This is a genomic window from Methyloversatilis thermotolerans, assembly GCF_000372885.1.
In the GTDB taxonomy this organism is placed as follows: Bacteria; Pseudomonadota; Gammaproteobacteria; order Burkholderiales; family Rhodocyclaceae; genus Methyloversatilis; species Methyloversatilis thermotolerans.
The window spans coordinates 3,736,625-3,793,423 of sequence record NZ_KB889967.1 but is presented as its reverse complement, the minus strand read 5'-3'; the positions used below and the strand labels follow the sequence as shown (position 1 = coordinate 3,793,423).

Genomic DNA, 56,799 nt, shown 5'->3' with positions numbered 1-56,799 from the left:
CGCAATCGTCAGGAACAGTCCCAGCTTGAGCTGCCCGCGGCGGTTGTGCAGCAATCCGTGATGCGCCCAGGTCAGCGTGACCCCCGAAGTCAGCAGCAGCAAGGTGTTGATTGCAGGGATGCCCCATGCCCCCATGGGCGTGAACGGGTCCCCGTCATAGGCCGGCCCCGCATTCGGCCAGACGGCATTTGCGTTCGGCCACAACAGCGCCTGGTTCTCAAGACTGGCGAGATCCGGCATGGCCAGCACACGGGCGTAGAACAGCGCGCCGAAGAACGCAGCGAAGAACATCACCTCGGAAAAGATGAACCAGCCCATGCTCCAGCGGAAGGACAGCCCGACGCGCTTGCTGTAGAGCCCGGCCTCGGATTCGTGCGCGACTTTGCCGAACCAGCTGAACATCATGTAGAACAGGACAAGCAGACCGGCGCCCAGCACATAGGGCCCTCCCGCCAGCTTGTTCATCGTGAGCACGGATCCCAGCGCGAACAGGAAGAGCGCGACCGAGCCCGTGATGGGATAGGTCGATGGAGCGGGTACGTAGTAATACGGGGCTTGCTGTGGCGTTTGCGAGCTCATTATCCTTTTCCTTACGGTTGGTGACTCAAGCAATCCGGATCAGAATCCTCACACCCAGAATCAAGATCGCCACGAAGGCAGCCGCGAGCAGCACCCCGGTGACGATGACCTGCAGCGGCGTCAGTGATGCGGCGGCCTCGTCGTGATCCTGCTTTCTGCGTATGCCGACGAAGGCGGACAACACCGTCACCACATTCCTGACGAAACCGGCCACCGCGCTCACCCGCCTCCTGCCGGCCGGACGGGCGTCGCAGCGGCACTCGCTCCCGGCACCTCGAAGAAGGTGTATGAGAGCGTGATGGTGCCGATATCCTTGGGCAGTGACGGCGACACCAGGAAGGCGACCGGCATGCGTCGCGTTTCCCCGGGGGCCAGCGTCTGCTGCTTGAAACAGAAACACTCGAGCTTCTGGAAGTACTGCATCGCTGCCGACGGCGTGTAGCTCGGTATGGCCTGACCGGTCACCGCGGCATCCCGGGTGTTCGTGATTTCGTACTCGATGGTCACGATCTGGCCCGGATGCACGGTGGTCGCCGGCGTCACCGGACGGAAGCTCCACGGCAGGCGATGAAGGTTGGCGTCGAATTCCACGGTGACGCTGCGCGATGCATCGACCTGGGTATTGGCCGGCAGTGCGCCCTCCTGCTTGTTCAGGTTGTTTACGTCGAGCACCTGACAGAGCTTTTCGTAGAACGGTACCAGCGCGTAACCGAAGCCGAACATGAGGCAGGCCGACACCACCAGCCGCGCGAGTGTCGAACGGTTGCGCTGCTCGGTAACGCCGACACCCGCTTCGCTCATTGTCCGGACATCCCGTAGCGCGCGACGAAGGCGACGAACACCGCGACCGCCGTGGCACCAAGCCACAGGGCGGTACGCAGGTTGCGCCGGCGCAGTTCCTCGTCCATTCGTTCCGCCCCGGTGATCACTTCAGCACCGGCGGCGTTTCGAAGGTGTGGTGTGGTGCAGGCGACGGCACGGTCCATTCCAGTCCCTCCGCACCGTCCCACGGTTTGGCCGGCGCTTTCTCGCCACCCTTAAGGCACTTCAGCACCACAACTAGGAACACCAGTTGCGACAGCCCGAAACCGAAGGCACCGATGGACGAAATCATGTTGAACTCGGCGAACTGCAGCGAATAATCCGGGATGCGTCGCGGCATGCCGGCCAACCCCAGGAAGTGCTGAACGAAGAAGGTCATGTTGAAGAAGATGATGGACAGCCAGAAGTGCAGCTTGCCCAGCTTTTCGTCATACATGTGGCCGGTCCATTTGGGCAGCCAGTAGTAGGCGCCGGCATAGGCCGAGAACAGCGCACCGGCCACCATCACGTAATGGAAATGCGCCACGACGTAATAGCTGTCGTGCAGTTGCACATCCACCGCTGTCATCGACAGCACCAGTCCCGAAAAACCGCCCAGCGTGAACAGGAACAGGAAGCCGATGGAGAACAGCATCGGTGTTTCGAAGCTGAGCGAACCGCGCCACATGGTCGCCACCCAGTTGAACACCTTCACACCGGTCGGCACCGCGATCAGCATGGTGGCGAACATGAAGTAGAGCTGGCCGGCCACCGGCATGCCCACCGTGTACATGTGGTGCGCCCACACAATGAAAGACAGGATGGCGATGGACGAGGTCGCGTAAACCATGGACGCATAGCCGAACAGCGGCTTGCGCGAGAAGGCGGGAATCACCTGCGACACGACGCCGAAGGCCGGAATGGCAATGATGTACACCTCGGGGTGGCCGAAGAACCAGAAGATGTGCTGGTACAGCACCGGATCGCCGCCCCCTGCGGCATTGAAAAAGCTGGTTCCGAAGTGGCGGTCGGTCAGGATCATGGTCACCGCACCCGCCAGCACCGGCATCACGGCGATGACCAGGTAGGCGGTGATGAGCCAGGTCCAGCAGAACAGCGGCATCTTCATCAGCGTCATGCCCGGCGCGCGCATGTTCAGGATCGTGGTGACGATGTTGATCGACCCCATGATCGACGAGATGCCCAGGATGTGCACCGCGAAGATGGCCATGTCCATGCCGATGCCCATCTGTACCGTCAGCGGCGGATACAGGGTCCAGCCCGATGCAGCGGCACCGCCCGGCACCAGCAGCGAGGTCGTCAGCAGGATGGCGGCCGGTGGCAGCAGCCAGAACGACCAGTTGTTCATGCGCGCGAACGCCATGTCGGAGGCACCGATCATGAGCGGAATCATCCAGTTCGCGAAGCCGACGAAGGCCGGCATGATGGCACCGAACACCATGATCAGGCCGTGCAGCGTGGTCATCTGGTTGAAGCGGTCGGGGTCGACCACCTGCAGACCGGGCTGGAACAGCTCGGCGCGGATGACCAGCGCCATGATGCCGCCGACGATGAACATCGCGAAACTGAACCACAGGTACATCGAACCGATGTCCTTGTGGTTGGTTGTGGTCACCCAGCGCATGATGCCGCCGGGGTGGTGGTCGTGACCGTGGTCGTGCGCGTGATCGGCACCGCCCGGAATCGCAGCCATTGGAATCTCCTCGAAATCTGAAAAGTGACTGAACGCCCGGAGGGGCCGCCTATTCTTCGCGCGCCATCTTGATGTCGGACGGCTGCACCACCTCGCCGGTATTGTTGCTCCAGCTATTGCGAGTGTAGGTGATGACCGCCGCAATTTCGGTGTCGCTCAGGTGCTTGAACGACGCCATCGCCGTGCCCTGCCTACCGTGCAGCAGCACATCGATCTGACCGTCCTGCGGTCCCAGCACGACCTTGGAGCCATCCAGCGCCGGAAAGGCCGGCGGCAGGCCCTGTCCGTTGGCCTGATGACAGGCAGCGCAGTTGGCAGCGAAAATCTTTTCGCCGCGCGGCGCCAGTTCCTCGACCGTATACATCTTGTTCGGATCATCCGCGGCAGCCGCCAGCTCCGCCTTCTTCTTGCCGACCCAATCTACATATTCGTCCTGCGTCACCACGCGCACGACCACCGGCATGTAGCCGTGATCCTTGCCGCACAGCTCGGCACACTGCCCCCTGAACACGCCGGTCTGTTCGGCGCGGAACCAGGTGTCGCGGATGAAACCGGGTATGGCATCCTGCTTGACCGCCAGCGCGGGCACCCACCATGCGTGGATCACGTCGTTGGCGGTAGTCAGGATGCGCACCTTCTTGCCCACCGGCACCACCAGCTCGTTATCGACCTCGAGCAGGTAGTTCTCACCCTTGCCCGCCTCGTTGCGTATCTGCGGCTGCGGTGTGGACAGATTGCTGGTGAAGCTGATGCCTTCACCCTCGCCCTTCAGGTAGTCATAGCCCCACTTCCACTGATAGCCGGTGGCCTTGATCGTGATGTCGGGGCTGCTGGTATCCCGCATCGCCAGGATGGTCTTGGTGGCGGGCCATGCCATGCCGAGCAGGATGAAGACGGGAACGATGGTCCAGAGGATTTCGACCGTGGTGCTTTCGTGGAAGGTCGCTGCCTTGTAGCCCGCGGACTTGCGATGTACGAACACCGACCAGAACATGACACCGAATACCGCGACGAATATGACGCCACAGACTATGGTCATCAACAGGTGCAGGTCATACACCGTCTGTCCGAGCTCGGTGATCGGCTGCTGAAGATTGAATCGCATTTCGGCCCGGGCCAGGCCAGCAGACAGGAACAGCCCCGATCCCACCCATGCCCGACGGGCGATGGACGAGCCACCTCTATAAAGCGCCATATGCAACCCCAGATGAATGTTGTGTTCTGAAACCGCGGTTTTTTTCTTTAAAACCGACGCTGCTGCAATCTCGAGGACAGCTCCCGCACCAGCAACTCGCGGTTGCGTTCATCGAGATACCGCCCTACCACGACCTCGCGGTCGCGGCAGCGCACTACAACTTCAGAACCCGGACCCACCCGTCGCATCTCGATCTTCGTCCATGAAGGCACGAATTCTTGCCGGCTGACGCGATTGCGTTCGCACACCTCGACAAGCAGAACGTTGTCATCGAGATGAATGCGTTCGTAATCGCCGACACGACGACCGAAAGCGATGAAGGCACAACCCAGCGCACCGACTTCGACTCCCGCGAACGGAAGCACCCACCACGCACCGGCAAGAGCCCAGGATGTTGCAACAATCAGGGACAGCACGGCCGTCACCAGGAAGAACAGCAGCAGCGCGCGCGGCGACATGGAGCAGTTTCGTCGCGCGACTACACAGAACTCGCTGGAACGGCTGAGCACTGCGGACATCACTTTATGCCCTGGAAGTGATTTCTCCCCCTAGACACGGCTTCTCACGGGCCGATTGGGACCAACGCTAGCACAGCAACGGAGTGCTGATCAATATTGCTGCGCACCACACGCATGCATCCGGTCAGCTCGACGAAAGCGCATCCAGAAGCCGTTTGTGTATTCCCCCGAAACCGCCGTTGCTCATCACCAGCACATGATCGCCCGGCTTCAGGCCCCGCAGCAGCGCGTTCAGCAACTGGTCCACCGACGGCTCGACATGCGCGCGCGCGCCCAGGGAGGCGAGCACCTCGGCGGCATCCCAGCCGAGCGCCGGGCCGCCGAGGCAGTAGCTGATGTCCGCACCGGCCAGCGCCGCCGGCAGGCGCGCCTTCATGGTCCCGAGCTTCATGGTGTTGGAGCGCGGTTCGATCACAGCGACGATGCGCGCATCGCCCACGGCGGACCGCAGAGCCGCGACGGTTTCCTCGATCGCGGTCGGGTGGTGGGCGAAATCGTCATACACGACAATGCCGGCCCGCTCACCGACGCGCTCCAGCCGGCGGCGTATGCCGCGGAACTGCGCCAGCGATGCCAGCGCCTGCTCCGGGCGCACGCCGGCATGGCGGGCGGCCAGCATGGCGGCCAGCGCATTGTTCGCATTGTGCCGCCCGGGCATGTCCAGCCGGCCCGAAACAAGACCTCCATCCGGCGCGCGCACCGACAGCGCCGCCGCGGTACCCTGCACCTGCCAGCCCGGTTCGCCGTCGAACCACTCGAGCTCGCTCCACAAGCCGCGCTGCAGCACCCGATGCAGGGCTTCCGAAGACGCATTGGCGATCACCCGGCCGATGCGGGGCATGGTGCGCACCAGGTGGTGGAACTGCGTTTCGATGGCGGCAAGGTCAGGAAAGATGTCCGCGTGATCGAATTCCAGGTTGTTCAGGATGGCGGTGCGCGGACGGTAATGGACGAATTTCGATCGTTTGTCGCAGAAGGCGGTGTCGTACTCGTCGGCTTCGATCACGAAGAAGGGCGCCTCGCCCAGGCGCGCCGACACGCCGAAATCCAGCGGCACGCCACCGATCAGGAAGCCCGGTTTCAGGCCGGCCGCCTCCAGCATCCAGGCCAGCATCGATGTGGTGGTCGTCTTGCCGTGCGTACCGGCAACGGCGAGCACCCAGCGGCCGGCCAGCACATGGTCGGCCAGCCACTGCGGACCGGACACATAGGGCAGGCCACGATCCAGGATTTCCTCGAGCAGCGGATTGCCGCGCGACACCGCATTGCCGACGACGTAGATGTCGGGCGTCAGCGCGATCTGCGACGGATCGTAGCCCTCGATCAGATCTATGCCCAGGTGCGTAAGCTGGGTACTCATCGGCGGATAGACATTGGCGTCGCACCCGGTCACGCGATGGCCTGCTTCGCGCGCCAGCGCCGCGATACCGCCCATGAAGGTTCCGCAGATGCCGAGGATGTGAATGTGCATGGACAGGCTCTGTGACAGAATGGCCGAGGATTCTATCAATCGCCCCCGCGCGACCCGACATGCGCCCCAGCAACATCAGACGCCAGATCGCCAGTGCAGCGGCGCGCCTGATCGCGGAAGAAGGTCTCCGCGACTATGGACTGGCAAAGCGAAAGGCCGCACGCCAGCTCGGCGTCGGCCCCAACGAAGAGCTGCCCACCAACGCCGAGATCGAAGAGGCGGTGAGGGACTACCAGGCCATCTACTTCGCCGACGAACAGCCGGAACAGTTGCGCATCCTGCGCAGTGCCGCGATCGAACTGATGGCCGAACTGGATCGCTTCCGCCCGTATGCCACCGGCGGCGTGGTCGATGGCACGGCCGGCCGCTTTTCCGCGATAGAACTGCAGGTGTTCGCGGACAGCGCGAAGGACGTCGAACTGTTCCTGCTCAACCAGGGCGTGGATTTCGATTGCCGCCAGCCGCGGCGGCCGGATCGCAACAGCCCGGAAACCACGCTGCTTTTCGACTGGGACGACCTTCCCGTTGAACTCGCCGTCTATCCGGCAGGTCTTGAGCGCTCGAGGGGTCGCGAGCGCATGCGCGCGGAATCCCTGCGTGCCCTGCTGGATACGGAAGAGGAAACCGAATGAAGCCATGGACCGGCCGCCTGCTGGCGGCTGCAGTCATCGTCGCGGCGGGGGTCGCCGGCCTGTGGTTCGGGCAACGCCCGGAGCCGGATGCAGCCCCCACCGTGGACGGCAGGGCGAGGCTGGAGCAGATGAAGCTGGCCGACGCCCGCGGGCAACCCATGCCGTTCTCGGACTGGCGCGGCAAGCTGCTGGTGGTCAATTTCTGGGCCACCTGGTGCGCGCCCTGCCGCGAGGAAATGCCGCTTTTTTCGCGCATGGCCGGCAAGTACGCGGCGCAAGGCGTGCAGTTCGTCGGCATCAGCATCGATAATGCGGACAATGTGCGCGCTTTCCAGCAGCAGACGCCGGTCGACTACCCGCTGCTGATCGGCGGTGCGGACGCGATCCAATTGTCCGCCGATCTGGGCAATGCGCAGCAGGCCATGCCCTTCACCGTCATCGTCGGGCGCGATGGCCGCATCCTGGAGCGGAAACTGGGCACCTACAAGGAAGCCGAACTGGCGGCCCTGCTCGCGCGCCACGCCGGTTGAACGGCTCTTGCCTGCACGTTCGCCGATCTTCCGCGGCTGGACAATCTGACGCGAATTCCGGCAAACTTGCAGGCATGCAGCCCACAACGCGCCGCAAGGCGACCAAACCGGCCAGTCAGCCCGCGGCGCAGGATGCGACTGCAGACACGCATCGCATCCTTGTGCTGCACGGCCCCAATCTCAATCTTCTCGGCACGCGCGAACCGGATATCTACGGCCGGACCACGCTTGCCGACATCGACGCGCGCCTGAAAGTACAGGCTCTGGCCGCTGGCGTCATGCTGGAGTGCTTCCAGAGCAATCACGAAGGCGAACTGGTCACCCGCATCCAGCAGGCACGAGGGGAAGGCGTCCGCTTCATCGTGATCAATCCGGCCGCCTACACGCATACCAGCGTGGCCATGCGGGATGCGCTGGCCGCCGTGAGCATTCCCTTCGTGGAAGTCCATCTGTCCAACGTCCACGCGCGGGAGGCGTTCCGGCATCACTCTTACTTTTCCGATCTCGCCACCGGCGTGGTGTGCGGGCTCGGCGCCTATGGCTACGAAGCGGCGCTCGATTTCGCGCTGCGCCATCTCGAAGCCCAAAAATAAACAACGGTCGGCACACTGATGCCGGCATCAGCGGGGGTTACACAACCATGGATTTGCGCAAACTCAAGAAACTGATCGACCTGGTCCAGGAATCGGGCATTTCCGAACTGGAGGTGACCGAGGGCGAGGAAAAGGTGCGCATCGCCAAGCATCTTGCCGCTCCGGCGGGCCAGACCCACTACATCGCCGCACCGGCTCCCGCCGCAGCGATCACCACCGCGGCGGCGCCCTCGGTGCCGGCTTCGGCCGAGCCCGCGCTGCCGGAAGGTCATGTCGTCAAGTCGCCCATGGTGGGCAGCTTCTACCGTTCGTCTTCGCCGGGCGGCAAGCCCTTCGTCGATGTCGGCCAGTCGGTATCGACGGGTGACACGCTGTGCATCATCGAGGCGATGAAGCTGATGAACGAGATCGAATCCGACGCCACCGGCGTCGTGAAAGCCATCCTGGTCGAGAATGGCCAGCCGGTCGAATACGGCCAGCCGCTGTTCATCATAGGCTGAGCGCGCACCCCATGTTCGGAAAGATACTGATCGCGAACCGCGGCGAGATTGCGCTGCGCATCCTGCGTGCCTGCCGCGAGCTGGGCATACGCACGGTGGCCGTGCACTCGGAAGCGGATACCGAAGCCAAATACGTCCGTCTGGCCGATGAATCGGTGTGCATCGGGCCGGCCCCCTCGGGCCAGTCCTATCTCAATATTCCAGCCATCATTTCCGCAGCAGAGGTGACCGACGCCGAAGCCATCCACCCCGGCTACGGCTTCCTGTCGGAGAACGCCGACTTCGCCGAACGGGTCGAGCGCAGCGGCTTCGTGTTCATCGGTCCGCGTCCCGAAACCATCACGCTGATGGGCGACAAGGTATCGGCCAAGGACGCGATGAAGGCGGCTGGCGTGCCCTGCGTGCCCGGCTCCGAGGGCGCGCTGGGCGACGATCCGAAAGAAATCGTGCGCATCGCACGCGCCATCGGCTATCCGGTCATCATCAAGGCGGCCGGCGGCGGCGGCGGGCGCGGCATGCGCACGGTGCACACCGAGGCGGCGCTGATCAACGCGGTACAGATGACGCGGACCGAAGCCGGCGCGGCCTTCAACAACCCGGCCGTCTACATGGAAAAGTTCCTCGAGAACCCGCGCCATGTGGAAATCCAGGTGCTGGCCGACGCGCATGGCAATGCGGTCTACCTGGGCGAACGCGACTGTTCCATGCAGCGTCGCCACCAGAAGATCATCGAGGAAGCACCGGCGCCCGGCATCCCGGCACGGCTGATCCAGCGTGTGGGCGAGCGCTGTGCTGAAGCGTGCCGCCGCATCAAGTACCGTGGCGCCGGCACCTTCGAGTTCCTGTACGAGAACGGCGAGTTCTATTTCATCGAAATGAACACGCGCATCCAGGTCGAACATCCGGTGACCGAACTGATCACGGGCATCGACCTGGTGCAGGAACAGATCCGTGTCGCCGCCGGCGAAAAGCTGCGCTTCAAGCAACGCGACATCAAGCTCACCGGCCACGCGATCGAGTGCCGCATCAATGCCGAGGACCCGTACAAATTCACGCCCAGTCCGGGCAAGATCACCGGCTACCACCCGCCGGGCGGTCCCGGCGTGCGCGTCGACTCGCATGTATATCAGGGCTATACGGTGCCGCCTCACTACGACTCCATGATAGGCAAGGTGATCACGTACGGCGACACGCGAGATCAGGCGATACGCCGCATGCGCATCGCGCTGTCGGAAATGATCGTCAGCGGCATCAAGACCAATATCCCGCTGCATCAGGAGCTGATGCACGACGCCCGCTTCATGGATGGCGGCACCAGCATCCACTATCTCGAACAGAAGCTCGCCGCTCAGGAAGCGGCCAAGGCGAAATGAGCGACGGCGGTTCCGGCAGCGGCTGGATCACGGTCACGCTGCTGGCCGATTCGGCATACGCCGAGGCGCTGTCGGATGCCTTGCTGGAAGCGGGCGCTTTGTCGGTCGACATCGAGGATGCCGATGCCGGAACGCCGGACGAGAAGCCGCAGTTCGGCGAACCCGGCATGCCGGTGGCGGTCGAGCTGTGGCCGCACTCGCGACTGCATGCGCTGTTCGAGCGCGACGCCGACCACGCCACCGCAATGGCCAGCGCGGCCGAACAGGCGGGACTCACTTCGCCACCGCCTTACACGACCTCGCAGCTCGACGAACAGAACTGGGTGCGCATCACGCAGGCGCAGTTCGACCCCATCCGCGTGTCGCAACGGCTGTGGATCGTGCCATCCTGGCATGTCCGCCCGGACCCGGATGCGATCAACATCACGCTCGACCCGGGCATGGCCTTCGGCACCGGCTCGCACCCCACCACGCGGCTGTGTCTGGAATGGCTGGACCGCGTGATCGCTGGCGGCGAAACCGTGATCGACTACGGCTGCGGGTCGGGCATCCTGGCGCTGGCAGCGGCGATGCTGGGCGCCGCCCGGGTGACCGGCACCGACATCGATCCACACGCGATGGATGCAGCGCGCTACAACGCCGAACGCAATGGCGCAACGCTGGAACTGCTGCATTCAAGCCAGACCATCGCGCACACCGCGGACATCGTGGTCGCCAACATCCTGGCCAATCCGCTCACCGTGCTGGCGCCGCTGCTGTGCAGCCTGACACGCAGCGGCGGACGCATCGCGCTGTCCGGCATTCTCGCTGCCCAGACCGACATGGTGCGCACAGCCTACCGACCCGCCTTCGAACTGGAGGTTGCCGGCGAGCGTGAGGGCTGGGTGCTGCTGACCGGGACGCGGACCTGATGCTCACCCGCTGCCCGTCCTGCGCCACGGTGTTCCGCGTCGATACGGTGCAGTTGCGGGCGCGCGAGGGCCGGGTGCGATGCGGTCGCTGTCATGCCGTGTTCGACGCGCTCGACGCCATGGTCGAACTGCCGCTGATCGCGCCGGACGCCCTGCCGCCTGGCAGCACGGTCCCGGCCGCCACAGCGTCCTTGCCTGCGCCCGAACGCGCTCCGGCACCGCTGCACGAGCCTGCGCCGACACCGCTCCCGGATGCGACGCCGCCGGCACGGCTCGATCTGCTGGCGGCACCGCTCGCCAGGATCGAAGACGACAGCGCAGCGGCGGTGCGCGCCGATGCGCCCCCCGAGCCCGGGCCGGTCAGCGTTGCCGACACATCCATGGAGCGCCTGGTCGAACGCACGACACTGCGCTGGGAAGAGCGGCTGGCCGAAGCCGACGCGACCGCGCCCGCCGGGGCGGACGCCATGGCACCTCCGGTCGTGGAAACGGCGGGCGGGGACAGCACTGCCGACGCCAGCGCCGCCAGCCCCGCGCCACCGGATGGCGAAGCGGATGAATCGTCCGGGGGTGAGGGCGCCGCCACCGCGCCGCCGCGACCGGATCCGCTGCTGGACAGCGCGCCGCTTCTCGAACCGGTCAGCGACCCGGCAGTGCGGCGCATCCGCGAGGAACTGTACGGACCGGACGCATCCACCCGACGCAGCCGGGCCGCCACATGGGCCTGGGGAACCGGCGCGCTGCTGTGCCTGCTGCTGATACCGGCCCAGCTCGCCTACCTCTGGCGCAGCGAACTGGCGCTCGCACAGCCGGCCTTGCAGCCCGCCCTGCAGCGCGCCTGCGACCTTCTGGGCTGTTCGATCGCGCCACCGCGCCGCATCGACCTGCTGAGCATCGAATCGTCCGAACTGAATCCGCTGCCGGACCAGCCACCGCTGCTGCAGTTGCGCGCACTGCTGCGCAACGCCGCGGAATACGCGCAGGACTGGCCTCACCTCGAATTGACGCTGACCGATGCGCAGGACCGCGTCGTCGTGCGCCGCGTGCTGGCGCCCGCCGATTACCTGCCGGCCCCGCTGCGCAACGAAAAGTTCACCGCCCGTTCGGAACGCAGCGTGAGTGTGCGGGTCGACCCGACCGACACGGGCGCCGGCGGTTACCGGCTCTACGTGTTCTACCCCTGATCCACGCCATCGAGGAGACTGCAATGGCCCAGACCGTCACGCTTGCCGGCAATCCCGTCCATCTCGCCGGACATCTTCCCGCCCCCGGCAGCAAGGCGCCCGGCTTCACCCTGGTCGGCACCGATCTGGCCGACGTGTCGCTCGCCGATTTCGCCGGCAAGCGCAAGGTGCTCAACATCGTGCCCAGCCTCGATACGCCCACCTGCCAGACCTCCACCCGCAAGTTCAACCAGCAGGCGGGCGATATGGACAACACCGTCGTACTGGTCATTTCGGCCGATCTGCCATTCGCGATGAAGCGCTTCTGCGAAACCGAAGGGCTGAACAACGTGAAATCGCTGTCTACGCTGCGCGGCCGGGAGTTCATGGCGAACTATGGCGTGGAAATACTGGACAGCCCGCTCGCCGGCCTGACCGCCCGCGCGGTCGTGGTGCTCGACACCGACGACACGGTGCTGCACGCGGAACTGGTGCCGGAAATCAGGAACGAACCGGACTACGCCGCAGCCCTCGCCGCGCTCCGCTGATCGGGACACCGCACCACGACTGCCGACGCCTCCCCTCACGCTTAGCGTTCCATGGAAGAAAGTCCGTTCAAGGGCAAGACCGGCCTGCGCCGGCTGATCAACGCCACGCGCTATTCGGCGGAAGGTCTGGGCGCGGCGTTCCGCCACGAGGATGCCTTCCGGCAGGAGGTGGTGGCCAGCGTGGTGCTCATTCCGCTCGCCATCTGGCTCGGCAACAACGGCCTCGAACGCGCGCTGATGGTCTGCTCGGTAGTCGCGGTGCTGGGGGTGGAACTGATCAACTCGGCGATTGAAGCCACCGTGGACCGCATTTCCCTGGAAAACCACCGCCTCGCGAAGCGCGCCAAGGACATCGGTTCGGCCGCCGTGCTGGTGGCCCTGCTCAACGCCGCGCTGGTGTGGGGCCTGATACTGGCTGATCGCGCCTGAACGACCTTTGATTCGGTCGCGGCTGCGCCGGGACATCGGCGCCATCCGGGCGATTGTGGAAATATGATTCGCGCTCGTCCAGCCACCGGCGTCATGCAAGCGTCCGCGCGCTGCGGAAGGGCGTACTGCCGACGATGCGCGCGCTTTCCCTTGTAGCGGGGTGACGCGCAGGCGGGCATCGGCACGCACGAACACCGCTTCGCCTGGGATAGAATCGATTCTCGATACCGCATCATCCTTCCTGATGGAGCGGTGGGCATGATTCGTCCGCACCCGACCCCTGCGCGGCTACGAAACCGTACAACGGCAGGTGGCCAGATCCTGGGGGGCGCCATGAAACACACGGCGGTGCATGCGCCGACGTCTTCGTATTCAGCAACTGCGGTCGCGCGACGCGGTCGGGCACCGCATGCGTCGACGCACCATGCCATCCGCATCGACCGGGCCGCTGGCGATATCCCGTCGCTGTTCGAACACCTGCCTTTTCCCTGTCTGCACACGACGCCCGACGGCGTCGTGCGCGCAGCCAATGCCGCCGCCGTCCGCCTGTTCGGCCAGGAAGCCGTATCGCTCGCCGGACAGTCGGTCCGCGATCTGTGTGAAGCCGAGGACGCGCCACGGGTGACCGGCTGCCTGGAACAGGCACTGCGCACACGGAAAGGTACGCTGCGCGCATGGCACATACGCTGCGGTTCCGGCCGGCACGCTCTGGTCGACGTGAGCTGCGGGCCGCTGCCGACCGTCGAGGGGCCTTCGCTCCTCTGGGCCATGCATGACGAGCGGCCGCTTGCGCCGGCCGCACTGCCGTCGCTCGACGCGGACATCGATCTGCTCGCACAGGCACTCGATCTCGCTTTCTGGATCGCGGAACCCGGGTCCGGCGCGGTCCTGCATGCCAGTCCGGCCTTGCGTGCGCTGTGCGCGCTGCCGGCTGGCGAGGGCTTTCGCCTCGCCCAGTGGTCCGCGCGTGTCGCGCCGCTGGATCGGCCGCACTACGAAGCCTTCCTGCTGGCGCTGGCGCGTGGCGAGACGGCGACCGTGAACATGCGCATCTGCGGACCCGGCGGCGAACTGCGCTGGGTCGCCTGCCGGTCGTCGCCCTGCATGATCCGCGGACAGGCCCGCGCAGCCGGTCTGGTGGAGGACATTACGTCGCGCCGCCAGGCCGAAATCGGCGCGGAAGCGCTGATGGCGCGGCAGAAGGAAACGCTGTTGCGCGAAGCGCACCACCGGATGAAGAACAGCCTGCAGGGTGTGATCGGCCTGCTGCGCCGCTGCGCTGGCCAGCATCCCGCGCTGGAAAGCGGGCTGACCGCCGCCATCAGCCAGGTGCGCTCGATCGCCGTCATCCACGAGTTGCAGAGCAGCCGCGGCGGCGCTCCGGTGCCCCTGGGCGAAATGCTCGGCATGATTGCCCGCAGCATCGACGGCCTTTTCAACACGGGCGGCAGTCTGTCGCTGCTGGATCGCAGCAGCGCCCCGCTTCTGCTTTCGGACGCCGACACGGTACCGCTGGCCATCGTGATCAACGAACTGTTGATGAATGCGGTGAAGCATCGCAGCAGCGAACAGCCGCCGATCGAACTGGTGATGCACGACCATGCCGGAGGCGCGCTGATACGCATACGCAACCCGGGATTTCTTCCCGAGAGTTTCGATTTCGCATCGCGCCGCGGTTTTGGCCAGGGGCTGGATCTAGTATCCGCTCTGTTGCCGGCCGACCATGCCATGCTGAGCTATGCGCAGAGTGCGGGCACGGTGTGCGCCGAACTGGCGCTGTGTCCCCCTGTTTTCAAAGCCTGACGGATTTTCCATGAACGCATCACCTTCCGAGCCGATCCGCCTGCTCTGGGTCGACGACGACCGGCTGGTTGCAGCCACCCTTGCCGGCAGCCTGAAAGACAATGGCTACGCCATCGAACTGGCGCGCTCCGCCGAGGAGGCCTGGCCCATCATCGACCATCAGACCATCGATCTGGTCATTCTCGATGAACGCCTCCCGGGTCAGTCCGGCCTGGAATTCGCGGCCGAACTGAAGCAGCGGGGCATGCCCTTCCTGTTCCTGACCGCCTACGGCGACACGGCGCTGGTGCATGGCGCGGTGCAGAACGGCGCGCTCGCCTATCTGGTGAAGCCGATAGACACCGCGCAGATGCTGGCCGCGGTGCGCACCGCGCTGGCCCGGTCGCTCGAATTGCGCGAACTGCGCAATACGGGAAAGAACCTGCAGCGCGCGCTCGACGAGCGGCGCGAAATCAGCATCGCCGTCGGCATCCTGATGGAACGCATGCGCATAGATCGCCAGCCGGCATTCGAAATGCTGCGCAAGAGCGCGCGCTCTCAGCGTCGCCGCATCGAGGACGTGGCACGCGAACTGATGCAGCCGTACTCGAACTCCCCGCACGCCGCGCAGTAAAAAAGGCCGGCCCCCTGGGGGCCGGCCTTCTCCTGCTTCCGATGCGGCCGCGCTCAGTACACCGCGAGCGTGTGCGCCACGATCACCACCACCACACCCGCGGCCAGCGTGACATAGGGCAGGATGCCCGCGCGACGGCCGCCTTCCGGCAACTGGTCGTTCAGATGCATGTCCTCGATCATGGCCTCCGGGAACTTGCCCTTGTCCTGCACATAGTGCCGGTACAGGAACACCGGAATGATCAGCGATGCGAACACCAGTCCCGCAACCAGCGTGCCGGCGCCATAGATGTCCGCGCCCAGGCCCATCAGCGCGAGGTTGACGAAGCCGAGAACGACGCCGAGCGCGAGCACGACTTTGGGCGCCTTGAACGGGCGTTCCCAGGTCGGCCGGTCGATGCGGTGTATCCAGCCGGAATTCAGGTTCAGGAAGTTGAACATGATGTAGCCGACGTTGGAGCAGGCCAGCACGAACACGTAGTCGGACATCAGCAGCAGCAGCAGGTTGAAGCCGAGGTCGGTCCACATGGCGCGGGTCGGCGCACCGTGCTCATTCACGTGCGACAGGTAGCGCGGCAGCCAGCCATCGACCGAGGCCTGGTAAAGCGTGCGCGACGAACCGGCCATCGACGTCATGATGGACAGCAGCACCGCCAGCACCAGCATCACCACCAGCACATTGGCCACCACCTCGCCGCCACCGACCATGTGCGACATCACATTGGCCACCCCCATGCCGCTGTAGACATCGGGCGCCAGCATGCCGCTGTAGACCGCCGGCGTGACGACATTGCCTTCGGCATCCAGCTCGGGCGGCGTCACCACCTCGCCCAGGCCGAGATGGCCCTGGAAGGCGAGCGGCACCAGCGTGAACACGACGATGCACAGCAGGCCCGAGTAGAAGATGGCCTTGAAGGTGTCCTTCTTCGGATCCTTGAACTCGCGCGTGTAGCAGACCGCGGTCTCGAAGCCATAGGTCGACCACGCGGCGATGAACAGGCCGCCAGCCATCAGCGTGATGCCCGCCATGTCCCACGCGCCGTCGATCACCAGCCCCTTGTCGTAGGCGATGGGCGCCATCGGCGAGAAGTGGCTGCTCGGCATGTCGCCAGTGAGCAGCGGCACCAGCGCGATGAGCATGAGCGGAATCAGCGCCACGACGCCCAGTACCATGGTGGTCCGCGCCGAGCGCAGGATGCCGCCGTGCTGCACGGCAAACACCGCGAGCAGGATGACCACGCCCACCAGGAAGGTGGCATTGATGCGCAGCTCGAGTCCGGATTTGATGAAGCCGAGGTCCACCAGGGTAAGCTGCCAGGTGTTGATCGCCGCATCGGCCGGGAACAGCGCACCCAGTATGTAGCCGGCGGCCAGGCCGGAGCCGATGGCCAGCACGGGCGACCAGGCGAACCAGTTGCACCAGACGGAGACTGGCGCGATGAGCTTGCTGTAACGCACCCAGGCCACCGCCCCATACACCGACGCTCCGCCCGACTTGTGCGGGAACAGGCCGGCGATTTCGGCATAGGTGAAGGCCTGGATGAAGCCGAAGCAGATCGAGATCGCCCACACCATCCATGACGGCTTGCCCACCGTGGCGGCGATGGCGCCGATCGAGAACAGCACCAGCGCCGGCACGCCGCTGGCCACCCAGAACGCACCGGTCCAGTCTATCTTCCGGTGCAGTGAAGCATTTTCGGCGCGGGCCGACGGCCGCATCGGCGCCGCGCCTATCACATCCGCATTGCTGCTCATGTCATATCCCCTTTAACGCGCGAAGGGCCGCATCGCCGCGGCCCCGGATCATCAGAACGTACGCTTCACGTAGGCCAGCCACTTGTTGTCGCCGGTGTGCTTGCAGTCGCGTCCGTTGTCATTGCAATAGGTGTAGAGGGACTCTTTCGCGTTGGTGTCGATATAGGCAACCGCCGCCTGCCAGCCACCATCGAAATTCTTGGTGACGCCCACCTTCCAGTCGGTGAAGTTGTAGTCCTCGTAGTTCTTCACCTTCTGGTGACCGACATGCAGGTTCACGATCCAGGTCGGCATGAACTCGTAGTTCACATTGGCTTCAAGATAGTTCGAACCATCCGAATCGTCGCCGAAGGCCTTCTTGCTCAGGCCGAAGTAGTCGGTTACCGCGTAGGAGTACTTGAGCTGGATGAACTTCCAGGTCACGGCCGCATTCAGTTCCAGCGTGTTCAGGGTTTCCGTCTGGCCGCCGGTCAGACCGGTGGCAGTGGAGCTGTTGTACTCGCCGCCCGGAAAGATGAACTGCAGGAAGCCGACATCGAAAGTCCAGTCATCGACCGTCTTGGCGAAACCGCCGTAGACGTCGATCTCGCCCGCGGCGTTGGGCAGCGCCGCGTCGTCCACATTGGTGCCCCAGATGCCGAGATAGGCGCCGCTGCTGTGCGCGAAATCGATGCCGCCCTGAACGGCCGGCTTTTCCTGGGTATAGGAAATGCCGCGGAAGATGTACTGCGAGAACACACCGATATTCGTGGTGAGCGTGTAGGCGGGCGCGGCCTCCTCGGCCTGGGCCGCCAGCGGCAGTGCAAGCAGGGTCGCCAGCAGCGCGCAGAAGCCGGCGCCGCGATGGGGGGTGCGGGTAATTCGATTGTTCACGAAGCTCTCCTGTGGTCCACGGTTATCGGGCAATCTTGAAAGCGGACGAACTGCCCATGCCCGTCCGCCTGTCAGGCACGCCGCTTCACGCTCGCGCGGGATGCGGCGCCGGATGCTGCAAAAGGGAAATCGGGAACAGCCGGACGGACGCTTCGTTGCGACCGTCGGGCGGATGGATGTGAAAGCGACAGGGGACGCCGCGCATGCCGCCAGCGGATGAAACGCGACCGGGTGGAAACACCATCGCTGCGCCTCCAGTTCGCGCAGAACGCATCACGTGCGCTCTGCAGGTTCGGGGCGATTATTGAAACGGCGACCGCGTCGGAACAATTCTCACAAGGGATTACCTCTTAAGGGGTAAGCAGGGGCTGGGGGCTGGAGAGGCCACGCCCTGACCTCGTGTGGCGCAGCCACACCTGTTCCCTGGCCGCTCGACTCACCCGCCCTTACCCCCAAAGAGGTAACCCCTCTTGAGAATTGTGGCCGGTCGATCCGCTTCGCATCATTCGCCGCACCTGAGACACGGCAAGGATCCGGCGTCCAGTTCGCGACCGGGCGGTGCACGGACACCCCGGGGCGTATCCAGAACACATTCAAGAGGGATACAGATCATGAAGAAGCGCGTTGCCATCATCGGTGCCGGCCCGAGCGGTCTGGCACAGCTCCGGGCCTTCCAGTCCGCCGAAGCCAAGGGTGCGGACATTCCGGAACTGGTCTGCTACGAAAAGCAGTCGGACTGGGGCGGCATGTGGAACTACACCTGGCGCACCGGCCTGGACGAGCACGGCGAGCCGGTGCACGGCAGCATGTACCGCTACCTGTGGTCGAACGGCCCGAAGGAATGTCTTGAGTTCGCCGACTACACCTTCGACGAGCATTTCGGCCGTCCGATGGGTTCCTACCCTCCGCGCGAAGTGCTGTGGGACTACATCAAGGGCCGCGTCGAGAAGGCCGGCGTGCGCAAGTACATCCGCTTCAACACCGCGGCCCGCAACGTCAGCTTCGACGATGACACGAAGAAGTTCACCGTCACCGTCCACAACTACGACCAGGACGTGACCTACTCGGAAGAGTTCGATTACGTGGTCGTGGCGAGCGGTCACTTCTCGACCCCGAACGTGCCCTACTTCCCGGGCTTTGAAACCTTCGGCGGTCGCGTGCTGCACGCCCACGACTTCCGAGACGCGCTCGAATTCAAGGGCAAGGACGTGCTCATCGTCGGCGCCAGCTATTCGGCGGAGGACATCGGCTCGCAGTGCTACAAGTACGGCGCCCGCTCGATCACCAGTTGCTACCGCACCAGCCCGATGGGCTACAAGTGGCCCGCCAACTGGGAAGAAAAGCCGCAACTGCAGCGCGTCGATGGCAACACCGCCTACTTCGCGGACGGCAGCAGCAAGCATATCGACGCCGTCATCCTGTGCACCGGCTACAAGCACTTCTTCCCCTTCCTGCCGGAAGAGCTGCGCCTGAAGACCGACAACCGTCTGTGGCCGCTCAATCTGTACAAGGGCATCATGTGGGAAGACAACCCGAACCTGTTCTACCTGGGCATGCAGGACCAGTGGTACAGCTTCAACATGTTCGACGCGCAGGCCTGGTACGCGCGCGACGTGATGCTCGGCCGCCTGCCGGTGCCGTCTTACGAAGAGATGCACGCCGAGGACATGAAGTGGCGCGAAGAGGAACTGACGCTGGAAGACGCGCAGCAGATGTTTGAATTCCAGGGCAAGTACATCCAGCACCTGATCGACGCCACCGACTATCCGAGCTTCCCGATTCCCGAAGTCAACCGTACCTTCCTGGAATGGAAGCACGACAAGTACGAAGACATCATGGGCTATCGCAACAAATGCTACCGCTCGCTCATGACCGGCACCATGGCCACACCGCATCACACGCCCTGGCTGGAGGCGCTCGACGATTCTCTCGAGGCCTATCTGAACCCGCCCAAGGTCGAAGCCTGACGCGCCGGGGCGCGGCGCCTCCCTTGCGCACCACGGGTGCCGCCGCGACCGCCCGGCTCATGCGAATCCCACCCGGGCCCTCCGGCCTGTCCGGTCTCCTCCCGGACAGGCCGTGGCCCCCATGCTTGCCGACATGAACACGACAGCCGAAGCCACCTTGAATCCCGCCATCGCCCCGCGCACGCACGCCTCCATGCTGCGTCATGTCGCGCCCGGCGGCGGCCATGTGTCGTTCGCACTGAACGCGGGCGACCGCGTCACGCTGACCGATCCTGAAGGCCTGCAGACCGGCGAGCTGTACGTCGCCGGACCGGCCGGCATCGCCGCCACGCTGCTGCAGGGCGTCGCTGTCGAAGCGATCGCCACCCATGACGCGCCGCCGTGCGCCCAGGCGCTGATGACCGGCGCGCCCTCGGGCTGGCGGCTTGCGCGCGCCATGCTGTTCGGCGCGGACGGACTGCCCGGCGCACGCCATACCTTCCTCGCGCCCGGCAGCATGCGCTGCGCACTCGCTGCCCCGGGTGGCGACATGCAGCCCGACGCCCAGAACGCCCCCACCGAACTGATCGCCGACATCGAGTGCGCAGCGCCGGTGGCCGGCATCGCCCCGCCGCCGCTCGCTCCGCCAGTTCTCGACCTGCGCATCGATGCCGGCACCGCCCGCGCCTATCGCGTCAAGGCGGGCGACTACATCCAGGTGATCGACGTCGACGGCCGCCAGTGTTCGGACTTTCTCGCCTTCGACGCGACCGCACTCGCGCGCGGCGAGGAATACGATCTCGATCCGACCACCACGCGCACCCTCATGGGCAGCGCCTGCCCCGGCCCGGGGCTGCTGAACAAGTACTACGACGAACGCCAGGTGGCGCTGGTCGAGGTGATCCGCGACACGGTCGGCCGTCACGACACCTTCATGCTCGCGTGCAGCGCGAAGTACTACGACGACATGGGCTATCCGGGGCACGACAACTGCACCGACAACTTCAACCACGCGCTCGCGCCGCATGGCGTCGCGCGCCGCGCCGGCTGGCCGGCGATCAACTTCTTCTACAACACCATCGTCAATCACGACGACAGCATCAGCCTGGACGAACCCTGGTCGCGCGCCGGAGACTACGTGCTGCTGCGCGCGCTGACCGACCTCGTCTGTGCCTCGTCCTCCTGCACCGATGACATCGATCCGGCCAACGGCTGGAACCCGACCGACATCCATGTGCGGGTCTATGACGGATCGAACAACTTCTCCAGAGGGATTGCACACCGCATGACGCCCGATGCCGCCCCGAAACTGACGCGCGAAACCGGCTTCCACGCTCGTACCTCCGCACTCACGCGCCGCATGGTCGAGTACCGCGGCTTCTGGCTGCAGGACTCGTTCTCGTCCAATGGCCCGATAGACGAATACTGGGCCTGCCGCGAACGCGCGGCGATGATCGATCTGTCCGCACTGCGCAAGTTCGAAATCACCGGCCCGGACGCCGAACGCCTGCTGCAGCTCGCCACCACGCGCAACATCCGCAAGCTGGCGGTCGGCCAGATCGTCTACACCGCCTTGTGCTATGAGCACGGCGGCATGATCGACGACGGCACCGTGTTCCGGCTGTGCCAGAACAACTTCCGCCTGGTGTGCGGCGACGAATATTGCGGCGTGTGGCTGCGCGAACTGGCCGCCAAGCACAATCTGCGCGTGTGGGTGAAGTCGTCCACCGACCAGTTGCACAACCTGTCGGTGCAAGGTCCGAAATCGCGCGACATCCTGCGCGACATCGTCGTCACGCCCCCCGGCAACGCGTCGATGGACGAGCTGAAGTGGTTCCGCTTCACGGTGGGCAAGATCGACGGCCTGCCGGTGCTGGTGTCGCGCACCGGCTACACCGGTGAGCTGGGCTACGAAGTGTGGTGCCACCCCAAACACGCCGTGCAGGTGTGGGACGCCATCGCCAGGGCCGGCGAGGCGCACGGCATCGCGCCGATGGGTCTGGCCGCGCTCGACATGCTGCGCATCGAAGCCGGCCTCATGTTCGCCGAGTACGACTTCTGCGACCAGACCGACCCCTTCGAGGCCGGCATCGGTTTCGCGGTGGCGGCCGACAAGGAGGACGACTACGTCGGCAAGGCCGCGCTGGAACGCCGCAAGGCGCATCCGGCACGCGTCATGGTCGGCCTGGACATCGAAGGCAGCGAACTCGTCGCGCACGGCGACCCGATCTTCAACGGTCGCGCGCAGATCGGCCAGATCACCAGCACCACGCGCTCGCCCATCCTCGGCAAGACCATCGCGCTGGCGCGGCTGGACGTGTCGGCGGTCGAGCTGGGCGGCACGGTGGAGATCGGCAAGCTGGACGGCCACCAGAAGCGCATCCGCGCCACCCAGGTCCGGTTCTCGCACTACGATCCGGAGAAGACGCGCGTGCGCGCCTGAGCGCCGTGCGCAGACAGCAGGGCGCGGAATGGCGAAAGCCGTTCCGCGCCTTTTTCATTCCCGCGATGGAAATCCGCGCCGCCTGCGCAGACGCGGTGACCGCTCGCACCTACCAGGCGTCGCTGCGCGGCAGGTCGTCGTCGATGTCGTAGTAGTCGGCACGCGAGCCGGCGAAGATGTGGGCCGACAGCTTCAGGCCGGTCGGGCGGTCCAGCGTGCCAGCGGTCACGTAGGTGACGTCGGATCCGGCGTCCTTCCAGAACAGGTTCCCGCCGCAGTGTGCGCAGAAGCCGCGTTTCACGCTGGCCGACGAGGCGTACCAGCGCAGGGTGTCGCCGGCCATGATTTCGAGGTCGGCGTCGGCACAGCTCGCCATCACCGCATGGTGGCCGCTGGTGCGCGCGCACTGGCTGCAATGACACGCCACCGGTGCGCTCAGCGCCCCCCGCACACGGTAGCGCACGGCACCGCACAGACACGCACCTTGACCTCCACCCGCCTTCGCCATCGCTCGCCTCCCGTGCTCGTTGTGCGCGCAGCGTACGCAGCACGCGCCGGTGCGCACATACCACCTAGGGGGTAACCCCTCTTGAGAATTGTCCGCCCCAGCCCCCGGCAACAGAATCGCTTCCAGATCGCACGCGCTGAGCGGCGACAACCCAGACAAGGAGAACCGGGAATGCAGAGGAATTCGATTCTGAACGAGCGGCACCGCCAGCTCGGCTCGAAGCTGGATGGCGACACGTGGAACTTCATGCCCATTCCGTGGAGCTACAACAGTTGCCCGCACGAAGAGGTGATCGCCACGCGCACGCGTGCAGGGCTGTATGACGTATCGGCGCTCAACATCGTGAACGTGTCCGGCCCGGATGCCGAAGCGGTGATCGACCGCCTGGTCACCATAGACGTGACCAGGCTCAAGCCGGGCACCGCCCGCCTCGGCGGCGAGGTGAACGAGGCCGGCGCGCTGGTCGATGACATCATGATCATCCGCGATGCCGCCGACAGATTCCGCATTTCCCACGGCAGCGGCGCGACGCCCAAGACCCTGGCCGAACTGGCTGCCGGCAGGAACGTGAAGGTCGAAGCCGACCTCGATGTGCACATCCTGTCGCTGCAGGGTCCGCTGTCGCTCGAGGTGCTGGCCCCGCACACGCCGGCCGATCTGGCGGCGCTACCCTATTTCAGCCATGTCGACACCACGCTGTTCGGCAAGAAGGTGGTGATCGGCCGCGGCGGCTATTCCGGCGAGCGCGGCTACGAGGTTTACTGCGCGTCGGCCGACGCGGTGTTCCTGTGGGACACCATCCTGGAAGCCGGCAAGCCCAAGGGCGTCATCCCCTGCTCGTGGACCGCGCTCGACCTCACCCGCGTCGAGGGCGCGCTGCTGTTCTTCCCGTTCGAAATGCCGGAAGGCGACACCACGCCGTGGGAAGTGAACATGGACTGGGCGGTCGACCTCGACAAGAAGGGCGACTACATCGGCAAGGCCGCCGTGCTCGCCCTGAAGGGCCGCGAGCGCGTCAAGCAGGCCGGCATGATCGTGACCCATCACGAAGCGGTCGAAGCCGGCGCGAAGATCTACGACGGCGAGACGGAAGTCGGCGTGGTCACCTCGGCCTCCTACAGCCGCCTGCTGATGCAGTCGCTGGCCATGGTGCATCTGAAGCCGTCGCATTCGAACATCGGCACCCGCCTCACCATTGCCGGCAAGGCCGGCAAGCTGGCGGCGCTGGTGGTGCCGACGCCTTTCTACGATCCGCTGCGCCAGCGCACGCATCCGGAAAAGCAGCGCTGATCCATCGCGCGCCGCGCCTCGCGCGCGGCGCAACCGGTTTCACATCGCACGAGAAGTCGCATGTCCACGCCCGCCACCAAAAGTCAGCCGGTCTATCCGGAACTTGAATGGGACCGCACCGGCACCCATCACATCCTGTTCGTCGCAGCCGAGGACGCCGCGCTCGCGCGGCGTCTGTACGCCAGTCCGCCCGCGGGCACGCTGACCGTCATCCATGTCGCCGATCCTGCTGCCGGCGAAACCGCATGGAACAAGGACCTGCCGCCGCAGGCGCTGCATCTTGCGGCGCCTTCACTGGGCGATGGCCTGAAGCTGCTCAATGACGCGCTGTACGTGGCGCAGATGGGCACGCGCATCTACCTCGCCGGCCCCGAGGATGCGATCTGGCAGGCCTCGCAGATGGCCGACGGCTACGGGGTCGGCCGCGACGAGGTCCGTCATGCACAGATCGGCAGCAAGGCGCGGCCGGTGTTCTGCGTGCATTGCCGCACCATCACGCGCGGCGTGCACACCAATCTGGTGGCGTGCAGCGGCTGCGACCGCACCTTGTTCGTGCGCGACCACTTCTCGCGCCGCCTCGGCGCCTACATGGGCTTCCAGATCGATGCGGAAGTCCCGGGCGACGTCCCCGCCGCCGAGGTGATCTACCCATGAGCGCATCCATGCAAGTCGAGATCACGCGCATTCGCGACCTCGCCCCAGGCATACGCGAATTCAGTCTGTCGCCCGCCGGCGAGGGCAGCTTCCCCGTCTATTCCGGCGGCAGCCACATCGTGCTGTCGCTGCCGCTCGGTGCGCGCCCGCACCGCAATGCCTATTCGCTGCTCGGCGACCCGAACGAACGCCACACCTGGCGCATTGCCGTGCGCAAGCAGGAGGATTCGCGCGGCGGCTCGCGCTGGCTGCACGAGCAGGCGCGCGAGGGCATGAAGCTGGACATCGCGCCACCGATGAATCTTTTCCCGCTGGTGCGCACCGGCCGTCGCCACATCCTGGTGGCGGGCGGCATAGGCGTGACGCCCATCCTTTCGCAGGCGCGCGAACTGGCCCGCATCGGCGCCGACTTCGAAGTGCATTACGCCTATCGCGGGCCGGAATTCGGCGTGTTTTCCGACGAGCTGGAAGCGCTGGCGCCGGGCCGGGTGCATCACTACGTGCAGTCGCGGCGCGAACAGATCGAGTTCCGATCGCTGCTGTCCGGCCGGCCGCTCGGCACCCACTTCTACATCTGCGGCCCGGCCGGCATGGTGGCTGCCAGCATGGAAGCGGGGCACACGCTGGGCTGGCCGGAAAGCCATCTCCACAGCGAACAGTTCCTCGCCCCGGCCGGGGGCGAAGCATTCGACGTGAAGCTGGCGAAATCGGACAAGCAATTCACGGTGCCGAGCGAGCTGTCGCTGCTGGAAGCGATCGAACAGCAGGGCGTGGACGCGCCCTATCTCTGTCGCGGCGGCGCCTGCGGCCAATGCGAACTGGAGGTGCTGGAAGCCAGTGGCGAACTGCTGCATCACGACCTGTACCTGAGCGCGGCCGAACGCGCCTCCGGCAGGAAGATCATGACCTGCGTATCGCGCCTGAAGGGCGGATGCCTGACCCTGAACCTCTGAGGAGCACGCAACATGAGCATCGCGTTCAAGCCGGACGAAACCTTCCGCGGCGACTACAGCTACCGCAACTCGCCGGTCGCCATCCGCCGCTTTCCCTTCCCCTTCCCGCAGGACCAGTACATGTACTCGGTCAACATCGAGCCGCACACCAAGGGCCCGGCGGGATCGGTGTTCGAGAATGCCTTCGACATCGACGAGCACTACGTCGCCGAAATGCGCGACCGCGCCATTACGCTGGAACGCGATCCTGGCCGCTGCATGTCGCTGCCGCACATGATCGACGCCGAATGGGACACGCTGGAACTGATCATGGAATCGCTGGCGCGCGACTATCCGGACCTGTTCCAGTTGCACCGGGACGGCGCGCGCTGGTCCTGGATCAACCGCCCGCTCGGCCTGGAACAGACCTTCACCTTCGGCGACGTGGCCACGCTGCCCTGCCCGCCCTTCGAGTACATCACTCGCCAGTGCCAGGGTGACTTCGTCATCATGGACCAGCGCGACAACGATCTGTGGGCCGACTCCGGCATGATCACCTCGCAGGCGGACTGGTCGCTCATGTTCGATGTCGGCATGAGCTTCAAGGAATGGCACGGCCCGGTGCCGCTGGCACACGACATGGGCATTTTCGAACGCGCGCTGAAGTATCTGCTCATGCTGCAGCAGGGCCGTCCGGTGCGCCGTCTGAACTGGACCATGACCATCAACCCGCGACTCGACACCTCGCCGGAAACCTATCCGGAATGGGGCCCGGACCGCACCACGGTGACGCCGGACAATGTCGGCGACAAGGTGCATCTGCGGGTGGAACTGCAGGGGCTGTTCCGGCTGCCGCGCAGCAACGGCATGCTGTTCTCGATCCGCGGCTATCTGGCCAGCCTGAACGATCTGGCCACGCATCCGCGCTGGGCCAAGCGGCTGCACCGCGTGCTCACCACGCTGCCCAACGAACTGGCCGAATACAAAGGCCTGGTGCGCTACCGCCAGACCGCGATCGACTGGCTCGCGAAATTCGACGACGGCGCCGATCTGGGCACCGGTACGCAGCCCGAGTAAGGCCGCATCGCGGCCAGAGGCCGCTCCCACAACAGCTCGCCCGAACCGGGAACGGAGTGGGATTTGGTGGGAGCGGGCTTGCCCGCGATTGCGGCCTCGAACGGAGCCGGCGGCCTGCATCAGCCACTATCGCGGCCAGAGGCCGCTTGTATGTTCTGCCGTGGCAAGCGTAGGAATAGCTTGTCGGGCGGAGGGACCCAGTCCGGATCTGACGGCAAGCACGTACAGACAGTGGGAGAGATGTCCCGCCCTCACCCCAAGCACCGATCAGGAATCCATCGGACCGTGACCGCGGTACCGTCCATACCCTGCAAGCCAGTGCTGTGGTGAATCCCGACAAGCCTTTTGAACCCTTAGTCGGGAGGGATCCCATCGTGACAAGTCAGAAACGAGGTAGTGTGCTTTGGCATCGACGTCTCCAAGCACTGGCTGGACATCGCCGAGCACCCCGCCGCGCGGTAACCGCGCGTCGACAACACCGCTGCGGCCATCCGCGGCTGGTTGCCGCCACGCTACCCAGAGGTGCCCCAGCGCATCGCCTCTGCGAATCGACCGGCAGCTATCACTGCACGCTCGTCAAGTTGCTCATCAAGGCCGGACATCAGGTGTTTCTGATCGACGGCTTCAAGCTGTCCAGGTACCCGCGACACCGTGGGCCCAGCGCGCCAAGACGGATCGGCACGACGCACGCCTGATCGCCCGCTACCTCGCGCACGAGGGCACGGGATCTGCGCCCGTTCTCGCTCCCGGCGCCCGCGGTCACCGAACTGCGCAGCCTGCTGCGTCGTCGCGCAACCGTGGTACGCAGCCTGGGTCGCATCCGTCAGAGCATGGAAGATCTGCCCGGCTTTGCTCGCGAAGTGCGTGTGGCTCTCGCGCGGCTCACCGCCTTGATCAAACGGTTCGAACAGCGCATCGCCTCGCTGATCAACGAGAGCGGATGGACTGAACCGTACCGGCGCATCCTGAAGATCGAAGGCGTTGGCGCGCTCACCGCCGCCGGCCTGTGCGCGGTGTTCCATCGCGCTGCCTTCAGCGGTGCGGACGCCTTCATCGCCTTCCTTGGCATGGACGTCAGCGTGCGCGATTCGGGCAAGAGAACCGGACGCCGTGCGCTGAGCAAGAAGGGGGACTCGGAGATGCGCCGCCTGCTCTACAACGCCGCGCCATGGCGGCCAGCAGATCCACGACCTGGCAGCCGTTTCTACCAGCGCATGCTCCAGCGCGGATTCAGCCGCACCCAGGCGCTGGTTGCGCTGGCAAGAAAACTCGCTCGCGTTGCCTTCTCTGTGATGAAGAACGCCGCCGACTATGTCCCGAAACAACACGAAAACGCTTGCGCCGGAACACATAGAATCTCCCACAAGAACTCGCTCAGATCGCCATCGGAACCGGGGTTTGGTGGGAGCGGGCTTGCCCGCGATTGCGGCCTCGAACGGAGCCGGCGGCCTGCATCAGCACTGTCGCGGCCAGAGGCCGCTCCCATAAAAACTCGCTCAGACCGCCATCGGAGCAGGGGGTTGGTGGGAGGGGGCTTGCCCGCGATGCAGCCTGGAACGAAGCCGGCGGCCAGCATCAGCACTATCGCGGCCAGAGGCCGCTCCCACAAGAACTCGCTCAGCCCGCCATCGGAACCGGGGTTTGGTGGGAGCGGGCTTGCCCGCGATTGCGGCCTCGAACGGAGCCGGCGGCCTGCATCAGCACTATCGCGGCCAGAGGCCGCTCCCACAAGAACTCGCTCAGCCCGCCATCGGAACCGGGGTTTGGTGGGAGGGGGCTTGCCCGCGATGCAGCTTCGAACAAAGCCCGCGGCCTGCATCAGCACTATCGCGGCCAGAGGCCGCTCCCACAAGAACTCGCTCAGATCGCCATCGGAACCGGGGTTTGGTGGGAGCGGGCTTGCCCGCGATTGCGGCCTCGAACGGAGCCGGCGGCCTGCATCAGCACTGTCGCGGCCAGAGGCCGCTCCCATAAAAACTCGCTCAGACCGCCATCGGAGCCGGGGGTTGGTGGGAGCGGGCTTGCCCGCGATGCAGCCTGGAACGAAGCCGGCGGCCTGCATCAGCACTATCGCGGCCAGAGGCCGCTCCCACAAGAACTCGCTCAGATCGCCATCGGAGCCGGGGGTTGGTGGGAGCAGGCTTGCCCGCGATTGCGGCCTCGAACGGAGCCGGCGGCCTGCATCAGCACTATCGCGGCCAGAGGCCGCTCCCACAAGAACTCGCTCAGACCGCCATCGGAGCCGGGGGTTGGTGGGAGGGAGCTTGCCCGCGATGCAGCTCCGAACGAAGCCGGCGGCCAGCATCAGCACTATCGCGGCCAGAGGCCGCTCCCACAAGAACTCGCTCAGCCCGCCATCGGAACCGGGGTTTGGTGGGAGGGGGCTTGCCCGCGATGCAGCTCCGAACGAAGCCCGCGGCCTGCATCAGCACTATCGCCGCCAGAGGCCGCTCCCACAAGAACTCGCTCAGCCCGCCATCGGAACCGGGGTTTGGTGGGAGCGGGCTTGCCCGCGATGCAGCTTCGAACGAAGCCGGCGGCCCGGACTTCGCGAACTGCACCGCACAGTCGGGTTCGCGCAATCGCGACTTTCCTTGTACCGTGCGGCGTGTTGCTCGCACCGACATCCCTCCGCCATGCCATCCGCCCTCGCCGCCACGCTCTGCGCCGCCCTGCTCCTGATGGTCACCATGGGCGTGCGGCAATCGACCGGATTGTTCCTGTCACCGATCAACAGCAGCACCGGCCTGGGCATCGTATCGCTCAGTTTCGCGCTGGCGGTCGGCCAGTTCATGTGGGGCGCTATACAGCCCGTGGCCGGCGCGGTGGCGGACCGCTACGGGCCGGGACGCGTACTCGCTGCAGGGCTGGTCGTGCTGGCGCTGGGCTGCGCGCTGACGCCGCTGGCCGGCAGCAGCTTCGCGATGACGGTCACCCTGGGCGTCCTGATGTCCGCCGGCTCCGGCGCTGGCAGTTTCTCGGTGCTCATCGGCGCGGTATCGCGCAAGCTGGACAGCGCGCAGCGCGGACAGGCGGCCGGTCTCATCAATGCCGGCGGTTCGCTCGGCCAGTTCGTGTTCGCACCGGTCGCGCAGGCACTGATCAGCGCGGTGGGCTGGGCCGGCGCCATGCTGGCCCTGGCGGCGTCCTCGCTCGCAGCGCTGCCCCTGGCGCGCTCGCTGCGCGCGCGCGAACCGGTGCACGACACGCACGCGAGCGGCGACGGCGGACTCGGTCGCGCCGTGTCGGGCGCGCTGCGCGACCGCAGCTATCTGCTGCTGCATGCCGGCTTCTTCACCTGCGGCTTCCACATCGCCTTCCTGGTGACCCATCTGCCGGGCGAGGTCGGTCTGTGCGGACTGCCACCGGCGGTCGCGAGCTGGTCGCTCGGGCTGATCGGGCTGTCCAACATCGCCGGCAGTCTCCTCACCGGCTGGGCGGTCGGCCGCTGGCGCAGCAAGATGATCCTGTTCTGGATGTACGCCTCGCGCGCCGTGCTGGTGCTCATCTACCTGGCATCGCCGCGCACCGAATGGACCTTCTACCTGTTCGCGGTCGGTCTCGGCCTGACCTGGCTGGCCACGGTGCCGCCCACCGCCGGCGTGGTCGGCAAGCTGTTCGGTACCCGCTACCTCGCCACGTTGTTCGGCCTCACGCTGCTGTCGCACCAGATCGGCGGCTTCTTCGGCGCCTGGCTGGGCGGCATCGCGCTGGCGCGCAGCGGAAGCTATGACTGGATGTGGTGGGCCGACGCCGCACTCGCCGCCGCTGCGGCGCTGGTGAACCTGCCGATACGCGAAGCACCGGTGGTCAGACCGCTGCCCGCCGCCACGTAGGACGCGGCCGATGGCGCCCGCGCACGCGACGCGGCAGAATCCGCGCATCACACGAAGAGGAGACGCGCATGAAACTGCTCGGCGCACTGGGCGTACTGGTCCTCGGCCTGCTTGCGGCCTTCATCATCGCGAACTGGGGCGTGCTGTCGGCACCGGTCGAGGTATCGCTGCTGGTCGCCACGATACAGGCGCCCGCCGGCATCATCCTGCTGGGCGGCACCGCCCTGCTGCTGCTCCTGCTGCTGGCCTACACGCTGAGCCTGCACACCTCCACGCTGCTCGAGGCGCGCCGTCACGCGAAGGAACTGCGCGAACAGCGGCTGCTCGCCGACCAGGCCGAAGCATCGCGCTTCACTGAATTGAGTGCGGCCATGCACAGGGAATTCGCCGACCTGCGCAGCGAGTTCCAGCGCATGTCGAACGAATCCTCCAATTCGCTCGCCGCGGCGATCGGCGAAGTGGAGGACAAGCTGGACCGCGCGCTCGGTGCCGGCACGGCGATCACCACCCCGGCCCCGCGCACGCTGCCATAGAACCGGCGGCGCGCGGAGGCGCCGCGCCGTGGGTGCGCGGCACACGCCTGCCGGGACATCGCCAATCCACGGGTCTGCCGGTTCAGAAGCCGAACTTGCCGTTGGCGTTGCGCCACTCGGACTGCGGCGGAATGGTTTCCATGGTGTCCCAGTGCTCGGCGATCTTGCCCGCTTCGACCCGGAACAGATCGTAGAACGAGGTCGGCTGGCCGGCGAACTCCCCTTCGCTCACCACCAGCACGAAGTTGCCTTCGCCCAGCACCTTGTGCACCCGGGTGTACTTCATCGTCACATTGGCCTTGGCCATGGCCTGCAGTGCAGCGCCGAGCCCGGACAGACCGTCGGCGATGTGCGGGTTGTGCTGGCGGTAGTGGTCACCGTCGAAGTAGCCGGCCAGCCTGTCCATCTTCCCTCCAACAAGGATGTCGTCGACGAAGGCCTTTACCAGCGCCTTGTTCTCGTCGGTGCGGTCGAGGTCGCCGGGCGTGGTGGGACCGTCGGTCATCGTGCGGCCGCTCGGATTCGGAGCGGCTGGCGTCGGCTGGAGATTGTCCCAGTGCTCGACGATCCTGCCGTCCTCGAAACGGAAGATGTCAAACCCGATCCTGGGCCCGAAGAAGTCGTATTCCGTATGGGCAAACACGAAATCGCCGTCCTGGAAGATGCGCACGGTATTGACGCGCGCCGAGCCCTTGGGAAGCGCCTGCAGCACGGCGCCAAAGCCGGACAGGCCATCGGCGACCGCGAGATTGTGCTGGATGTATTTGTTCGGGTTGATCGCGCTCACCGGTGCGGTTTCACCGGTTTCGATGGCTTTGAGCAGGGACGCGACCCGGGTCTTGGATTCGGAAGTCATGTGAGCAACCTTCGCTTTCTGGGTGGAGTGGGCGGGAGATGCGGCATTGCCGGCTGCAGCAACAACGCTGACATGGCCGGACAGCGCCATGACGAACGCCGACATGAGCGCGGCGCGGTGGTGGCGGGCGGTGTGTTTCATGAATGCGGCCTGACGAGTGGATCGAGGCCTCGACTTTGCCAAGCGCATCGCCCTTTACCTAGGTCGGGTTCGGGCAATTGATGGTTAAAATCGCGCATCCCCTGGCACGTGCTTTTTCGCCCGGCCTCTCCATGCCATCGCCGAAACACCTGCGCGAAATCCGCTTCGAAAACCCGCGCCTGTCATCCGTGGGTGTGGAACTGCTGCGCCTGTCGGACCTGTTGGCCGGGGATTCGGCACCCGCTCACGGAGCGCCGGAACGGCTGGCCCTCTGCCTGGTGCTGGTGATTTCCGCCGGGCGCGGCGAGCACGTGGTGGATTTCAAGCGCGTCGGGCTGGCACCCGGCACGGTTGTCGTCGTCGCACCGGGCGCGGTGCATCAATGGCTACCGTCGGCCAGCCTGGAGGGCGACGTGCTGCTCATCCAGCCGCAACTGATCCAGCCCGGCCGGACCTCCCCCACCCATGCGCTGGCACACCTGCTGCGACTGGCGGACTGGCCCGCCTGCTTCACGCTGACCCAACGCGAATCCGACCGCTGGCGCATGCTGTGCGAATTGCTGCGCAGCGAGCAGGCCTTGCCGGAGCTGGATGAACTGTCGAGCGCAACCGTCCGCGCGCTGCAGCACAGTCTGCTGCTGGTGCTGGCCCGCGGTGCGCAGCAGGCCACGCCGTCGTCATCGGAACAGGAACTGCTGTGCCGGCAGATGGCGCGGGAACTGGATCGTCTGGTCTGCACCCGCCCCGCCGTGGCCACCCTGGCCCGGCAACTGCGCACCTCGCCCAGCACCCTCAACCGCTGCTGTCACGCATGGCTGGGCCTTTCCGCCAAGCAGGTGGTGGACCGCCGCATCGCACTGGAAGCGCAGCGCCTGCTCGTGCACACCGATGCCACCGCCGCCTCGGTCAGCGAACAACTGGGCTTTTCCGAACCCACCAATTTCCTGAAGTTCTTCAAGCGCTGCGTGGGCGTCACGCCGGAACAGTTCAGGAAGGCACAACGGGGCGGGACATGATGAGGATGCGCATGATCGAGCCGGCATGGGGAACGCCCGGTTACGGCCCGGCAGAGGCCGCCTCTTGCCGACCACACGCGGCACAGGTGCGTGCAGGCTGTTCCGGCGGACCGACCATGCGCGACACAGCCCAGATGACGACACCGGGGATGCCAATGAGAGCAATCAGCGTGTAGCGCCCGCCACTCGAACCGAAGACATCGGCAAACAGCGCCGCGATGCCCACAACCACCAGACCGAGCAGTGAGGCGCCGAGCACATCGACCCGATTGCGTCGCCCGGCGTCCGCTTGCAGCGGTGATCCGCAGTGGCTGCAGATACGGTTGGCGGTCGGCGAGGAGGGACGCAGATTCTCAGGACCAGCAGGTCGGACAGCTCGCTCGCGAACCTCAGGCGAGAACTGAATTGACTTAGTCATCAACTCATCGTCTCAAGAGTTGGAGCCTCCGCAAAATCCGGGGCGGTTCAGCATGTAGCCCTTTCACTTTTTCCTTGTAGTCAACAGCCTTGTCTTCGCCAGATGCAAGGAGGGCTTCTGACCTCTTGGAAATTCCTTGAAAGGTGGATTGCTTAGACATAGTTCCCTGTGACGCTTAACGACGCTGTAGAAAAACCCCGTTCCGGGGCAAGCGGCTGCTTCCGGCCCTCGCTGGTTCGAAGTTGTTCATCCGCATTTCACTCCCACGATCTTCGTCTCATCGTCGTCTCCTGAGGTCTGCCTCGGCCGCTGCCCGGCGCACTCGAATGGCGTCGGTGGCGCCCGCCAGCTTACCTAATTCGCGTAGCCGTGGTGCCCGAGCTTTTCGATGTTGTGCACCAGGCAGTACAGCTTCCACTGTCCATCCACCTTCTCACGCCCGCGCAGCGTGAAGCAGGTGAGCCGCTTGTTATGCCGCAGGTTGCAGAACACCGGTTAGACCGTGGCGAAGTGCTGCGCGCTGTCACCGGACATGTCCATGAACCGCACGTCGTGGCGGTCAGTGACAGTGCGGGGCGGATGGAACGATGGGTTACGCAGCGCCTTTGGGGCGAGCGGATGGGCCTTCGGCCAACTGCTCGGCCATGCGGGTTTGCCAACCCGGACCGGTTGCGCGCCAGCGCTCGATGACTTCGGGCGGCAGCCGCAAGCTGATGAGCTGGCGCGGATTCCGGGATTTGGGGCGCCCACCCTTGTTGACGACGGCACGCGCAAGCATGGCGTCAGTGAGCTCCGGAAGCTCCTTGTACTCGTGCGGCTTGATCACATGCGCGTCAACGCGCTTGAGATCAGAGCCCGAGGTACGGCGCGAGGCGGGCTTGCTCACGATCGTTGGCCTTTCGCATGCTGAAGATGTGACGACCCGTGCCACGCGGGGTGTAGCCGATTACGACGACCCGGCCATGCAAGAGGCCGTAGCAGACAATGCGGCATTCACCATAGTCCTTACGATCATCTACGACCTCGACAGTAGTGCCTGCGAAGACCAACAGAGCGTCTTCAAAATCCAGGCCACGCTCGGAAAGGGTCTTGTCGCGCTTGGCCGGATCGTAGGTGATACGCACCGGGTTATTGTATTTACGAAAACAACCAGGCGCAAATCACTGCTGAGCTTGACAGGACACCGTGACCTGCTGCGCGAAATCGACCGGGATGAGCTTCGCCGTAGTCGGGCGTCTTGAATCGAGGCATCGCAGGGCTCCGCAGAGACAATGCGGAATCATAACAACGGCATGTGAACGGTGGCGCGGAAGGAGGGGTTTTTCTACAGACTCAACGTTCGCGCTCAGGGGGCGGCGTAGCCGTCCGCTACAGCAAAGGGTTAAGTTGCATTTCGCAGGTCCACCAAATTGACTGGGGGCGTACTGACGACAACCGGCTGATCTCGAAAGTCCTCCGGCACATCAATAGCGCCCCAGGTGTGGCACTCCAATGTCAGTTCTTGGTCGCCCAAGAAAACGACGAATCCCGCCTGAACCTCGCCGACGTTGCCGACGACAGGAGGATCTGAAAGTGTGCGCGCCTCAAGTGGCAGCGATGTGTGCTTGACGGTGAGGAAATAGCCGCTGCCGGTGTAGTTGTAGCTTGATGGGCGATCGGCCTCCAGCGCATACCGTAGCTGCTCCTCAGACAACACATTCGCCGCCATGAGGCGAATAGCTTCCTTTTCGAACTCGCGAAATGCCGGCATATGCAACCTAACGACGCTGTAGAAAAACCCCATTCCGGGGCAAGCGGTTGCTTCCGGCCTTGGCCGGTTCGAAGTCGTTCATCCTCGTTTCACTCCCGCGATCTTCGTTTCATCGTCGTCTCCTGAGGTCTGCCTCGGCCGCTGCCCGGCGCACTCGAATGGCGTCGGTGGCGTAGCGGGCACGGAGGACCGAAAGATCGAGGTCGTTGTCGACCAGGTGGCAGAGCGCGAACTCGAAGGTGCCGGGCAGCACCTGCTGCGCGAAATCGACCGAGATGAGCTTCAGGCCGTAGTCGGGGGTCTTGAATCGCGGCATCGCAGGGCTCCGCAGAGGCGATGCGCAATCATAACAACGGCATGTGAACGGTGGGGCGGAAGGAGGGGTTTTTCTACAGCCTCAACGTTGGACGTAACCGGCGCCGGAGCGCAGCGGAGGGAACCAAAAAGCGGAGCTTTTTGGCGTCCGGTTGACGGACTTGTTATGCACTAGCATGGCTGAGAGCTCATGTTTTTTATTACCTTGGCCGGTTCGGGAAGAAAGATTTCTCTTCCTGCGTAGACGATACCCAGGACACCACTACTTGAAAGGTATTTCGCGAGGCATCTATTCCACTCGCTGTGATCGTAGATTTTTAATTGCATTGCGATCGGCTGCAGGCGAACACCATTAAGGTCGAGAATCTCAAAGCTGATGGATGTTATGAGCTTTGTGTATCTAGGTGCTGGTACCCCGAAGTTTTTGTAGTCGTGCGCACCTTCAAAAACATCCGAAACCCAAATAGGTCTATCTAGCTGATGGTTTGATGCGTCCAGTGTGCCAAAGTGATGCAGCTCAGTTCCTTCTGCGATTGAAATACGAGGAAACTTTCCTAAGGGTAGATGCTCTGCAAGATGGCTATTCATAAAGTGCATAACGTGAGGTCGACGCCAGATCCGGCGAATAAGCCGGCGTCTGTCCGGATAAGTCGGCAAACCGGACACCGGAATTCTTTTTCATTTCAAAGACCTCCGTTTGCCCACGCGTTTACGTACGGTACGAACAGAACCCCGAAACCGGACACACCGCCAAGCCGCGTCGGCGGCTGTCAGAATTCCAGCCGATTATGCACAAACGGAAATGGATGCGCAGGCGGTCGCGGCGTCCGCGTGCTACTTGAACGAAAACACATACCTCACATCCACCGCCTGTTCGGTGCCGGCGCTGCCGATCAGTGCGAGGTGGCGGGTGAGGTTCCAGGTCAGCTTGACGATGCTGGTGGCGCCGGCCACGCCCTGTTCGTAGGACAGCATGGCGTTGGATGAAAGGCGCTTGCCGACGCTGACGACCTGGCTGCCGACCGTGGTGCTGCTGTTGTTCGATGCGATGACCTGGCTGCGCGGGCCGGTGTTGACGGTGCTCTGGGTCAGCGCGATCTGGTCCAGACCCAGAGACTGTGCGAGCGAGCCGGTCACGCCGTCGCCCTCGCCGCCCAGCAAGGCGCCGGCCGCGGTGGCGAGCAGCGACAGGTCGGAGCCGCTGGCGCGGTCCTGGCCGCGACCCAGCACGATCCAGGACAGCTTTTCGCTGTCCGGCATGGCGGTGTCCGACACCAGCCGCACGCGCGGCCTCTGGACGGTTCCGCTCACCTCGACCCCGGCCTGCACCGGCAGGTTGGGACGGATGGCGCGCACGTTCAGCCCGGGATTGGCGATCGCGCCCTGGAAAGTCACCACGCCGCGCTCGATCACCAGATCCTGTCCATAGGCGCGATAGCGGCCATCCACCGTGCGTATGCTGCCGGTGGCGCGCAGGCCGCGGCCGTCGTCGCGCAGCGCCAGCTTGCCGGCAAGCCGGGTGTCGAGCCCGCGCCCCTTGAAGAACAGCCGTTCGCCCAGATCGACGTCGATGGCGAGCGCAAGCGGCGGACCGGCGGGCTCGTCGCCGCCGCGGCCCTTGATCACGACATCGTCGCCCAGCGTGGGCGCCGATTCTTCCGGCATGGTGAACAGACCGGCATCCGCCGCCAGCGCCATGTCGAGCTTGAGCCCCTGCGCCGCCGATCCGGCCAGCCTGCCCTTGCCGGACAGCATGAGCCACTGTTCGCCGCCCTGCAGCGGCACGAAATGGTGGATGTCGATGGCGATGTCCGGCTGCACCGACGCCACCTCGACGCTTCCGCGCGCGACCAGCCTGCCCGGATCGCGCGTCAGCTTGGCGCCATCCAGTCGCCGGTCGGCGGGCGGCTTGCGGTTGTCGCTCTCGAAGGACAGTTCCTGCAGCGTGAGCCGGTCGCCATCGAACCGTGCGCGCAGCAGCCCGCGTTCCAGCTTGACACCGGCATCGACCAGCGCGAAGGCGAGTTCGTCGCCATCGAGCCGGCCGGCGAAGCGCGGTGCGCGCAGGCTGCCCGCGACGGCGACATCGCCACGCAGCCGGCCGCGCGTGCTCATGTCCAGCCGCAGCGTGCGGCCCACCCACGCGAGGCTGGGCACATCCAGCGTCACATCACCGGTCAGCGCGCCATCGAGGTCAGCCCCCCACAGGCCGCCGTCACGCCGCAGCGGCAGATGCAGATCGGCCTTCATTTCGCCGATGTCCTGCCCGGCGAATACCGCAGCGATGCGGGCGGCGCGACCATCGAGTCGCACGTCGGCACGGGTGCGGGTGAGCGCGATTTCGGTGCGGTTGTCGCCCGATATCACCAGATTGCCGCTTTCCCGGAACAGCGACAGCGTGCCCTGCACATGTTCGTCACCTGCCAGCAGGGCGGACACGGACCAGTCGGCGCCGAGCTTGAGCGGTGCGCGCACCGACAGGCCGGTTTCGCGGTCGCGCCACACCAGGCGCAGCGGCACGCCGCGCGCGCGGCCAGTCGCCTCCAGCCGCTCAGGTGTCCACAGTGTGCGCTGCAATGACAGTTCGCCATCGCCACTCAGGCCGAAGCGCGCGTCGTCGAGCTGTACCGCCTGCGGCGATGCGGCCAGTCGTGCGGGTGCGCGCAGCGTGGCGCTCAGTTCGGACGATATCTGCAGCGCCAGCCGCTCGATGCGGCCCGACCACGCGGGGCCCTCGCTCAGCGCGCCGCTGGCCGACAGCGCGAGCGAAGGCTGGAAGGATTCGTCGCGGCGGCTGTCCGGCAGCGCCATCATGCGCCCGTCCACCTGCAGGCTGTGCGCGTCGCGCGTGCCGGTCAGTTCGGCGTGGATGCGCTCGATCGGCGACGGCAGTTGCGGACTGCTCAGATCGGACGCATCCAGCGTGAGCCGCAGACGACCGTCGCTGCCCGGAGCGAGCTCGGCGTCGACATCTGCACGCGCCAGCATGCCCCATTCGCCGACGCGCAAGCCGCGCACCATCAGTTGCACCCGCCCGCTCGGCGCGTCGGGCGGACCGCTCACGCTGCCCGATCCGCTCACCTGTCCGGCGAGGTCGATGCCGGTCAGCGCCCGTGCCGCGCCGAGCTTGCGCGCATCGACGGTCCATTGCAGCACATCCTGTGCGCGTCCCCAGCCGCCTTGCACGGACAGCGTGTTGCCGGCCCAGTCCAGCGCCACATCGGTGTCGCTCAGCACACTGCCCTGCAGGCGGGTGCGCAGGTGACCGCCAAGCGGCGAGCCGAGCAGCGTGCTGGGTGCGAATTCCAGCGCGGCGCGCAGATCGGGACGCGGCGCGATACGGCCGGCAGCGTTGAAGGAGGCCGACAGCCGGCCCGGCAGCGCACGCACCAGCACGGAAGGATCCACGCGCTCAAGCGCGCCGCGCAGTTCGAAGGCACGCGCGTCGTCCAGCGTGAGCCGGCCCTGCACCTGTGCGCGGGCATCGCCCGCCGTGAGCATGGCCTGTTCCAGCGTCAGCGCACGGCCTTCGGCCCGCCCCCGGGCATGCAGGGTCAGTCCGCTGCGGCCGCTGTCGCGCAGATCCAGCGTCAGGGTCTGCCGTTCCTCCGAGGCACCGAGGTCGGCGCGACCACCGATGCGGGTGCGCGCAAGCGCGCGGTGCAGCGCCGAGGCATCGACATCGTGCAGCACCAGATGTGCATCCAGCGGCGGACGGGCCTGCGTGCGCCATACGACATCGCCGGTCACGCGCGCGCCGCCCGCCAGAGAGATTTCCAGATCGTCGACGCGCACGCGATCCGGCTGCGCGTGCACGCGCGCCCGCAGCTCACGCACCGGCGCGCCGCCGCGATCCAGCGTGTCCGGCCGCGCGTTGAGCGCGCGCACCTCGCCCGCCACCGCAAGATCGGCGCCATCCACCGGCATCAGGTCGGCATGAAGGGTCCAGCGTCCGGTCGGCGCCGCAGCGAAAAGTTGGCGCGGATCGAATTCGTCCACCGCAAGCTTGAGCCAGGCCAGCGGTTGGGGCGCGAACAGCCGCGCACCGATCTGGGCGCGTCCACTCAGGCCGGCACCGCGCGCGCGTACATCGACCGTGGTCACATCGGCGAGCGCGCCACCGAGCGCGACATCGGCCTCGCACGGCGCATCGCTGGCCGCCGCCTGCGGCAGGCAGGGCAGGCCGGCGATGCGCGCGCCGCCGCGCAAGGCGAATGGCGTGGACCCTTTCAGTGCCGCGTCGCCGGTGAGCCGCCCCCAGGGCGACGAAACGTCGATGCCATCCAGATGATGCACCACGCCGTCGCTGGCAAGCTTGAGCGCGATGCCGCTGAAACGGACCGCATCGCCGCCCGGCGCGCCATAGGAGGCGATGCCCAGATCGCCGACGCGCAACTGCGCGCTCACCGGCAGCGGCAGTTGCAGCGAATCCGGCGCGGTCGGCGCGTCATCGGACGGTGAAGTGGCGATGTCGAGCCGACCGATGTCCAGCAGCGCGACGTCGAGCCGGCCGTCGAGCAGCGCGGCCGGTCGCCAGTCCAGCGCGATGCGCTCGGCGCGCACGCGGGTGCGGCCATCGTCATAGACGATGCTGGAAAAGCGGGGCGCCGACAGCAGTGCGCCCGCCTCGACCTCGATTTGCAAGGCGGGCAGCGCCCGCTGCGCGACGCTTGCCAGTGCGCGCAGACCCGGGGCGGAACCGAGCGCGAACCACAGCAGCAGCGCCGGCAGCACGGTAAACAGCAGGCCACCACCGAGCAGCAGCGGGCGCAGCCAGTGGCGCTTCGGTGCCGCGCGGGGAGACGGAACGGGAGAGGGAGCGGACATGTGGATCAGAAGGCGATGGACAGCGAGAAATGGGGGCGCCACTGACGTTCGCGCTCGCCGTAGGCGATATCGAAGGCGATCGGCCCGGCCGGTGATCGCCAGCGCACGCCGGCGCCATAGCCCACCGCCGGTTTGAAGTCCTCGCGGCTGCTGGCGGCATCGCCGGCGTCGACGAAGACTGCGCCGCCCCACTGCGGCGTGTTCCAGTGCACATACTCGATGCTGGCCACACCGAGGGCGCGGCCACCGACGATGGCGCTGCCTTCGCGCACGCCCAGTTCGAGATAGTCGTAACCGCGCACCGTGGTGGACCCGCCGGTACGGAACAGGAAGTCCTGCGGGATGGCGCCGATGGCGCCGCCGGTGAGGCCGACCTCGCCGCGCAGGATGATCTGGTCGCGCTGTCCGACCGGAATGAACCATTGCGCCTTCAGATAGCCGCGCAGGAAATTGGCATCGGACAGCAGTGCCTTCACGCCGCCACCGATCTGCGCATTCACCACCCAGCCGGTGCGCGGATTGAACAGGTCATCGACGCGGCGCCAGGTCCAGGAGGTGTTCAGCGCCAGCGACTGCTGGGTGCCGGTCACCACATCGTCGATCTCGCGCTCTTCCTTCTGCAGGGTCAGCGAGTGGCGGATTTCGGTGTCGCCCCTCAGGCGCGCGCGCACCACGCTGGTGGCCACCCGCCGCGTGATCAGATCCTGGATGTCGGCGTTCTCCGCCAGCACGCCGAAGCTGTCGCGATAGCCGTCTTCCTGCGGCGGCAGCATCACATCGGCGAAGGCGATCTGCCGCAACTGCTCGAGACGTATCGCGCTGCTGAGCAGCCAGGACTTGCCGAAGATGTTGTTGTCGGACCAGCCCACCTCGCCGCGATAGCCGGTGTTGCTGCTCAGGCCGGCGCCGAAGGACAGCCGGCGCGACGCCGCCTCGGTGACCGACACCTTGACCGGCGCGGCGTCGGCATGCGCCGGATCGGTATCGGTGCTGATCTGCACCGAACTGAAATAGGGCGAGGACAGCAGAGCCCGTTCGAAGGCGAGCAGAGCGTCCGACGAATAGCGGTCACCGCGCCTGATCGTGCTGTAGCGCTTGACCAGATCGAGATCGTGCAGCGCCAGCCCGGTCGCCTCGATGTCGCCGAAACGGAAGGCCGGACCGCTGTCCAGGTGCAGCGACAGGTCGACCGCGGCGGTGTCCGGGTCGACCTCGGCGCGGCTGTCGACCAGGGCACCCGCCGCGTAGTCGCGGCTGGTCAGCGTGTCCAGCAGCGCCTGCTTGGCGGAACTCCAGTCGGCCTGACGGAAGGGCTGGCCGGCATGCAGGCGCCAGGACTGCTCGAGCTCGGCGCGGCGCTGCGCATGCGTCTCGTCCTCGCCGGCCAGTTCGCCGTCGTAGCGGAACTGCACCGAGGTGACCTGGGCGCGCGGCCCGGGCGTGATACGTACCCCCGGCGGCTCGTCCACCCATTCGAACGCCGGCGAGAAGTAGCCTTCGGTTGCCAGCAGTTCGGCCGCTTCCCGGCGCACGCGGCGTACCGCCCGCCGCTGCGCGCGCTCGCTGTCGACGGCTTCGCGCAGCATGAGCGAACGCACATGCCTGTTCAGCATGGCAAGCACATCCGAAGGCAGATCGGGCGCGACCAGTTCGAGCCGGCCGAAATCGCGGGCGGGCGCCTCGTCCGCATCGTCGCCGTCCGGCGACTCGACCTCCGCGCCGACCGCCTGCGCCGTCTGGTCGTCGGCTGCCGCTGCAAGTACGGGGAACAGATGGAGCAGCGCGATCGCCGCTCCACACAGCAGCCGGCGCAATCAGCCCGCGCTCAACAGTTCGACTTCGAACACCAGCGTGGCATTGGGCGGAATGACGCCGCCAGCCCCGCGGGCGCCGTAGCCGAGCTGCGGCGGAATGGTGAGCTTGCGCACGCCGCCTTCCTTCATGCCCGCCACACCTTCGTCCCAGCCACGAATCACCTGGCCGGCGCCGAGCTGGAAGCTGAACGGCTGGTTGCGATCCTTGCTCGAATCGAACTTGCGGCCATCGGTGAGCCAGCCGGTGTAATGCACGCTCACGACCTGACCGGCCGCCGCTTCGTTGCCGGTGCCCGGCGTGGTGTCTTCGATGATGAGGCCGCTTTCAGTGGTGATGGAAGACATGGAAAAGTCCCGGTTGTGATCTGTCAGAACGCGCAGTGTACCGGCCGCGGACAGATTTTCGTGTAGGCGCATGCGCGCGCCCTGCCGCCCGACGCCCGGAATCCGCTGCGGGACAATGGCCCCGGTTGTCGATCCGCGCTGCAGCATGCACAGGGGACACAAACCCTGTATTGTGCGACGCGTTTTCCCGTCCATAAACCGAGCCGGAATCGTTGCTAATGCTCTCTCAGGAAGCTTTGCAGGACTGGCGCGGCCTCGCGCTGCGCGTGGAAGAGGAAGTCAGGCGGGCAGTCGTCGGACAGGACGACACGCTGCGCCTGATCAATGTCGCCCTGTTCGCCCGCGGTCACGTGCTGCTCGAAGGCGATGTCGGCGTCGGCAAGACCACCGTGCTGCGCGCGTTCGCGCGCGCCATCGGCGGCGACTTCGAGCGCGTCGAGGGCACCGTCGACCTCATGCCCAACGACCTCGTCTATCACACCTATGTCGATGGCGACGGCAAGCCGCGCATCGAACCCGGTCCGCTGCTGCGCCACGGCGAGCGACTCACCACCTTCTTCTTCAACGAAATCAACCGCGCGCGCCCGCAGGTGCAGTCGCTGCTGCTGCGCGCCATGGCCGAACGCTCGGTATCCGCCTTCAACCGCGAGTACCGCTTCCCGCACATGACGGTGTTCGCCGACCGTAACCGCGTCGAGAAGGAAGAAACCTTCGAACTGGCCTCCGCCGCGCGCGACCGCTTCATGTTCGAACTGCGCATGCTCACCCCGGCGGACGACGAAACCCGCCGCGCACTGGTGTTCGATCCGCGCTTCCACGACAGCGATGCGCTGATCGACACGGTGACGCCGGGCGTGGTGGACTGGATGCAGATGAACGAGGTCGGCGCCAGCGTGCAGCGCGCGGTCAGCGCCTCGGATGCGCTGCAGCGCTATGCGATGGACATCTGGTCGGCCAGCGCCGATCCGGTGAAGTACGGCCTGCAGATAGACGGCGTGGACATGTCGCGCCTGATACTGGCCGGCGCCAGCCCGCGCGGCATGGGCATGCTCATGCGCGCCGCACGCGTGGTCGCCTGGTTCGCCGGGCGCGACTATCTGGTGCCGGAAGATGTGCGCACCGTTCTGCCGTGCACCCTGGTGCATCGCATCTTCTTCACTCCGGTGTATGAGCTGCGCCGCGCCGAACTGGCGGACGCACTGATCGCGCAGATGCTGGAGCGGGTGGCAACGCCCTGAACCGGGTCGGCAGCATGACTGTTCCACGCGATTTCCATTACCGCATCCCGATGCGGGTGAGCGGCCAGCGGCCGGGAGCGCATCGCAGCACGAGCATCGGCAGCGGGCAGGAATTCATCGCCCACCAGACGCTGTTCGATCGTCCCGATCCGCGCCGGCTCGATCTGCGCGCCAGCCTGCGCGATCCGGAACAGCGCTGGCTGGTGCGCGTGAACCGCCAGCGCGCCGGCATTCCGGTCTATCTGATGGTCGACATGTCGGCGTCGATGACCTTCGGCTCGAGCGAAAGCAAGCTGTCGCGACTGGTGGACTTCGCCCATGCGCTCGGCGACTCGGTGTTTCGCAGCGGGGACGCGCTCGGCATGCTGGCCTATGACCGCCACGAACGCACCGACCTGATGCGGCCGCCCACCCACTCGCGTGGCGCCGGCCCGATGATGGCCGAGGCGCTTGCCGGAGCACGCGCCGACCAGCCGTCCACCGCCGGCATACTGGAAGCGTGCGCGCGCATCGCCGGGCGCCAGGCCCTGGTCTTTCTGGCTTCGGATTTCCACGCTCCGCTGACGCAGACCTCGGCCGCGCTCGACCTGCTGTCGCATGCGTATGTCGTGCCCATGGTGGTGTGGGACGAATTCGAAGCGCGTGCCCCGGATGGCGACGGTCTGATGGAACTGCGCGACGCGGAAACCGGTCAGCGCCAGGGACTGTGGCTGCGGCCGCAGGTGCGCAGCCGGTGGGCGGAATCGTTCACCCGGCGCAGGGCCGAGCTGGAACAGCTTTTCTCGGCACGCGGGGCGCGTCCTTTCTTCATGACGGGCCGGTTCGACCCGGACGCCCTGTCACGCTATTTCTTCGAGGCGGTCTGACATGAAACGCCCCACCGACACCTTCATTCCGGCGTCGCGCGTACCGCCCCCCCAGCGCGCCGGCGCGTTCTGGCGGCTGCGCCTGCTCGCTGGCTGCGCCGCCTTGGCCATCGTATGTTGCGCGCCAGCGCAGGCCGACGACGCGCCCGCCGCACCGCCGCAGCCGACCGGTGCCGTCATCCCGCCGACCATGGACCTCACCCGGCCCGCCGGCTCGAGCGACGAGCCGGCGACACCGGAGCCCGCGACGCAGCCGGCCGGCGACGGTGCCGCACCGCCCGCCGCGGCGAAGCCGGCGATCGCCGGCATCACGCCGGATGTGATCGCGCCACGCCCTTTCGGCTATGTGATCGGCGATGTGCTGGCGCAGCGCATCGCGCTCGACGCAGATGGCCGGCCGGTCACGGTGAGCAAACTGCCGCCGCTGGAACGCGACGGCAACTGGTTCGAACGCCGTACCGCGGTGATCGAGCACGACGATGCCGGTCGCGGCTGGCTGCGCATCGAATACCAGGTGGTGAATGTGCCGGAGGAACTGCGCACGCTGGAACTTCCGGCGCTCGACCTCGCGATCGGCGACGGCACGCGGCGGCTGCAGGTGCCGCCACTGCCGGTGACCGTGGCACCGCTCACGCCGACCGTCGTACTCGCGCGCGCCGGACTGGAGGAAATGCGGCCCGACCTGCCGGTGCCGCACGCCGATGCCGTCACGCCGATGCGACGGCTGAATGCGGCACTGGCCGTCGGCGTCGCACTGCTCGCGCTGTGGCTGCTGCTGCTGGCGGTACGCCGCATGTGGGCGCTGCGCAGCCTGCCCTTTGCCCGCGCGACGCAGGACCTGAAGCGCACGCGTGACGACGCGGAAGTGAGCTGGAGACGCCTGCATCGCGCGGTCGACGAGACGGCCGGCCAGGTGATCCGCAGCGACGATGTCGGGCTCTTGCTTGCGCGCGCGCCCTGGCTCACGCCGATGGAGGCGGAATTGCGTCAGTTCTTCGCGGCATCCCAGGCCTTCTTCTTCGGCGGCCGCACCGAGGCGGGCGTGGACGCGCGGGCACTGTGCGCCCGGGCCGCGCGACTCGAACGCAAGGCGCTGGCATGAATGGCCTGACGGTCGGATTGTGGCCGGGCGCGCTCGAGGTCGGCGCGCCGTGGTGGCTGCTGCTGCTGCCGCTCGCGCTGCTGCCGCTGTGGCCGCGCCGGCGGCATGCGCTCACTTTCGGCAGTCTGGACTGGCTGCCGCAGGACCGGCTCGGCAGCGCGCTGCTGCTGACCGGACGCATCGCCGCCGCGCTCGCCATGCTTTCCGCGATACTGGGGCTGGCGGGCCTGGCCCAGCCGGCCACCGAAGTGCAGCGTACCGGGCGCGGCGCCGAAATCGCCATCGTGCTCGACCGCAGCCGCAGCATGGACGAACCGCTGGTACCCAAGGGGCGTCAGCCCGCCATCGATTCATCGCACGAATCCAAGGGCAAGGTCGCGCGCCGCCTGCTCGGCGAATTCGCCGAACGCCGCCCGGAAGACCGCTACGCGCTGCTGCTGTTCAGCTCCGCGCCGATGCCGGTGGTGCCCTTCACCCAGCACGGCGAAGTGGTGCAGGCGGGCATCGCCGCCGGCGGCATCGGCCGCGGGCTGTCGGAAACCGATATCGGCCGTGCCCTGCTGGCGGGCGCGGAACTGTTCGACCGGCGCCCGTATTCAGGCAGCCGCATCATCCTGCTGGTATCCGACGGCGCGGCACAGATCGACGATGCGATGAGACAGCGCATCCAGCGCGCACTGGAACGCAACCGGGTGGCGGTGTACTGGGTGTTCATCCGGTCGGCGCTCAGCCTTGGACTGAATGCCAACGAAAACGACGGCAATGTGCCGGAAGCCGCCCTGCACCGCTTCCTGCAATCCACCGGTGTGCCTTACCAGGCGTTCGAGGCGGACGACCCGGAAGCGGTGAAGCAGGCCGTCGCCGAAGTGGACCGGCAGCAGAACCTGCCGCTCGATTACGTCGAACGCATCCCGCGTCGGGAGTTGTCGGCCGCCTGCTTCGCACTGGCCATGCTGGCCGGTCTGCTGGCGCTGTTCGTGCGGCTGGCATCGCGCCCCGCGTGGAAGGAGGAATCGTTGTCATGAAACTGCGCAGCCTGTCATCGCTGCTCGCCGCCGGCATCGCACTGAGTGTTGCGGTGGCCGCCTGGGAAGCCTGGCGGCTGAACCAGGCGCGCGAATTCAACCGGCTGGTCGATGCCGGATCGGAGGCCGCTGCGGAACAGGCCTTGCCGGAAGCCGAATTCGCGCGTGCCCAGGCACTGGCCGCGCGCAAGGACTACGACGCGGCGGTGCGCACCTACAAGGAACTGTCGCGCACGGCCGACGCCGCGTTGCGCGAGGCGGTGCTGTACAACCTCGGCAACCTGCACCTGCGCGAAGCATTGCAGTTCGGTCCGGAAAGCATAGGCAAGTCGCTGCCGCTGGCAGAACTGGCCAAGACCAGTTATCGCGAGCTGCTGCGGCTGAATCCGGCGCACTGGGATGCCAAGTACAACCTGGAGCGGGCGCTGCGGCTCGCCCCGGAACGCGAATCGGCGGTCGAGGACGGCCCGCCTCTGCCCAACAACAGCGAACGCGCGGTCACCACGATGAAGGCGTTCACGCTGGGGTTGCCCTGATGCTCCCCTGGTCGGCTCGTCAGCTCCTGTCCCGCCTGCGTGGCCCGCAAGTGCGTCCGCTCGCGATCGCGGTTGCGCTGTTCGCGCTGGCTGCCGTCACACCGCCTATTCCGCTGCCCGGCAAGAGCTATGACCATATGGTGGTGCTCGACATCACGCAGAGCATGAACACCCTGGATTATTCGCTCGACGGCAAACCGGCGGATCGCCTGAGCTACGCCAAGCACAGTCTGGCTGAAGCGCTGCGCAGCCTGCCGTGCGGATCCAGGATAGGCTGGGGCGTGTTCGCCGAATACCGCCTGCTGGCGTTGATGACGCCGGTCGAGGTATGCAGCAACTATCACGAGCTGCTCGCCACGCTCTCCAATATAGATGGCCAGATGTCCTGGGCCGGCGCGAGCGAGGTGTCCAAAGGGCTGTTCTCGTCGATACGCACGCTGAAGGACCTTGAAGGCAAGCCATCGCTGGTGTTCGTCACCGACGGTCACGAAGCGCCGCCGCTGCATCCGAAGATACGTCCGAACTTCGACGGTGAGCCGGGCGTGGTGAAGGGATTGATCGTCGGCACCGGCGGCAGCGCACTGAGCCCGATTCCGAAATTCGACCCTGATGGACGCCCGCTCGGTTTCTGGCGGGCGGACGAAGTGGCACAGACCGATGCGATCAGCCGCGGCCGGGCTGGAAGCAGCGGCGGCAATGAAGCGATGGTGGACGAGAGCGGTCGCCAGGTCGAACAGGGGCGGGCGAGCGGCACGGAACATCTGTCCAGCCTGAAGTCACCACATCTGCGGGATCTCGCGTCGCAGACCGGGCTGCACTATCACACGCTGGTCAGCCCGGAAGCGCTGGCCACGGCACTGACCGATGCCGAATTCGCGCGGACGCAGTCGGTGCCGACCCGGCTCGGCTGGCTGCCCGCCCTGCTCGGACTGCTGTGTTTTGCATGGGCATTTCGCCCGGACCGTTTCATTATGCAGCAATTATTTGCCCACAAATGATGTAACACCCGCCCCTTGATCGGACCACACTGCGTCGTAAACTCAGCATTTTTCGGGAATTTGCCCCTCCGTTAGGGCGAATTGTCTTTTTTTTGTGGGATTCTGTCCCGCTGTTGCGTTTTGCGATGTATAAAGTAATTAGCCGGATCACAAAGGTCATTTATGACCTGCACCCGGTAACCCGGCGCAGGAAGACTTCGCCGGCATGTGCAAGCAACAGAGGAGAGCTCCCCGTGTCCAAGAAAATGAAGCAACTGCCCCTTTGGATCGCCGCCCTGGCCATCCCGGGTACCGCCCTGGCCAACGCCGACCTGGCCAAGCTGATCAAAGACCCGAAGAACTGGGCGATGCAGGCCGGCAACTTCGAAAACCAGCGTTACAGCACCCTGACCCAGATCAACAAGAAGAATGTCAAGGACATGCGTGTGGCGTGGACCTTCTCGACCGGCGTGCTGCGCGGTCACGAAGGCGGCCCGCTGGTGATCGGCAACATGCTCTACGTGCACACCCCGTTCCCCAACAAGGTGTTCGCGATGGATCTGGAAACCCAGAAGATCGTCTGGAAGTACGAGCCGAAGCAGGATCCGTCCGTGATCCCGGTGATGTGCTGCGACACCGTGAATCGCGGCCTGGCCTATGCCGAAGGCAAGATCGTGCTGCAACAGGCCGACACCATGCTCGTCGCGCTCGACGCCAAGACCGGCAAGAAGCTGTGGGAAGCCAAGAACGGTGACCCGAAGATCGGCGAAACCAACACCAACGCTCCGCACATCTTCAAGGACAAGGTGATCACCGGCATTTCCGGTGGCGAGTTCGGCGTGCGCGGCCGCGTGACCGCATTCGACCTGAACACCGGCAAGATGGTGTGGAAGGGCTACTCGACAGGCCCCGACGCCGAAATGCTGATGGATCCGGAAAAGACCATGACCTGGACCAACGGCAAGCTGGCGCCGGTCGGCAAGGATTCCTCGCTGAAGACCTGGCAGGGCGACCAGTGGAAGATCGGCGGCGGCTCGACCTGGGGCTGGTATTCGTACGACCCGCAAGAAAACCTGATGTACTACGGTTCGGGCAACCCCTCGACCTGGAACCCGTCGCAGCGCCCGGGTGACAACAAGTGGTCCATGACCATCTGGGCCCGCGATGTCGATACCGGCAAGGCGCGCTGGGTCTACCAGATGACCCCGCACGACGAGTGGGACTTCGACGGCATCAATGAAATGATCCTCGCCGACATCGACGTCAAGGGCAAGAAGCGCAAGGCGCTGGTCCACTTCGACCGCAACGGCTTTGCCTACACCCTGGACCGCGTGAGCGGAGAACTGCTGGTGGCCGAGAAGTACGACCCGGCGGTGAACTGGGCGACCCATGTCGACATGAACACCGGCCGTCCGCAAGTCGTGGCCAAGTACTCCACCCGCCTGAATGGCGAAGACGTGAATACCAAGGGCATCTGCCCGGCCGCTCTCGGCTCGAAGGACCAGCAACCCGCCGCCTTCAACCCGAAGAACGGTCTGTTCTACGTGCCGACCAACCACGTGTGCATGGACTACGAGCCGTTCCGCGTCGAATACACCGCCGGCCAGCCCTACGTCGGCGCCACGCTGTCGATGTTCCCGGCCCCGGGCAGCCACGGCGGCATGGGCAACTTCATCACCTGGGACGCCGGCAAGGGCAAGATCGTCCAGTCCAAGGCCGAGAAATTCTCGGTGTGGTCAGGCGCCCTGGTCACCGCCGGTGGCATCGCCTGCTACGGTACGCTGGAAGGCTACCTGAAGTGCGTCGATGCCGACGACATCAGCAAGGAACTGTTCAAGTTCAAGACGCCGTCCGGCATCATCGGCAACGTCACGACCTGGGAGTTCAAGGGCAAGCAGTACATCGGCATCCTGTCGGGCATCGGTGGCTGGGCCGGTATCGGTCTGGCAGCCGGTCTGGAAAAGAGCACCGACGGCCTGGGCGCCGTGGGTGGCTACGCCGAACTGGCTCAATACACCGAGCTGGGTGGCGTGATGACCGTGTTCGCACTGCCGTAACACGCGCACAGACGCGTGCCTCGGGGCCATGCGCCCCGGGCACCTGTCGGCCGGACGCCCCGCCTTGCGCGGGGCGTTTTCGTTTACACCCACCCGTACGTGCATCGCGGCCAGAGGCCACTCCCACAAAAGCTCGCCCAAGCACCGAGCGGAGCGGGAGTTGCCCATGATCGCGCCCGACCACGAATGGGGTCGGAGTTGTCCATGAGCACGCCCTGACCGCAACCAGAGCCGGGGGGTCGTAGGAGCGAGCGCAGCTCACGATCCCATCCCCGAATGAAGCCCGCGGCCTGCATAAGCCGCATCGCGGCCAGAGGCCGCTCCCACAAAGGCTCCCCAAAGCAACGAGCGGAGCAGGAGTTGCCCATGACCGCGCCCGAACCACGAATGGGGTCGGAGTTGTCCATGAGCACGCCCTGACCGCAACCAGAGCCGGGGGGTCGTAGGAGCGAGCGCAGCTCGCGACCCCACCCCCGAACGAAGCCCGCGGCCTGCACACGCCGCATCGCGGCCAGAGGCCGCTCCCACAAAAGCTCGCCCAAGCACCGAGCGGAGCGGGAGTCGCCCATGATCGCGCCCGACCACGAATGGGGTCGGAGTTGTCCATGAGCACGCCCTGACCGCAACCAGAGCCGGGGGTCCTAGGAGCGAGCGCAGCTCGCGACCCCACCCCCGAACGAAGCCCGCGGCCAGAGGCCGCTCCCACAAAAGCTCGCCCAAGCAACGAGCGGAGCGGGAGTTGCCCATGACCGCGCCCGAACCACGAATGGGGTCGGAGTTGTCCATGAGCACGCCCTGACCGCGACCAGAGCCGGGGGGTCGTAGGAGCGAGCGCAGCTCGCGATCCCATCCCCGAACGAAGCCGGCGGCCTGCACCCGCCGCATCGTGGCCAGAGGCCGCTCCCACAAAAGCTCGCCCAAGCAACGAGCGGAGCCGGGGGGGCGTGCGGGCTTGCCCGCGATTCAACGGCGAACGAAGCCCTCCGCCTCACCTCGCACCGGTCATCCGGCACGTCCGCAACAGGAATTTGGTCTCCAATTGCAAACCCGACACCTCGCCGGAGGCCTCCGGAAGCGGTCTCAAACTGCTGCATTTTTAGGCAAAAGAGGCTGTTCCGATAGCGAACACACCCCGGTACACAGTGCCCGGAAAACTGTTGCGCACCGCAACAAACAGGATGAATTTCCATGTTGCAGCGCGCCACGCATCGCGGGAAAATATCCCGTGAAACCCTTACCGATAACTAAGGAGCGTATTTTTTCATTACTGTCAAGTTTAAAATTTTAGTACGCACCGGGGAAATCTTCCCGCTGTTCCAAAAACGTGTGCTATATCTTCATTACCTCGACGCCCGGGGTCACTTATGGGCGTTGCAGGGCACGCAGAACCGGACCCCTTGCTCGGGGATGTCCGGTGACATTTTGGTAGCAATGAGGAGGAGCCTATGTCTAGCAAGATGAAGCAACTGCCGCTGTGGATCGCCGCCCTGGCTGTCCCCGGTACCGCACTGGCCAACGCCGACGTCGCCAAGCTGATCAAAGACCCGAAGAACTGGGCGATGCAGGCTGGCAACTTCGAGAACCAGCGTTACAGCAATCTGAACCAGATCAACAAGAGCAACGTCAAGAACATGAAGGTGGCCTGGACCTTCTCGACCGGCGTGCTGCGCGGTCACGAAGGCGGTCCGCTGGTCATCGGCGACACCCTGTTCGTGCACTCCCCCTTCCCCAACAAGGTGTTCGCGATCGATCTGGAAACCCAGAAGATCAAGTGGAAGTACGAGCCGAAGCAGGATCCGTCCGTGATCCCGGTCATGTGCTGCGACACGGTGAATCGCGGCCTGGCCTACGCCGAAGGCAAGATCTTCCTGCAGCAGGCCGACACCATGCTGGTCGCGCTCGATGCCAAGACCGGCAAGAAGCTGTGGGACGTGAAGAACGGCGATCCGAAGGTGGGTGGCACCAACACCAATGCGCCGCACGTGTTCAAGGACAAGGTGATCACCGGTATCTCCGGTGGTGAGTTCGGCATCCGCGGTTATGTCGCTGCCTACGACATCAACACCGGCAAGCAGGTGTGGAAGGGCTACTCGACCGGCCCCGACGCCGAAATGCTGATGGATCCGGAAAAGACCATGACCTGGACCAACGGCAAGATGGCGCCGGTCGGCAAGGATTCCTCGCTGAAGACCTGGCAGGGCGACCAGTGGAAGATCGGCGGCGGCACCACCTGGGGCTGGTACTCGTACGACCCGCAGGAAAACCTGATGTACTACGGTTCGGGCAACCCCTCGACCTGGAACCCGTCGCAACGTCCGGGTGACAACAAGTGGTCCATGACCATCTGGGCCCGCGATGTCGATACCGGCAAGGCCCGCTGGGTCTACCAGATGACCCCGCACGACGAGTGGGACTTCGACGGCATCAATGAAATGATCCTCGCCGACATCGACGTCAAGGGCAAGAAGCGCAAGACCGTGGTCCACTTCGACCGCAACGGTTTCGGCTACACCCTGGACCGTGTGACCGGCGAACTGCTGGTGGCCGAGAAGTACGACCCGGCGGTGAACTGGGCCACTCACGTCGACATGAACACCGGCCGTCCGCAGGTGGTCGCCAAGTACTCCACCCGTCAGAACGGTGAAGACGTGAACACCAAGGGCGTGTGCCCGGCCGCTCTCGGCTCGAAGGACCAGCAACCTGCTGCCTTCAATCCGAAGAATGGCATGTTCTATGTGCCGACCAACCATGTGTGCATGGACTACGAGCCGTTCCGCGTCGAATACACCGCCGGCCAGCCGTACGTCGGCGCCACGCTGTCGATGTTCCCGGCCCCGGGCAGCCACGGCGGCATGGGCAACTTCATCATGTGGGATGCCGGCAAGGGCAAGATCGCTCAGACCAAGCCCGAGAAGTTCTCGGTGTGGTCGGGCGCCCTGGTCACCGCCGGTGGCATCGCCTGCTACGGTACGCTGGAAGGCTACCTGAAGTGCGTCGATGCCGACGACATCAACAAGGAACTGTTCAAGTTCAAGACGCCGTCCGGCATCATCGGCAACGTCACGACCTGGGAGTTCAAGGGCAAGCAGTACATCGGCGTCCTGTCGGGCATCGGTGGCTGGGCCGGTATCGGTCTGGCTGCCGGCCTCGACAAGCCGACCGACGGTCTGGGTGCCGTGGGTGGCTACGCCGAACTGGCTCAATACACCGAGCTGGGTGGCGTGATGACCGTGTTCGCACTGCCTTAATCGGCGGATGCGACACCGGGGATGCTCCGGCATCCCCTGTCAGATCCGGCTGGCACCTTGCGGCGACGCAGGTGCCAGTTTTTTTTGCAGATCCGCACATGCAGCACCGTATGCCGGCGGAGCGCATCCGGCATGGATCCGCGCAAGTCGCCAGAACAAATTCACGGTTTTCTCAAAACAAAATCCCCGCTCCAGATGTCAGACTGTCACCTGTGCACACGGGTGGCATCCCCTGTCGTACAAAAGGCTTCGCTCCGCCGGCTCTTCACGGCCCGGCATCACGACAGCCACACAATGATCGATGAACACCCCAAACGTCCGGAGGAGAAACCACAACATGACCCAACGACTGTCCGCTCTTGCCCTGGCTGTGTGCGCATCGCTGCTCGCACCCGCGATACACGCGCAGGAAACCGGGGACGACAAGGTACTTCGTGTCTGCGCCGACCCGAACAACCTTCCGCTTTCAAACGAAAAGGGCGAAGGCTACGAGAACAAGATCGCCGAACTGCTCGCCAAGGATCTGGGCTACAAGCTGGAGTACGCCTTCTTCCCGCATCGCATGGGTTTCGTGCGCATGACGCTCAAGGCCAAGCACCCTCAGATTCCCGGCAAGTTCCGCTGCGACCTCATCGTCGGTGTGCCGGTGGGTTTCGACCTCGGCGCGACGATCAAGCCCTACTATCGCTCCACCTATGCCGCCGTATTCAAGAAGGGGCGCGGATTCGACGACGTGAAAACACCTGACGACCTGCTCAAGCTGCCCCCAGAAACGCTGTCCAAGCTTAAATTCGGTGTGTTCTCGCAGACGCCGCCGGTGGACTGGCTGCTGCGCAACAGGCTGTTCGATCAAGCTGTTTCCTACCAGCGCCAGAGCGGTGACCCGGAAGCCTACCCGGGCGAAATCATCGAGAAGGACCTGGAATCGGACAAACTCGACGTGGCCATGGCATGGGGACCGATCGCCGGCTACTTCACCAAGAACTCCAAAGCCCACGATCTGATCGTGGTGCCCTTCCCGCCCGAGAACAACATCAAGTTCGACTACGCCATCACGATGGGCGTGCGGTATGGCGAAAAGGACTGGAAGAACAGGATCGACGAAGCGGTGCAGCGCAATCTGCCTGCCATCCACGACATCCTTAAGTCCTATGGCGTACCGCTGGTGGATGAATCCCAGGCGAGCCATACCGCCGCCGATCGCTGACAGCCCCGGACATGCCGCATCGCCTTGCATCCGGCCTCATCGCTGCCATGCTGAGCAGCGCGGCAGCGGCGCTTGACCAGCGCGACATCGCGGCGCTGATCAGTCTGCGGCCCAGCGTTCTCAAGGTCGAGGCGTCGGACGTACGCGGCAATGTGGGAATAGGAACCGGCGTGGCCGTCGCGCCCGGCGTCATCGCGACGGCCTGCCACTTCACCGCCCACGCGACGTCGGTACGCGTGGTGGTGAATTCCGAGCGCATGCAGGCGCGGCATCAGCGGGCACAGATGGCGCGCGACCTGTGCCTTCTCGACGTGCCGGGGGCAAGCGACGTGAAGCCGGTGCCGCTGCGCGAAGGGCCGCTGCAGACCGGGGAGGAACTGGTGGCACTGGGCTACATCCTCGGTGCCGCTCCGCGCGTGAGCAATGGCATCGTATTGCGCCTGCATGACTTCGATGGCGGGAAGGTGATCCAGAGCACCACGCCGTTTACGTCGGGAGCCAGCGGCGGCGGACTGTTCGATCGCGAGGGACGGCTGGTCGGCCTGATGGCCTTCAGGTTCCGTTCCGGCACCGACAACCAGTTCTCGGTACCGGTGTCATGGATACGCGAAGGCCTGGCCGACACGCCTGAGGGCGACATCGCTCCATTGAAGGGGCAGCCTTTCTGGAGCCGGGCGGGTGACGAACTGCCGGCCTTCCTGCGCTTGCAGCAACTGGAAGCGGAATCGCGCTGGGCCGATCTGGAGACGCTGGCGCGGCAGCGGATCGCGCAGTCGCCCGACGACGCTGCGGCCTGGCACGCGCTGGGTGTGGCCCGAGCGGCCAGCGGCGCGCCCGAAACCGCACTCGACGCCTTTGTACATGCGGACATGCTGGACCAGGGCAACCCGGTCTTCCTCACCGATCTCGCGCTTGCCCAGCTTCGCGCCCGGGACGAGGCCGCCTACCGGACGACGCGCGCGCGCTTGCTGAGGGTGTCGCCCGCCGCGGCGGCGTCACTGGACGCCCGCAGTCACCGATGCGACGTCGAACAGGAGCATCAATGCTGAATTCACACCGACAACGGACGAAGATCCGCTTTCCACGAGGAGTCACCATGAAGTACCGCAATACCTTGTCTGCGCTGATCGCCAGCCTGTTCCTGATCACGGGCGCAGCGCACGCCGAACCCAGCCAGGAAATCACCGAGGCGGAACGCAGCCTTTTCATGACCGATCAGATGTCAGGGCTGAAGGCGCCGATCACCTTGAGCTATTCCTTCAAGCGCAGCGGAAATCAGGAAGTCCCTTTCCAGGACACCGTCGAGGTGCGGATCAGCGAGGACCCGGCGGGCCGCAAGATGGCCACCAGTTGCCTGAGCGGTGCGCGCAAGACCGAAATACCGGAAGTCGATGCAGCGCAGAGCAACCCGGCGCTCATGTGCTTCCTGGAGCGCGACATCCGCGAGATGGAAAGACTGACCGGCGGCAAATCGAACTACTTCCGCAAGCGCATACGGCTCGCGCTCGCCGAAGGTCCGGCGGCAAAGACCATCAGCGTGAACTTCGGCGGCAAGTCGGTGGACGCGAGGGAATATCGCATCACGCCGTACGAAAACGACCCCAACAAGCAGAAATTCCCGAAGTATCTGGGCAAGACCTATGTGTTCGTACTGTCCGATGCGGTACCGGGTGGCCTGTACCGGGTGGACACCATCGTGCCCGATGGCAACGGCGTGTTGATCGAAGAGGATATGGTACTGGCCGGCGTATCGAAGTAAGCGCCGCAGGCTCCGCACGAAGGCGCGCCGGGACGCGGACCGCCGACGCTCAGCGCGGAGCCTGACCGTACAGCAGCTCTATG

53 protein-coding genes and 2 pseudogenes (2 of these 55 only partly in view) are annotated in these 56,799 nt (G+C 65.5%); 32 read left to right on the top strand and 23 right to left on the bottom strand.

Features of this window, described 5'->3' with window-relative positions:
- The 8 genes from A3Q7_RS0117265 to mpl form a co-directional block, all read right to left on the bottom strand.
- A protein-coding gene (locus tag A3Q7_RS0117265) for a cytochrome c oxidase subunit 3 (RefSeq protein WP_018413167.1) crosses the window boundary here: on the bottom strand, positions 1-579 show its 5' portion. 288 nt of this gene lie to the left of the window's left edge; only the first 579 of its 867 coding nucleotides appear in the window; it begins with the start codon at positions 577-579; the stop codon falls past the left edge of the window.
- Positions 580-604: 25 nt separating this feature from the next.
- Positions 605-802, bottom strand: a complete 198-nt coding sequence (locus A3Q7_RS0117260; protein ID WP_018413166.1) for a DUF2970 domain-containing protein — start codon at positions 800-802, stop codon at positions 605-607.
- The gene (locus tag A3Q7_RS0117255) at positions 799-1,380 is read right to left on the bottom strand and encodes a cytochrome c oxidase assembly protein (RefSeq protein WP_018413165.1); all 582 of its coding nucleotides are present in this window, start codon (positions 1,378-1,380) and stop codon (positions 799-801) included. Before A3Q7_RS0117255 ends, A3Q7_RS0117260 begins: the two co-directional genes overlap by 4 nt.
- Entirely contained in the window at positions 1,377-1,487 is a 111-nt protein-coding gene (locus A3Q7_RS21215) for a cytochrome oxidase small assembly protein (RefSeq protein ID WP_018413164.1), read from the bottom strand. Before A3Q7_RS21215 ends, A3Q7_RS0117255 begins: the two co-directional genes overlap by 4 nt.
- 17 nt (positions 1,488-1,504) lie before the next feature.
- Positions 1,505-3,094 (bottom strand): cytochrome c oxidase subunit I, encoded by a 1,590-nt coding sequence (gene ctaD, locus A3Q7_RS0117245; protein ID WP_018413163.1) that lies wholly within the window; start codon positions 3,092-3,094, stop codon positions 1,505-1,507.
- Positions 3,095-3,143: 49 nt separating this feature from the next.
- Positions 3,144-4,199, bottom strand: coding sequence for a cytochrome c oxidase subunit II (gene coxB, locus A3Q7_RS0117240; protein ID WP_018413162.1), 1,056 nt, complete (start codon positions 4,197-4,199; stop codon positions 3,144-3,146).
- 137 nt (positions 4,200-4,336) lie between these two features.
- Positions 4,337-4,807 (bottom strand): DUF2244 domain-containing protein, encoded by a 471-nt coding sequence (locus A3Q7_RS0117235; protein WP_269745090.1) that lies wholly within the window; start codon positions 4,805-4,807, stop codon positions 4,337-4,339.
- Between the two features lie 124 nt (positions 4,808-4,931).
- Positions 4,932-6,278, bottom strand: a complete 1,347-nt coding sequence (mpl, locus tag A3Q7_RS0117230) for a UDP-N-acetylmuramate:L-alanyl-gamma-D-glutamyl-meso-diaminopimelate ligase (RefSeq protein ID WP_018413160.1) — start codon at positions 6,276-6,278, stop codon at positions 4,932-4,934.
- 59 nt (positions 6,279-6,337) lie between these two features.
- On the opposite strand from mpl, the gene A3Q7_RS0117225 reads away from it, so the two are divergent.
- The 11 genes from A3Q7_RS0117225 to A3Q7_RS0117175 all read left to right on the top strand — a co-directional run bounded on the left by A3Q7_RS0117225 (position 6,338) and on the right by A3Q7_RS0117175 (position 15,373).
- A complete protein-coding gene (locus tag A3Q7_RS0117225; RefSeq protein WP_018413159.1) occupies positions 6,338-6,910 on the top strand; it encodes a hypothetical protein in 573 nt (190 codons plus the stop codon).
- Positions 6,907-7,440, top strand: a complete 534-nt coding sequence (locus A3Q7_RS0117220) for a TlpA disulfide reductase family protein (protein ID WP_018413158.1) — start codon at positions 6,907-6,909, stop codon at positions 7,438-7,440. Before A3Q7_RS0117225 ends, A3Q7_RS0117220 begins: the two co-directional genes overlap by 4 nt.
- A 74-nt stretch (positions 7,441-7,514) precedes the next feature.
- Complete coding sequence (gene aroQ, locus A3Q7_RS0117215; protein WP_018413157.1) at positions 7,515-8,033, top strand: type II 3-dehydroquinate dehydratase; 519 nt, start codon at positions 7,515-7,517, stop codon at positions 8,031-8,033.
- 47 nt (positions 8,034-8,080) lie between these two features.
- Entirely contained in the window at positions 8,081-8,533 is a 453-nt protein-coding gene (gene accB / locus A3Q7_RS0117210) for an acetyl-CoA carboxylase biotin carboxyl carrier protein (protein WP_018413156.1), read from the top strand.
- An 11-nt stretch (positions 8,534-8,544) separates the two neighbouring features.
- A complete protein-coding gene (accC, locus tag A3Q7_RS0117205) occupies positions 8,545-9,906 on the top strand; it encodes an acetyl-CoA carboxylase biotin carboxylase subunit (RefSeq protein ID WP_018413155.1) in 1,362 nt (453 codons plus the stop codon).
- Entirely contained in the window at positions 9,903-10,817 is a 915-nt protein-coding gene (gene prmA / locus A3Q7_RS0117200) for a 50S ribosomal protein L11 methyltransferase (protein ID WP_018413154.1), read from the top strand. Before accC ends, prmA begins: the two co-directional genes overlap by 4 nt.
- Positions 10,817-12,001 (top strand): DUF3426 domain-containing protein, encoded by a 1,185-nt coding sequence (locus A3Q7_RS0117195; protein ID WP_018413153.1) that lies wholly within the window; start codon positions 10,817-10,819, stop codon positions 11,999-12,001. Before prmA ends, A3Q7_RS0117195 begins: the two co-directional genes overlap by 1 nt.
- A gap of 23 nt (positions 12,002-12,024) precedes the next feature.
- Entirely contained in the window at positions 12,025-12,528 is a 504-nt protein-coding gene (gene tpx / locus A3Q7_RS0117190) for a thiol peroxidase (RefSeq protein WP_018413152.1), read from the top strand.
- Between the two features lie 51 nt (positions 12,529-12,579).
- Entirely contained in the window at positions 12,580-12,957 is a 378-nt protein-coding gene (locus A3Q7_RS0117185) for a diacylglycerol kinase (protein WP_018413151.1), read from the top strand.
- A gap of 333 nt (positions 12,958-13,290) precedes the next feature.
- The gene (locus A3Q7_RS20075) at positions 13,291-14,760 is read left to right on the top strand and encodes a PAS domain-containing sensor histidine kinase (RefSeq protein WP_018413150.1); all 1,470 of its coding nucleotides are present in this window, start codon (positions 13,291-13,293) and stop codon (positions 14,758-14,760) included.
- A 10-nt stretch (positions 14,761-14,770) separates the two neighbouring features.
- Positions 14,771-15,373, top strand: coding sequence for an ANTAR domain-containing response regulator (locus A3Q7_RS0117175; protein ID WP_018413149.1), 603 nt, complete (start codon positions 14,771-14,773; stop codon positions 15,371-15,373).
- Between the two features lie 53 nt (positions 15,374-15,426).
- Here A3Q7_RS0117175 and A3Q7_RS0117170 read toward each other — a convergent pair whose 3' ends face one another.
- Entirely contained in the window at positions 15,427-17,127 is a 1,701-nt protein-coding gene (locus tag A3Q7_RS0117170; protein ID WP_018413148.1) for an APC family permease, read from the bottom strand.
- A 51-nt stretch (positions 17,128-17,178) separates the two neighbouring features.
- Entirely contained in the window at positions 17,179-18,000 is an 822-nt protein-coding gene (locus A3Q7_RS0117165; RefSeq protein WP_018413147.1) for a TorF family putative porin, read from the bottom strand.
- Between the two features lie 611 nt (positions 18,001-18,611).
- On the opposite strand from A3Q7_RS0117165, the gene A3Q7_RS0117160 reads away from it, so the two are divergent.
- Positions 18,612-19,967: a flavin-containing monooxygenase gene (locus tag A3Q7_RS0117160; protein WP_018413146.1), complete on the top strand. Its 1,356-nt coding sequence runs from the start codon at positions 18,612-18,614 to the stop codon at positions 19,965-19,967.
- A 121-nt stretch (positions 19,968-20,088) separates the two neighbouring features.
- Positions 20,089-22,389: a DUF1989 domain-containing protein gene (locus A3Q7_RS0117155; RefSeq protein WP_018413145.1), complete on the top strand. Its 2,301-nt coding sequence runs from the start codon at positions 20,089-20,091 to the stop codon at positions 22,387-22,389.
- Between the two features lie 109 nt (positions 22,390-22,498).
- On the opposite strand, the gene A3Q7_RS0117150 is transcribed toward A3Q7_RS0117155, so the two are convergent.
- A complete protein-coding gene (locus A3Q7_RS0117150) occupies positions 22,499-22,897 on the bottom strand; it encodes a GFA family protein (protein ID WP_026224971.1) in 399 nt (132 codons plus the stop codon).
- A 171-nt stretch (positions 22,898-23,068) separates the two neighbouring features.
- On the opposite strand from A3Q7_RS0117150, the gene A3Q7_RS0117145 reads away from it, so the two are divergent.
- The 7 genes and pseudogenes from A3Q7_RS0117145 to A3Q7_RS0117115 all read left to right on the top strand — a co-directional run bounded on the left by A3Q7_RS0117145 (position 23,069) and on the right by A3Q7_RS0117115 (position 31,219).
- Positions 23,069-24,187, top strand: a complete 1,119-nt coding sequence (locus tag A3Q7_RS0117145; RefSeq protein ID WP_018413143.1) for an aminomethyltransferase family protein — start codon at positions 23,069-23,071, stop codon at positions 24,185-24,187.
- A gap of 60 nt (positions 24,188-24,247) precedes the next feature.
- Positions 24,248-24,841, top strand: a complete 594-nt coding sequence (locus tag A3Q7_RS0117140) for a dimethylamine monooxygenase subunit DmmA family protein (RefSeq protein WP_018413142.1) — start codon at positions 24,248-24,250, stop codon at positions 24,839-24,841.
- Entirely contained in the window at positions 24,838-25,794 is a 957-nt protein-coding gene (locus A3Q7_RS0117135) for a PDR/VanB family oxidoreductase (protein WP_040570710.1), read from the top strand. Before A3Q7_RS0117140 ends, A3Q7_RS0117135 begins: the two co-directional genes overlap by 4 nt.
- 12 nt (positions 25,795-25,806) lie before the next feature.
- Positions 25,807-26,850, top strand: coding sequence for a heme-dependent oxidative N-demethylase family protein (locus A3Q7_RS0117130; RefSeq protein WP_018413140.1), 1,044 nt, complete (start codon positions 25,807-25,809; stop codon positions 26,848-26,850).
- 396 nt (positions 26,851-27,246) lie between these two features.
- Positions 27,247-28,199: pseudogene (locus tag A3Q7_RS21385) on the top strand (IS110 family RNA-guided transposase); the annotation flags it as partial.
- Between the two features lie 1,287 nt (positions 28,200-29,486).
- Positions 29,487-30,686: an MFS transporter gene (locus tag A3Q7_RS0117120; protein ID WP_018413138.1), complete on the top strand. Its 1,200-nt coding sequence runs from the start codon at positions 29,487-29,489 to the stop codon at positions 30,684-30,686.
- Between the two features lie 68 nt (positions 30,687-30,754).
- Positions 30,755-31,219, top strand: coding sequence for a hypothetical protein (locus A3Q7_RS0117115; protein ID WP_018413137.1), 465 nt, complete (start codon positions 30,755-30,757; stop codon positions 31,217-31,219).
- Positions 31,220-31,301: 82 nt separating this feature from the next.
- On the opposite strand, the gene A3Q7_RS0117110 is transcribed toward A3Q7_RS0117115, so the two are convergent.
- Positions 31,302-32,216 (bottom strand): nuclear transport factor 2 family protein, encoded by a 915-nt coding sequence (locus A3Q7_RS0117110; protein ID WP_018413136.1) that lies wholly within the window; start codon positions 32,214-32,216, stop codon positions 31,302-31,304.
- A gap of 131 nt (positions 32,217-32,347) precedes the next feature.
- Here A3Q7_RS0117110 and A3Q7_RS20340 point away from each other — a divergent pair, with 131 nt between their 5' ends.
- Positions 32,348-33,232, top strand: a complete 885-nt coding sequence (locus tag A3Q7_RS20340) for an AraC family transcriptional regulator (protein ID WP_018413135.1) — start codon at positions 32,348-32,350, stop codon at positions 33,230-33,232.
- 40 nt (positions 33,233-33,272) lie between these two features.
- Here A3Q7_RS20340 and A3Q7_RS20840 read toward each other — a convergent pair whose 3' ends face one another.
- From A3Q7_RS20840 to A3Q7_RS0117060, 10 genes and pseudogenes are all read right to left on the bottom strand, one after another.
- Positions 33,273-33,650, bottom strand: a complete 378-nt coding sequence (locus tag A3Q7_RS20840; RefSeq protein WP_157278223.1) for a hypothetical protein — start codon at positions 33,648-33,650, stop codon at positions 33,273-33,275.
- A 354-nt stretch (positions 33,651-34,004) separates the two neighbouring features.
- Positions 34,005-34,145, bottom strand: a pseudogene (locus A3Q7_RS20060) (transposase); the annotation flags it as partial.
- A gap of 97 nt (positions 34,146-34,242) precedes the next feature.
- Positions 34,243-34,536 (bottom strand): BrnA antitoxin family protein, encoded by a 294-nt coding sequence (locus A3Q7_RS0117090; protein ID WP_026224968.1) that lies wholly within the window; start codon positions 34,534-34,536, stop codon positions 34,243-34,245.
- Positions 34,499-34,774, bottom strand: coding sequence for a BrnT family toxin (locus tag A3Q7_RS20055; RefSeq protein WP_040570709.1), 276 nt, complete (start codon positions 34,772-34,774; stop codon positions 34,499-34,501). The genes A3Q7_RS0117090 and A3Q7_RS20055 overlap by 38 nt, the downstream gene beginning before the upstream one ends.
- 257 nt (positions 34,775-35,031) lie before the next feature.
- On the bottom strand, positions 35,032-35,400 hold the full coding sequence (locus tag A3Q7_RS0117080) for a hypothetical protein (protein ID WP_198289180.1): 369 nt from the start codon (positions 35,398-35,400) through the stop codon (positions 35,032-35,034).
- Between the two features lie 109 nt (positions 35,401-35,509).
- Entirely contained in the window at positions 35,510-35,716 is a 207-nt protein-coding gene (locus A3Q7_RS0117075; RefSeq protein ID WP_018413130.1) for a hypothetical protein, read from the bottom strand.
- A gap of 170 nt (positions 35,717-35,886) precedes the next feature.
- Complete coding sequence (locus tag A3Q7_RS20835) at positions 35,887-36,303, bottom strand: hypothetical protein (RefSeq protein ID WP_157278221.1); 417 nt, start codon at positions 36,301-36,303, stop codon at positions 35,887-35,889.
- Positions 36,304-36,549: 246 nt separating this feature from the next.
- Positions 36,550-40,542 (bottom strand): translocation/assembly module TamB domain-containing protein, encoded by a 3,993-nt coding sequence (locus tag A3Q7_RS0117070; RefSeq protein WP_018413129.1) that lies wholly within the window; start codon positions 40,540-40,542, stop codon positions 36,550-36,552.
- A 5-nt stretch (positions 40,543-40,547) separates the two neighbouring features.
- A complete protein-coding gene (locus A3Q7_RS0117065) occupies positions 40,548-42,356 on the bottom strand; it encodes an autotransporter assembly complex protein TamA (protein WP_018413128.1) in 1,809 nt (602 codons plus the stop codon).
- Entirely contained in the window at positions 42,357-42,701 is a 345-nt protein-coding gene (locus A3Q7_RS0117060; protein WP_026224966.1) for an FKBP-type peptidyl-prolyl cis-trans isomerase, read from the bottom strand.
- Positions 42,702-42,919: 218 nt separating this feature from the next.
- Here A3Q7_RS0117060 and A3Q7_RS0117055 point away from each other — a divergent pair, with 218 nt between their 5' ends.
- The 11 genes from A3Q7_RS0117055 to A3Q7_RS0117005 all read left to right on the top strand — a co-directional run bounded on the left by A3Q7_RS0117055 (position 42,920) and on the right by A3Q7_RS0117005 (position 56,716).
- Positions 42,920-43,939 carry an AAA family ATPase gene (locus A3Q7_RS0117055; protein ID WP_018413126.1) on the top strand — a complete coding sequence of 340 codons (1,020 nt, stop codon included), beginning with the start codon at positions 42,920-42,922 and terminating at the stop codon, positions 43,937-43,939.
- Positions 43,940-43,953: 14 nt separating this feature from the next.
- Entirely contained in the window at positions 43,954-44,805 is an 852-nt protein-coding gene (locus tag A3Q7_RS0117050) for a DUF58 domain-containing protein (RefSeq protein WP_026224965.1), read from the top strand.
- Between the two features lies 1 nt (position 44,806).
- Positions 44,807-45,907 (top strand): hypothetical protein, encoded by a 1,101-nt coding sequence (locus tag A3Q7_RS0117045; RefSeq protein WP_018413124.1) that lies wholly within the window; start codon positions 44,807-44,809, stop codon positions 45,905-45,907.
- Positions 45,904-46,932, top strand: coding sequence for a vWA domain-containing protein (locus A3Q7_RS0117040; protein WP_018413123.1), 1,029 nt, complete (start codon positions 45,904-45,906; stop codon positions 46,930-46,932). The genes A3Q7_RS0117045 and A3Q7_RS0117040 overlap by 4 nt, the downstream gene beginning before the upstream one ends.
- The gene (locus tag A3Q7_RS0117035) at positions 46,929-47,468 is read left to right on the top strand and encodes a tetratricopeptide repeat protein (protein WP_018413122.1); all 540 of its coding nucleotides are present in this window, start codon (positions 46,929-46,931) and stop codon (positions 47,466-47,468) included. Before A3Q7_RS0117040 ends, A3Q7_RS0117035 begins: the two co-directional genes overlap by 4 nt.
- Positions 47,468-48,466: a VWA domain-containing protein gene (locus tag A3Q7_RS0117030; protein WP_018413121.1), complete on the top strand. Its 999-nt coding sequence runs from the start codon at positions 47,468-47,470 to the stop codon at positions 48,464-48,466. The genes A3Q7_RS0117035 and A3Q7_RS0117030 overlap by 1 nt, the downstream gene beginning before the upstream one ends.
- Positions 48,467-48,711: 245 nt before the next feature.
- The gene (locus A3Q7_RS0117025; protein WP_040571027.1) at positions 48,712-50,502 is read left to right on the top strand and encodes a methanol/ethanol family PQQ-dependent dehydrogenase; all 1,791 of its coding nucleotides are present in this window, start codon (positions 48,712-48,714) and stop codon (positions 50,500-50,502) included.
- A 1,445-nt stretch (positions 50,503-51,947) separates the two neighbouring features.
- Positions 51,948-53,750: a methanol/ethanol family PQQ-dependent dehydrogenase gene (locus A3Q7_RS0117020; protein ID WP_026224964.1), complete on the top strand. Its 1,803-nt coding sequence runs from the start codon at positions 51,948-51,950 to the stop codon at positions 53,748-53,750.
- 337 nt (positions 53,751-54,087) lie between these two features.
- Complete coding sequence (locus tag A3Q7_RS0117015; RefSeq protein ID WP_026224963.1) at positions 54,088-54,957, top strand: substrate-binding domain-containing protein; 870 nt, start codon at positions 54,088-54,090, stop codon at positions 54,955-54,957.
- An 11-nt stretch (positions 54,958-54,968) separates the two neighbouring features.
- Positions 54,969-56,006, top strand: a complete 1,038-nt coding sequence (locus tag A3Q7_RS0117010) for a trypsin-like peptidase domain-containing protein (protein WP_018413117.1) — start codon at positions 54,969-54,971, stop codon at positions 56,004-56,006.
- A gap of 47 nt (positions 56,007-56,053) precedes the next feature.
- A complete protein-coding gene (locus tag A3Q7_RS0117005) occupies positions 56,054-56,716 on the top strand; it encodes a hypothetical protein (protein WP_018413116.1) in 663 nt (220 codons plus the stop codon).
- A gap of 49 nt (positions 56,717-56,765) precedes the next feature.
- On the opposite strand, the gene A3Q7_RS20050 is transcribed toward A3Q7_RS0117005, so the two are convergent.
- Positions 56,766-56,799: the 3' portion of a putative bifunctional diguanylate cyclase/phosphodiesterase gene (locus tag A3Q7_RS20050; protein ID WP_018413115.1), read on the bottom strand. It continues 2,057 nt past the right edge of the window; 34 of the gene's 2,091 nt are visible here — the last part of the coding sequence; its start codon lies off the right edge, out of view; its stop codon occupies positions 56,766-56,768.

Coding starts and splice junctions, on each gene's coding strand:
- A3Q7_RS0117255 (WP_018413165.1), bottom strand. CDS start 1,380: ATGAGCGAAGCGGGTGTCGGCGTTACCGAGCAGCGCAACCGTTCGACA.
- A3Q7_RS21215 (WP_018413164.1), bottom strand. CDS start 1,487: ATGGACGAGGAACTGCGCCGGCGCAACCTGCGTACCGCCCTGTGGCTT.
- ctaD (WP_018413163.1), bottom strand. CDS start 3,094: ATGGCTGCGATTCCGGGCGGTGCCGATCACGCGCACGACCACGGTCAC.
- coxB (WP_018413162.1), bottom strand. CDS start 4,199: ATGCGATTCAATCTTCAGCAGCCGATCACCGAGCTCGGACAGACGGTG.
- A3Q7_RS0117235 (WP_269745090.1), bottom strand. CDS start 4,807: ATGTCCGCAGTGCTCAGCCGTTCCAGCGAGTTCTGTGTAGTCGCGCGA.
- mpl (WP_018413160.1), bottom strand. CDS start 6,278: ATGCACATTCACATCCTCGGCATCTGCGGAACCTTCATGGGCGGTATC.
- A3Q7_RS0117225 (WP_018413159.1), top strand. CDS start 6,338: ATGCGCCCCAGCAACATCAGACGCCAGATCGCCAGTGCAGCGGCGCGC.
- A3Q7_RS0117220 (WP_018413158.1), top strand. CDS start 6,907: ATGAAGCCATGGACCGGCCGCCTGCTGGCGGCTGCAGTCATCGTCGCG.
- aroQ (WP_018413157.1), top strand. CDS start 7,515: ATGCAGCCCACAACGCGCCGCAAGGCGACCAAACCGGCCAGTCAGCCC.
- accB (WP_018413156.1), top strand. CDS start 8,081: ATGGATTTGCGCAAACTCAAGAAACTGATCGACCTGGTCCAGGAATCG.
- accC (WP_018413155.1), top strand. CDS start 8,545: ATGTTCGGAAAGATACTGATCGCGAACCGCGGCGAGATTGCGCTGCGC.
- prmA (WP_018413154.1), top strand. CDS start 9,903: ATGAGCGACGGCGGTTCCGGCAGCGGCTGGATCACGGTCACGCTGCTG.
- A3Q7_RS0117195 (WP_018413153.1), top strand. CDS start 10,817: ATGCTCACCCGCTGCCCGTCCTGCGCCACGGTGTTCCGCGTCGATACG.
- tpx (WP_018413152.1), top strand. CDS start 12,025: ATGGCCCAGACCGTCACGCTTGCCGGCAATCCCGTCCATCTCGCCGGA.
- A3Q7_RS0117185 (WP_018413151.1), top strand. CDS start 12,580: ATGGAAGAAAGTCCGTTCAAGGGCAAGACCGGCCTGCGCCGGCTGATC.
- A3Q7_RS20075 (WP_018413150.1), top strand. CDS start 13,291: ATGAAACACACGGCGGTGCATGCGCCGACGTCTTCGTATTCAGCAACT.
- A3Q7_RS0117175 (WP_018413149.1), top strand. CDS start 14,771: ATGAACGCATCACCTTCCGAGCCGATCCGCCTGCTCTGGGTCGACGAC.
- A3Q7_RS0117170 (WP_018413148.1), bottom strand. CDS start 17,127: ATGAGCAGCAATGCGGATGTGATAGGCGCGGCGCCGATGCGGCCGTCG.
- A3Q7_RS0117160 (WP_018413146.1), top strand. CDS start 18,612: ATGAAGAAGCGCGTTGCCATCATCGGTGCCGGCCCGAGCGGTCTGGCA.
- A3Q7_RS0117155 (WP_018413145.1), top strand. CDS start 20,089: ATGCTTGCCGACATGAACACGACAGCCGAAGCCACCTTGAATCCCGCC.
- A3Q7_RS0117150 (WP_026224971.1), bottom strand. CDS start 22,897: ATGGCGAAGGCGGGTGGAGGTCAAGGTGCGTGTCTGTGCGGTGCCGTG.
- A3Q7_RS0117145 (WP_018413143.1), top strand. CDS start 23,069: ATGCAGAGGAATTCGATTCTGAACGAGCGGCACCGCCAGCTCGGCTCG.
- A3Q7_RS0117140 (WP_018413142.1), top strand. CDS start 24,248: ATGTCCACGCCCGCCACCAAAAGTCAGCCGGTCTATCCGGAACTTGAA.
- A3Q7_RS0117135 (WP_040570710.1), top strand. CDS start 24,838: ATGAGCGCATCCATGCAAGTCGAGATCACGCGCATTCGCGACCTCGCC.
- A3Q7_RS0117130 (WP_018413140.1), top strand. CDS start 25,807: ATGAGCATCGCGTTCAAGCCGGACGAAACCTTCCGCGGCGACTACAGC.
- A3Q7_RS0117120 (WP_018413138.1), top strand. CDS start 29,487: ATGCCATCCGCCCTCGCCGCCACGCTCTGCGCCGCCCTGCTCCTGATG.
- A3Q7_RS0117115 (WP_018413137.1), top strand. CDS start 30,755: ATGAAACTGCTCGGCGCACTGGGCGTACTGGTCCTCGGCCTGCTTGCG.
- A3Q7_RS0117110 (WP_018413136.1), bottom strand. CDS start 32,216: ATGAAACACACCGCCCGCCACCACCGCGCCGCGCTCATGTCGGCGTTC.
- A3Q7_RS20340 (WP_018413135.1), top strand. CDS start 32,348: ATGCCATCGCCGAAACACCTGCGCGAAATCCGCTTCGAAAACCCGCGC.
- A3Q7_RS20840 (WP_157278223.1), bottom strand. CDS start 33,650: ATGACTAAGTCAATTCAGTTCTCGCCTGAGGTTCGCGAGCGAGCTGTC.
- A3Q7_RS0117080 (WP_198289180.1), bottom strand. CDS start 35,400: ATGCCGGCATTTCGCGAGTTCGAAAAGGAAGCTATTCGCCTCATGGCG.
- A3Q7_RS0117075 (WP_018413130.1), bottom strand. CDS start 35,716: ATGCCGCGATTCAAGACCCCCGACTACGGCCTGAAGCTCATCTCGGTC.
- A3Q7_RS20835 (WP_157278221.1), bottom strand. CDS start 36,303: ATGAATAGCCATCTTGCAGAGCATCTACCCTTAGGAAAGTTTCCTCGT.
- A3Q7_RS0117070 (WP_018413129.1), bottom strand. CDS start 40,542: ATGTCCGCTCCCTCTCCCGTTCCGTCTCCCCGCGCGGCACCGAAGCGC.
- A3Q7_RS0117060 (WP_026224966.1), bottom strand. CDS start 42,701: ATGTCTTCCATCACCACTGAAAGCGGCCTCATCATCGAAGACACCACG.
- A3Q7_RS0117055 (WP_018413126.1), top strand. CDS start 42,920: ATGCTCTCTCAGGAAGCTTTGCAGGACTGGCGCGGCCTCGCGCTGCGC.
- A3Q7_RS0117050 (WP_026224965.1), top strand. CDS start 43,954: ATGACTGTTCCACGCGATTTCCATTACCGCATCCCGATGCGGGTGAGC.
- A3Q7_RS0117045 (WP_018413124.1), top strand. CDS start 44,807: ATGAAACGCCCCACCGACACCTTCATTCCGGCGTCGCGCGTACCGCCC.
- A3Q7_RS0117040 (WP_018413123.1), top strand. CDS start 45,904: ATGAATGGCCTGACGGTCGGATTGTGGCCGGGCGCGCTCGAGGTCGGC.
- A3Q7_RS0117035 (WP_018413122.1), top strand. CDS start 46,929: ATGAAACTGCGCAGCCTGTCATCGCTGCTCGCCGCCGGCATCGCACTG.
- A3Q7_RS0117030 (WP_018413121.1), top strand. CDS start 47,468: ATGCTCCCCTGGTCGGCTCGTCAGCTCCTGTCCCGCCTGCGTGGCCCG.
- A3Q7_RS0117025 (WP_040571027.1), top strand. CDS start 48,712: ATGAAGCAACTGCCCCTTTGGATCGCCGCCCTGGCCATCCCGGGTACC.
- A3Q7_RS0117020 (WP_026224964.1), top strand. CDS start 51,948: ATGTCTAGCAAGATGAAGCAACTGCCGCTGTGGATCGCCGCCCTGGCT.
- A3Q7_RS0117015 (WP_026224963.1), top strand. CDS start 54,088: ATGACCCAACGACTGTCCGCTCTTGCCCTGGCTGTGTGCGCATCGCTG.
- A3Q7_RS0117010 (WP_018413117.1), top strand. CDS start 54,969: ATGCCGCATCGCCTTGCATCCGGCCTCATCGCTGCCATGCTGAGCAGC.
- A3Q7_RS0117005 (WP_018413116.1), top strand. CDS start 56,054: ATGAAGTACCGCAATACCTTGTCTGCGCTGATCGCCAGCCTGTTCCTG.